Raw genomic sequence first — 54,008 nt, forward strand, 5'->3', positions numbered from 1 at the left:
CCCCCACCCACACACCCGCAGCGCAGCAGCGCACCCGCCCGGTTGCGCAACGACACACAAAGCCGAGACGGCAAACGGGCGGGCGGGAAAAACCCCACACCGCCACGCGAGCGCACCCGCACACCGCCAGCGCGAGCGCCACCGCACCCCACACCGTCACCGCCAGCGCACCGCACCCCACACCACCACCGCCAGCGCCAGCGCCACCGCACCCCACACCGTCACCGCCAGCGCACCGCACCCCACACCACCACCGCCAGCGCCAGCGCACCGCACCCCGCACCGCCAGCGCGAGCGCGACAGCCCCCCGAGCTGCACGGAATGTGACGTTCACCGCTTAGCGCGGGGGGACTGTCCACACTGGTTACCCGCAAGTAGCATGACGGTGTGAGCCGCCGCATGCCTGGCCGTGCGGCGCACTCTGCCGGGCTGCCCGCTACACCGCGCGCCGCGGAACGCCGCGCGCCCGGCGGCGAGCGAACACGAATGAGGGAGAGCCAACGTGCCTCGTACCGCTAGGGACGTCGTCTTCGTCGACGGCGTCCGCACCCCGTTCGGCAAGGCGGGCCCCAAGGGCATCTACCACGAGACCCGCGCCGACGACCTGGTGATCAAGTGCATCCGGGAGCTGCTGCGGCGCAACCCGGACCTGCCGGCGGAGCGGATCGACGAGGTCGCCGTCGCCGCCACCACCCAGATCGGCGACCAGGGCCTGACCATCGGCCGTACCGCGGCGATCCTGGCCGGTCTGCCGAAGACCGTCCCCGGCTACGCCATCGACCGCATGTGCGCGGGCGCGATGACCGCGGTCACCACGACCTCCGGCGGCATCGCGTTCGGCGCGTACGACGTGGTCGTCGCCGGTGGTGTCGAGCACATGGGCCGCCACCCGATGGGTGAGGGCGTCGACCCCAACCCGCGCTTCGTCTCCGAGAAGCTGGTCGACGAGTCCGCCATGTTCATGGGCATGACGGCGGAGAACCTGCACGACCGCTTCCCGCACCTGACCAAGCAGCGCGCGGACGAGTACGCGGTGCGCAGCCAGGAGAAGGCCGCCAAGGCGTACGCCAACGGCAAGATCCAGCAGGACCTGGTGCCGATCTCGGTGCGCCGCACCAACCCCGATGCGGGCGAGACCGGTTGGGGCCTGGCCACCGCCGACGAGCCGATGCGCCCGGGCACCACGCTGGAGAACCTGGCGGGCCTGAAGACCCCGTTCCGCGCCCACGGCCGGGTCACGGCCGGTAACGCGGCGGGCCTCAACGACGGTGCCACCGCCTCCCTGCTGGCCGCCGAGGACGTGGCGAACGAGCTGGGCCTGCCGGTCAAGATGCGGCTGGTGTCCTACGCGTTCGCCGGTGTCGAGCCCGAGGTGATGGGCATCGGTCCGGTTCCGGCGACCGAGAAGGCGCTGGCCAAGGCGGGCCTTTCGATCTCCGACATCGGCCTGTTCGAGGTCAACGAGGCGTTCGCGGTACAGGTGCTCGCGTTCCTCGACCACTACGGCATCGCCGACGACGACCCACGCGTCAACCAGTACGGCGGCGCGATCGCGTTCGGCCACCCGCTGGCCTCCTCCGGCGTCCGCCTGATGACGCAGCTGGCCCGCCAGTTCGAGGAGCAGCCGCAGGTCCGCTACGGCCTGACCACCATGTGCGTCGGCTTCGGCATGGGCGGCACCGTAATTTGGGAGAACCCCCACTGGGAGGGCAAGTGACCACGACCGCTGAGCTGTTGAAGGGTGCGGCCGAGCTGTTCCCGGACGAGGTCGTCACCCAGGCGCACGTACGCCACCTCGAACTCCCGCTGGGTGCCGGGAAGTTCGCCCTGATCACGCTGGACAACGGCCTGGACCACACCAAGCCGACCACCTTCGGCCCGCAGTCGCTCGCCAACCTCAACACGGCGATCGACCAGGTGGAGAAGGAGGCCGCCGACGGCGAGATCGTCGGTGTGGGCATCACCGGCAAGCCGTTCATCTTCGCGGTCGGCGCCGACCTCAAGGGCGTTGAGCTGCTGAAGCGGCACGAGGACGCGCTGGCCATCGGCAAGGGCGGCCACGATGTCTTCAAGCGGCTGTCCGCGCTCGCCGTTCCGACCTTCGCGTACTACAACGGCGCGGCGATGGGCGGCGGTGTCGAGGTCGGTCTGCACTGCTCGTACCGTACGGTCTCCAAGGCCGTGCCCGCGTTCTCGCTGCCCGAGGTGTTCCTCGGTCTGGTGCCGGGCTGGGGCGGCTGCACGCTGCTGCCGAACCTGATCGGCGCGGACCGCGCGGTGAGCGTGATCATCGAGAACTCGCTCAACCAGAACAAGCAGCTCAAGGGCAAGCAGGTCTTCGAACTCGGCATCGCCGACGCGATCTTCGAGGGTGCGGACTTCCTGGAGCAGTCGCTGGCCTGGACCGCGTCCGTCCTCAAGGGCGACACCGAGGTGGTACGGCCCGAGGTGGACCGCGGCGAGGCCTGGGACCAGGCCGTCGAGCGCGGCCGGTTCATCGCCGACGGCAAGGTGCACGGCGCCGCCCCGGCCGCGTACCGGGCGCTGGACATCATCGCCGGTGCCAGGAACGGTGACCTGCGGCAGGGCTTCGACGCCGAGGACCAGGCGCTCGCCGACCTGATCATGGGCGGTGAACTGCGCGCCGGTATCTACGCGTTCAACCTGGTGCAAAAGCGCGGCAAGCGCCCGGCCGGCGCGCCGGACAAGAACCTGGCCCGCCCGGTCAGCAAGGTCGGCGTGGTCGGCGCCGGTCTGATGGCCTCGCAGCTGGCGCTGCTGTTCGCCCGCCGCCTCGAGGTGCCGGTCGTGCTGACCGACATCGACCAGGAGCGCATCGACAAGGGCGTTGGCTACGTCCACGGCGAGATCGACAAGCTGCTCGCCAAGGGCCGGGTCAGCAACGACAAGGCCAACCGCCTCAAGGCGCTGGTGTCCGGCTCGCTCGACAAGGCGGCCGCCTTCGGTGACGCGGACTTCGTCATCGAGGCCGTCTTCGAGGAGATGGGCGTCAAGCAGCAGGTGTTCGCCGAGGTGGAGGCGGTCGTCGGACCGGACACCATCCTGGCCACCAACACCTCCTCGCTGTCGGTGAGCGAGATGGCGTCGAAGCTCCAGCACCCGGAGCGGGTCGTCGGCTTCCACTTCTTCAACCCGGTCGCCGTGTTGCCGCTGCTGGAGATCGTGCGCGGCGAGAAGACCGACGACGCCTCGCTGGCCACCGCCTTCGGCGTGGCCAAGAAGCTGAAGAAGACCGCTGTCCTGGTCAAGGACGCTCCGGCGTTCGTGGTCAACCGGATCCTGACCCGCTTCATGGGTGAGATCCAGAACGTCATCGACGAGGGCACCCCGGTCGAGGTCGCCGAGAAGGCCATCGAGCCGCTGGGACTGCCGATGTCCCCGCTGGTGCTGCTGGAGCTGGTCGGCCCGGCGATCGGTCTGCACGTCTCGGAGACGCTGCACGGCGCCTTCCCGGACCGCTTCAAGGTCTCGGAGAACCTGGCCGCGGTGGTCAAGGCGGGCAAGCGCGGCTTCTACGTCTACGACTCCGGCAAGCCGGAGCTGGACCCCGAGGTCGCGGCGCTGCTGAAGCAGGGCGACGTCGAGCTCACCGAGGAGCAGGTGCGCGAGCGGGTGCTGGACGCCGTCGCGCAGGAGATCGGCCTGATGCTGGACGAGGGCGTGGTGGCCGAGGCCCAGGACATCGACCTGTGCCTGATCACCGGCGCGGGCTGGCCGTTCCACCTGGGCGGCATCACCCCGTACCTGGACCGCGAGGGCGTCTCGGAGCGGGTGAACGGCAAGCGTTTCCTCGCCCCGGGCGTGGCCAGCGTCCCGGCGTAACCGGGTAACGCGCAAGGGCCGCCCGGGAGTTGTTCCCTCCCGGGCGGCCCTTGCGCTTCCCCGCTTCAACCCGGCGGTCTGCCCGGGCCGCACAGGGCGGCGGTCAGGTCCTTCACCAGTACGGTGCGGGCATGGTCGTCCAGGGTGATCCGGCCCCGGTCGGTGAGCCCGCTGACGGTTTCGGCGACCGTGGTGACCAGATCGCCGACCAGCGCCTGGCGGTGCCGGGCGTCCAGCGCCGCAAGCTGTCTGCGCCGCATGACCACGGCGACCTCGGGCGCGTAGTCGATGCGCATCGGCCGGGCGGAGACGATCTCGACGCCCACCGGGCGCATCTCCTCCATCAGCGCCAGGGTCAGCGCCTCACCGACGTGGTCGGTGTCGCGCAGGGTCCGGGAGCGGGTGCGGAAGTCGTCGGTGGGCAGCCGGGACAGCACCCGGGTCACCGCGCACTCCATCTGGTCGCGCAGGTAGACGACGTGGTTGTCGACCGCGAAGCAGGCCCGGGCGGTGTCGCGTACCCGCCACACCAGCAGCACCGTGGCGTGCAGCCGGGTGCCGTCGGCGTCGACCGCCTCGATGGGCCGACTGCGCCAGTGCCGCAGTGCCACGTCCACCCGGCGCCTGGTCAGCAGCGGATTGATCCACAGCAGTCCGGTGCGCCGTACGGTGCCGCGGTAGCCGCCGCACCAGGTGAGCACCCACACGCTGCCGGGCCTGCCCCGGTTGAGCCCGCCCACGGCGATCGCGGCCAGCGCGGCGAGCAGCATCACCGCGCCCCAGGTCGCGTAGTCGGCACCGTAGCCCGGGCTGCCGGGCAGCACGTGGTGCCCGGCGACCCGGTCCGGGAGCACTCCCCGCCACCACAGCAGCCACAGCGCGGCGCCCGCGGCGGCGGCGCCGGTGCTGACCGCCAACCAGCCCGGCAGGCAAGGGCCTTGGCGTTCCGTCGGCTCGGTGGCGGTGGGTGCCCGTTCCGTGGTGGCGGCGACGGATCCGGCGAACACCGGTAGCACCATGGCTCCGCCCTCCGTCATCCAGCCGCCCAGCACCTAGGGCTCCATCCTGCGAGACATCCGGTGCGAAACGCCGGAAGACAGGCTGGGTGAGTCGGATTATGTGTTTTTAATGGTCCGGTTGGCGGAACATGGGCGGCGTCAGCCCGCGGACGGCGCGCCCGACGCGGACGCGGAGGGGGACGGCTTGGCCGGGGCCGAAGCGGAAGGCGAAGCGGAGGGCGCCGCCTGGGCGTCGGCGAGCGCCGCCGCTTTCTGCACCAGCGAGACCAGCTTGGCCGGGGTCAGCCCGTCCTTGGCCGGGGACACCGTCTGGCCGTTGATCTGCAGCACCGGTACGTCGCCGAGACCGTCGCGCTGGTACTTCTTCTGCGAGGCGATGACCCAGCCGCCGTGGTCGTCGTCGTTGACGCAGGGCACGAACTCGGAGGCCTGCAGCTTCTCCGTCTTGGGCAGCCCGGGCAGCTTGTCCGCCAGCCTCTCCAGGTAGGCGGCGCTGGCGAACTTGTCGTGCGCCCGCTCGGGCTGGTGCTTCCACAGCTGCTTGACGTACGCCTCGAACTGGTCCTTGCCCTGGTCCTGGGCGCAGGCCACGGCGTTGGCGGCCATCGCGGAGCCCTTGCCGCCCAGCTTGGCGTCGGTCGGGGTGACCAGACGGTACTCGATCCTGGCCTGGCCGGAGTTGAGCAGGTAGTCGAAGGCGCTGGCGTAGCTCTCGGCGAACGTCTTGGACTGCGGGCTGCGCATGTCCATGTAGACGGTGACGGTCACCGGCACCGCGGGGTTGACCGGGATGCTCAGCGGAGCCGCGCTGGGGACGCCGTTCGGCGGCTTGACGGTGGTGTTCTTCCCGGCCCGTACGTGCGCGCCGATGACCGCGGAGACCACGAAGATCGCCGCGACCGCCACGATCGCCGCCGAGTACGGGCGCCAGCGCCGCCAGCCGCTGCGGGGGCCGCTCGTCGCACTCGAAGCCGTCGGCCCAGCCTGCCCGGTGGCCCCTTGCGACCCCTTGGACTCTGCCATCACGCGTCCCATCACTTCCTGCGTTGCCCTACCGCGCCTGTATACCACCGCCCCTGGGGGCGGGACCGTGTCAGGGTAGGCCCATGACCTTTGAACCGCTCGTTGTCGTGGACGCGGCGAACACGGTGGGGGCCGTGCCCGACGGCTGGTGGCGGGACCGGCACGGCGCCACCGAGCGGCTGCGCGACGCCCTGGCGCCGCTGGCCGTGCACGGTTTCCCGGACGGCGCGGACGTCCCGCAGTGGGCGCGCCGCCGTCCGCTGGAGGTGGTCCTGGTCGTCGAGGGCGCGGCGCGCGACGTGGCCTCGGTGCCCGGGATACGGGTGGAGGCCGCGCCCGGTAGCGGTGACGACCGGATGGTGGAGCTGCTGGAGCGGGCCGCACGGCAGGCGCCGGACCGCCCGCTGCTGCTGGTCAGCGCGGACCGGGCGCTGCGTGAGCGAGCCTGCGCCCACGGCGCGGTGTGCGCGGGGCCGCGGGCGGTGCGCACGGTGGGCGGCGAGGGCCGATAGCGCCCCGAAGGGGCGCGGGGAACCGCGCGCCAGCCACAACGGCGCTGAAGCCGATCGACGCGACCAGCCACAACGGCGCCGCAGATGATCGCCGCACAACACCGCACCCCCAGCGGAGCGCTCAGCCCCACCCCCAGCGAAGCGCCTAGCGGCGCTTCGCGTAGAGCACCGCGCCGTCCACCGTGCCGGTGCGCTGGTAGCCCGCCAGCAGTTGGCGCAAGCCCGGGATGTGCGCCGGGCCGTACGGCTGGCCGCGCGAGTCGTCCACGATCAGGGCGGGCGGGCGGCGCCGCATCTCCTGCCGCAGGGTGCGCCAGGCGCCCGGCACCGCGTACTGCTCGCCGACCCGCGCACCGCCGCGGCCACCGCTGAAGTTGGTGAGGAAGCCAGCGGTCAGATAGCGGCTGGCTGGGGCGCGGCCGGACAGCCAGTAGTCCTCGGGGTGCATACCCCACACCAGCACCGTCTCCCCCGGCGCGGTACGGTCCGCGATCGCGGCGGCGACCTCGCGGGCGTGGCCCAGATCGCCGCGCGGCGCCGCCAGCCCCCACGCCGCGAAGCCGCACGCCGCCAGCGCGCTCCATCCGGCGGCCGGGCGCCACCAGCGCGGCAGCCGCCGTAGCGCGGCCACCCCGAGCAGTACCAGCGGCGGCAGCAGTTGCAGGTAGTAGTGGCCGTAGAACTGGAAACCGGTGGCGACCGCGACCGCCGACGCGGCCAGCCATATCCACAGGTCCGACTCGGCGAACCGGCGCCGCCTGACCAGCAGGTGCACCACCGGCACCACGGCCCCGGCGCACGCGGCGGCCAGGATCCCGGTGTTGCCCAGTGCCCGTCCGGCCGCCACCAGCCAGGCACCGCTCACCGACAGATAGGACCCGGAGCCCGTCACCGTCCAGAACACGAACCGGTGCGCCCCCAGCCCCACCGCCGCCCCGAGCACCGGTACCAGGAAGCCCGCCGCCAGACCGCCCAGCGCCCGCGTGCGACGCGGCCCGGACCGCCACAGCGACCAGGCCACCGGCAGCAGTACCGCGCCCCCGGTCTGCTTGGTCAGCGCCGCGCCCGCCACCGCGAACCCCGCGAGCACACCCCAGCGGGTGGCCGACCGGCCACGGACCAGGTCCGCGCACAAGACGGCCGCCACCGTCCACGGGAGCATGAAGACCTCGAACGTCGCGGCCTGGCTGTCCTCCGGGGAGAGCCCGATGGAGACCAGCAGCAGGCCGACGCCCGCGGCGGCGCCCGCCCGGTTCCCCCAACGGCGCCGGGCGAGGGCGGCCAGCAGCGCCGCGGTGAGCAGTTGCGCGAGCACCGCGGCGATCCGCAGCGGCGTCAGCGAGCCGTCCCCGAACAGCCAGAAGGCGCCCTGGTACAGCCAGGGCAGCAGCGGGGGCTTGCGGTCCACCACCGTGTCGTAGAGCACGCCGCCGTGCGCCAGCATCCGGGCCTGGGTGGCGAGGAAGCCCTCGTCGGGGTTCCAGATCGGGCGCAGGAAGGACGGCAGGCGGGTCAGGGCGGCCAGTACGGCCAGTACCGGCAGCAGCCGGGTCCAGTAGCCGGTAACGGTGCGGGCCGCGGCGGCCCGGCCGCCCCGCTGCGACGGCAGCTCCGCCGAGGTGACACCGGCGGTCTCGGGGGCGGCAGGCATGCGGTCCAACGTACCCGGCCGTGGTCGGACGGGGAAACGCGCGGCGGCTGGCTCAGCCGCGCAGACCGAGGCGGCTGCGCCGCTGCCCGTAGAGGAAGTACAGGGCGAAGCCGATGACCATCCAGATGGCGAACCGCACCCAGGTCTCCGCGGGCAGATTGAGCATCAGCCACAGTGAGGCGCACACCGACAGCGCCGGGATGACCGGAACCCACGGGGTGCGGAAGGAGCGCGGCAGGTCGGGCCGTACCCGGCGCAGGATCACCACGCCGACCGCGACCACCACGAACGCGAACAGCGTGCCGATGTTCACCAGTTCCGACAGTTCGGCGATGCTGGTGAACCCGGCCACCACCGCGACCACCAGCCCCAGCAGAAAGGTGGCCCGGTAGGGGGTGCCGAACCGCGGGTGGACCTGGGAGAAGAACCTCGGCAGCAGCCCGTCGCGGCTCATCGCGAAGAACACCCGGCTCTGGCCGAGCAGCAGGATCATGCACACCGAGGTGAGCCCGACGGCCGCGCCGAAGCTGATCACCCCGGACCAGACCGGCGCGTGGTCCGCCTTGAAGGCGTCGGAGAGCGGGGCGTCCACCGACAACTGGCTGTACTTCTGCATACCGGTGACGACCACGGACACCGCGACGTACAGCCCCGTGCACACCGCCAGCGAGCCGAGGATGCCCAGGGGCACGTCCCGCGCGGGGTGCCTGGTCTCCTCGGCGGCGGTCGCCACGATGTCGAAGCCGATGAACGCGAAGAACACCACGGCCGCGGCGGTGAAGATGCCCCACACGCCGAAGGTCGTCGGCCGGAACCCGGACACCAGCTGGATCAGCGGCGCGCCGAACCCCGAGGAAGTGCCGCTGGCCGGTCGCGCGGTGGGCAGGAACGGCGTGTAGTTGTCACCGTTGATGTAGAAGGCCCCGGCGACGATCACGATCAGCACCACCGTCACCTTGATCGCCACGATCACGGAGGTGACCCGGGCGGACAGCTTCATTCCCGCGACCAGCACCCCGGTGAGCACCAGCACCAGCAGGAAGGCCAGAAGGTCGAAGGCGCCACCGGAGCTGATCCCGGTCAGCGGGCGCGGTAGCCGCCACCCGATGGTGTCCAGCAGCGACCTGACGTACCCGGACCAGCCGACCGCCACCACCGCGCAGCCCAGGGCGAGTTCGAGGATCAGGTCCCAGCCGATGATCCACGCGGGCAGTTCGCCGATCGAGGCGTAGGAGAAGGTGTAGGCGGATCCGGCGACCGGCACGGTGGAGGCGAACTCCGCGTAGCACAGCGCGGCCAGCGCGCACACCACGCCCGCGGTGACGAACGACAGCGCGACCGCGGGCCCCGCGTAGGACCTGGCCACCTGGCCGGTGAGCACGAAGATGCCGGTGCCGATGATGACGCCGACACCGAAGACCGTCAGGTCGAGCGCGGACAGCGACTTGCGCAGAGCGTGCTCGGGCTCCTCGGTGTCCTGGATGGACTGCTCGACGGACTTCGTACGGAACAGCGGGTTCCGTGGCCGGGTCGCGGGCTGTGGCGTTCTGGCATCCATCGACGCACCTCCACGGTTGTCCTGCCCACCGGGCTGGGACAGCGGCCAGGCCATCCCAGCACTGCCATCGGCAGCTCACCCGGACGCGCCGCCCGCGGCTAGGCCGATGGGCGGGACGGACCACCCGAAGGAGTGGCCCGCCCAGGCGCGGGCGCAGGCGCCGGAGGACGAAGCCGGACCCGTGCGGCGGGCACCGGGCGCTTCGCGGGCGAAGCCCGCCACCACCGGGCCGGAGCCACGTCAGCGCGGCGGCGCGGCCCGGTCAGCGATCCGCCGGAAGGGCGTCCTCGTCCTCGTAGCGGCCGTCCAACGTGGCCACGAGACCGGTGACCTGACGGGCGATGGCGGGAGCCGTGAGGCCGATCTCGGCCATGATCTCCTTGCGGGAGGCGTGGTCGATGAAGATCGGCGGGATGCCGAAGTCACGCAGCGGTACGTCCACCTCGGCGTCCCGCAGCGCCTGCGAGATGGCCGAACCGACGCCGCCGGTACGGCAGTTGTCCTCCACGGTGACCACCACGCGGTGCCGCGCGGCGAGCGCGGGCAGCGCCTCGTCCACCGGCTTGACCCAGCGCGGGTCGACGACGGTGCTGGAGATGCCCTGGGCGTCGAGGAGTTCGGCGACCTCCAGGCACATCGGGGCCAGCGCGCCGACGGAGACCAGGAGCACGTCCGGCCGGTCCTGCCCCTCGGCCGGGTCGCGCAGCACGTCCATACCGCCGATCCGGCCGACCGCCTGGACCGCGGGTCCCACGGCGCCCTTGGAGTAGCGCACCACGGTCGGCGCGTCCTTGACCTCGACGGCCTCGCGCAGTTGGGCGCGTACCTGGTCGGCGTCGCGCGGTGCGGCGAGCCGCAGGCCGGGGACCACCTGGAGGATCGACATGTCCCACATGCCGTGGTGGGAGGCGCCGTCCGGGCCGGTGACGCCGGAGCGGTCGAGGACGAAGGTCACCCCGCACTTGTGCAGCGCGACGTCCATCAGCACCTGGTCGAAGGCGCGGTTGAGGAAGGTCGCGTACAGCGCGAACACCGGGTGCAGCCCGCCGGTGGCCAGCCCCGCCGCCGAGGTCGCGCCGTGCTGCTCGGCGATGCCCACGTCGTAGACCCGGTCGGGGAACTCCTCGGCGAACCGGGCCAGGCCCACCGGCTGGAGCATCGCCGCGGTGATGGCGACGATGTCCTCGCGCTCCCGGCCGAGTTTGACCATCTCCTCACCGAAGACCGACGTCCAGTCAGTGCCCGCGGCGGACACCGGAAGACCGGTGTCCGGGTGGATGACGCCGATGCCGTGGAAGCGGTCCGCCTCGTCCTGCTCGGCGGGCTTGTAGCCGCGGCCCTTCTCGGTGAGGCAGTGCACGATCACCGGGCCGCCGAAGCGCTTGGCGCGCTGCAGCGCGGACTCCAGGGCCTCCACGTTGTGGCCGTCGATCGGGCCGACGTACTTCAGGCCCAGGTCCTCGAACATGCCCTGCGGGGCGATGAAGTCCTTCAGCCCCTTCTTGGCGCCGTGCAGCGTCTCGTACAGCGGCTGGCCGATCAGCGGGGTGCGCTCCAGCAGGTCCTTGCCGCGGGCGAGGAAGCGCTCGTAGCCGTCGGTGGTGCGCAGCGTGGCGAGGTGGTTGGCGAGGCCGCCGATGGTGGGCGCGTACGAGCGCTCGTTGTCGTTGACGACGATGACCAGCGGGCGGTCCTTGGCGGCGGCGATGTTGTTGAGCGCCTCCCAGGCCATACCGCCGGTGAGCGCACCGTCGCCGATCACCGCGACGACGTGGTCCCTGCGGCCCAGCACCTGGTTGGCCTTGGCCAGGCCGTCGGCCCAGCCGAGCACCGTGGAGGCGTGCGAGTTCTCGATGACGTCGTGCTCGGACTCGGCGCGCGACGGGTAGCCGGACAGCCCGCCCTTGTTGCGCAGCCTGGAGAAGTCCTGACGGCCGGTGAGCAGTTTGTGGACGTAGCTCTGGTGGCCGGTGTCGAACAGCACCTTGTCCTTGGGCGAGTCGAAGACCCGGTGCAGCGCGATGGTCAGCTCCACCACGCCGAGGTTCGGACCGAGGTGGCCGCCGGTCTTGGACACGGCCTCGACGAGGAAGGTCCGGATCTCGCCCGCCAGCTCCACCAGCTGCTCCTGGGTGAGCCGGTCGAGGTCGCGCGGTCCCTTGATACGGGATAGCAGGGCCACCCGTGCCTCCTTGTGCTGTCGAACCTGTCGAGCGTTGCCGGTCAGTCCGTCGAGTCTAATGTTCCGTCCTGGGCGAAGTCGGCCGGGCGATGCGATTCACGTCACCCGGGCGCACGCAAAGGTACCCGGCGCGTCATAGCACGCCGGGTACCGGGGAAGGCGGCCGAGATGGCCCGCGCGGTGGATCGCCGCCCACCGCGGGGGCGCTACGCCCGGCCGGAGGCCTTCTGTGTCCTGCGCGACAGCGAGTCGACCACCACGGCGGCCAGCAGCACCGCACCGGTGATCATGTACTGGATCGCGGTGTTCAGGTTGAGGATGTACATGCCCTGCTGGATCGAGACGATCACCAGCGCGCCCAGCAGCGCCGACCAGGTCTTGCCCCGGCCGCCGAACAGGCTGGTGCCGCCGATGACGGCCGCGGCGATGGCGTTCATCAGCGTGTTGCCGCCACCTTGGGTGGACTGGGCCGAGTTGACCTGACCGGCCAGGAACATGCCGCCGATCGCGGCCATCGTGCCAGCCAGCATGAACACCGATATCCGGATCCAGACGACGTTGATGCCCGCCCGGCGGGCGGCCTCGATGCCACCGCCGACCGCGAAGATCTGCCGCCCGTAGGTGGTGCGGCGCAGCACCAGGTCCAGGCCGATGACCACCACCAGGAACAGCAGCAGGCACAGCGGCAGACCGTCCGCCTGGTTGAGCACCGCCGCGGCGGCGAACGAGACGACCGCCAGCAGCACCGTCTTGACGATGATGTCGGTCAGCGGGCGGAACGGAACCCCGGCCTGGCGGCGGCGGTTGGCCTGCCACAGCGACGAGCCGAGGTAGAGCAGCACCCCGATCAGCGCCAGCCCGTAGGCGTAGGCGACATCGGTGAACGTGTAGTTGTAGAGGTTGTACAGCAGGCCGTTGGCCTTGAGGTTGACGGTGCCGTTCTTGCCCAGCACCCAGAGCATGGCGCCGTTCCAGGCCAGGAAGCCGGCCAGCGTCACCACGAACGCCGGTACGCCGACCTTGGCGAAGAAGAATCCCTGCAGCGCGCCGATGGCGGTACCGGTGAGGATGCCCAGCACCAGGGCCAGCGGCTCGGGGAACCCGTGGTAGACGCTGAGCACGGCGAAGACCGCGCCCGCCAGACCGCTGACGTAGGACACCGAAAGGTCGATCTCGCCCAGCAGCAGGACGAAGACGATGCCGACGGCGATCATACCGGTGCCCACCACGTTGAACGCGATGGTGGACAGGTTGTTGGCCGACAGGAACGTGCTGTTGAGCCCCTGGAAGATGCCCCAGATGAGGATCAGGGCGACGATCACCGGCATGGAGCCGAGGTCGCCGCTGTGCAGCCGGCGCTTGAACTCGGTGACGTAGCCGCCGAGTCCCTGCTCGCGTATGAGCAGTCGGGGGTCGACCGCCACGATGGCGTCGGCGGCGGGCGGCGGCGCGGCGACGGCCGGTTCCTGCTCGGCCTCGTCCTGTACCGGGGGCTTGTGCAGATCGGAGTTGCTCACTTGTCCGCCTCCGCGGTGCGCGCCTTCCGGCGGGTCACGGCGTTGTCCGTGGCGCCGGTGATGGCGGAGATGATCTCTTCCTGGTTGGTGTCCTTGGTGGCGAAGACGCCGTTGTTGCGGCCCAGCCGCAGTACCGCGACCTGGTCCGCGACGGCCATGACGTCCACCATGTTGTGGCTGATCAGGATGACGGCCAGGCCCCGTTCGCGGAGCCGCTCGACCAGGTCGAGGACCTGGGCGGTCTGCTCGACGCCGAGGGCGGCGGTGGGCTCGTCCAGGATGACGACCTTGGGGTCGCCGATCAGCGAACGGGCGATGGCCACCGTCTGGCGCTGACCGCCGGAGAGCGAGGCGATCGGGATGCGGACGCTGGGGATGCGGATCGACAGGGTGTTGAGGAGTTCGCGGGACCGCTTCTCCATCTCGACCTCGTCGAGCACGCCGACCTTGCGGATCTCCCGGCCGAGGAACAGGTTCTGAACGACATCGAGGTTGTCACACAGCGCCAGGTCCTGGTAGACGGTCGCGATGCCCAGGCCCTGGGCGTCGTGCGGCCGGTTGATCGTCACGGGCCGGCCCTCCCACTCGATGACGCCTTCGTCGATCGGGTGGACACCGGCGATCGTCTTCACCAGCGTTGACTTTCCGGCGCCGTTGTCGCCCACCAAGGCGACCACTTCACCGGAACGGATCTCCAATTCGACATCGGTGAGTGCCTGTACGGCACCGAACCGCTTGGAGATCCCGCGCAACGCCAGCACGGGCGTAGCGGACACGTGAACCATCTCCTTCGCCGCCTGGCCAGCGGGGGATGCCGCGCTGCGGTGGCAAACGCGGAATGCTGTGCAAGAAAGTATGGGAATGCCGCGGTGCGAAAAGCGAGAGCGCTTTTGCGGGGGCACCGCTCCCCTCAGGTGTGTCCGGTGCGCTGTTCCCGTTAGCGGGGTTTTTGCCGGGACAGCGCACCGGACCGTCATTGGCCGCGGTAATCGACGGCGTCGAACCGGCTTACTTCAGGCCCGCCTTGGCGCAGTCGGCCGCGTACTGCCCGGAGCACAACTGCTGCACCGTGTACAGTCCGCCCGCGATCACCGTCTGCTGAATGTTCTTGGCGGTCATGATGTCGGTGGCTATCAGCTTGGCCGGGATTCCCTTGCTGGTGCCGTTGTCCACCGTGGAGTTGGCCGCGGATACCGACTTGCCGGTCGCCACGTCGATCGCCATCTCGGCGGCGGTGTCCGCCTCGTCCTTGTAGGGCTTGTAGATGGTGTACGCCTGGGTACCGGCCAGCACCCGCTGGACGCCGTCGAGTTGGGCGTCCTGGCCGCCCACCGGGGGCAGCGGGCTGACGTGCGCGGACTGCAGGGCGGAGATGATACCGGCGGCCATGCCGTCGTTGGCCGAGTACACCGCGGCGATGTTGCTGGCGCCGATCCGGCTGATCGCGCCGGAGACCTCGTTGTTGGCGTTGTTGGCCAGCCAGCCGTTGGTGTCGAACTCGGAGGCGATCTTGACCTTGCCGTCCAGCACGCTGTGCGCACCGGCCTTGAACTGGGCGGCGTTGGGGTCGCCCTTGTCGCCGTTGACCATGACGATCTGGCTGCTCGGGCTGGCCTTGGAGCCCATGGCCTGGAGCAGCGCCTGGCCCTGCTGCTTGCCGACCTGGGTGTTGTCGAAGGACGTGTAGGCGTCGATCGGCCCCTGGGCGAGCCGGTCGTAGGCCACGATCTTCACGCCCTTGTCGTGTGCCTTCTGCACCGACGGCTGAATGGCCTTGTAGTCGACCGCGTCGAGAATGATGACCTTGTCGCCGTCATTGATGAGCGTGTCGACCTGCTGCTGCTGGGTATTGGCGTTCTGTGCGGCGTTTTCGTAGTCGACCTGGCACTTGGGGCACAGTTCGTGCAGCTTGGCCTCGATCTTCGGGCGGTCGACCGCCTCATACCGCGCGGTCTGGTTCTCCGGCAGTGCCAGACCGATACGGAATCCCTTGCTCACATCGGCGGCGCTGGTTTTGCCGCCGCCTGCCTTGCCACACGCCGACATCGACAACGCCATGGAAACGGCCGCCGTCGCGATGACTACACGACGCAGAGTGGTGTTCACGGGGTACCTCCCTGACGGGGCCGCGACGATGCGGCCGAGGTGGACGTGAGTCAACTCCGACCGCAGCTTGCCGTCAAGAAGTAAATAATTAACGAGATGACAACGACACGACTCGTTATCTAGCTGAACGCGAGCGCAGTTGGCGCGGAATCCGGCAAAAGCGTTGAATCGCCCATTTCGCTTAGCACCAGTGCCAATGCGCCCAGCACTTCCGCCCGGGCTCCCAACGCCCCCGGAACCACGGCGAGTTGGCGTGCCGCGCTGGGAATGGCGTACCGCGCCACGGACTCCCTGATGGGTCCGAGCACCACTTCCCCGGCCTCGGCCAGCTCCCCGCCGAGCACGACCCGGCTCGGATTGAGGACGTTGCACAGGTTGGCCACGCCCATGCCGACATGGCGCCCGACGTCGGCGACCACCCGGCGGCACCCGGGGTCGCCGTCCCGGGCCAGCCGCACCATCTTGGGTACGGTCAGATCCGGGCCGTGGCTGCCGCGCAGCAGGTCGAGCACGTACCGGGCGGCGGTGAAGGTCTCCAGGCAGCCGCGGTTGCCGCAGCGGCACACCGGCCCTGACTCGTCCAGCGTGATGTGCCCTATCTCACCCGCGGTACCGCCCGGCCCCCGGTAGATCTGCCCGTTGATCACCAGCCCGGCGCCGACACCGCTGGCCACCTTGATGTACGCCAGGTCCTTCACCCCGCGCCCGGCGCCCCAGACCAGTTCACCGAGGGCGCCGAGGTTGGCGTCGTTGTCCACGTGCACCGGCATGCCGAGGCGCGCGGAGAGCTCCTCGCGCGGGTTGATCCCGCCCCACCCCGGAAGGATCGCGGTGGACCCGAGGACCCCGGTGGCCACGTCGATGGGTCCGGGTACGCCGAGCCCCACGCCGATCACCTTGTCGGCGCCGATCCCGGTGGTCTCGATCAACTGGCCGACCAGCTGTTCCGCCCGGTCGAAGCCCTGCGCCGCGGAGGCGTCCACGTCGATCGGCTCGGTCTGCTCGGCCAGCACCTGGTGGGCCAGGTTGCCGACGGCGACCCGCAGGTGGGAGTGGCCGAAGTCGACGCCGACCACGATTCCGGCGTCCCCGGACAGGGAGACGCTGCGGGCCCGGCGGCCCCCCGAGGAGGTCGGGGTGACCTGCACCGTTCCGTTGTCGCGCAGCTCGCGGACGATATTGGAGACGGTGGCGGCGGACAGTCCCGTACCGCGGGCGATCTCCGCCTGGGTGAGCGAGCCCGCCAGTCGTACCGCGCGGACCACCCGCTCAAGATTCGCCCGGTGCAGCGAGGACTGCGATCCCGGAGTCTCCACGCCCATCCACTCCCTGCCGTTCCTCCAACATATGAACTCTAAGCAGAGCCTCAGGGGTTGTGCCCCGTCAAGGTATCGAACGGTAGGAACCCGGATGATCACAGATCACGGGTGGCCAGACCGCACCGCCGGCTCGACTCGATCACCGACGGTACCGCCCCCACCTCGCGCTACTTCAACGTGCCCGCGGTCAGTCCGGCCTGGACCTGCCGCTGGAAGGAGAGGTAGACCACCAGCACCGGCACCATGGCGATGGTCATCCCGGCGAACAGCGCGGGCATGTCACCGGCGTACCCCTGCTGGAGCATGAGGTTGACCAGGCCCTGGGTGAGCATCGAGTGGTCCCGGTCGGAGCCGCTCTGCTTCTGCATCAAGGTCAGCGGCAGGATGTACTGGTTCCACTGCCCCAGCACGTTGAAGATCCCGACGCTGAGCAGGCCCGGCTTGGCGATCGGCAGCATCACCTGGAAGAACGCCCGGGTGTGCGAGCAGCCGTCGATCATCGCCGCCTCGTGCACCGCCGTCGGCAGGGTGCGGAAGAACGAGTGCAGGAAGAAGACGGTGAACGGCAGCGAGTAGGCGACGTAGACCAGGATCAGGCCCTGGTAGGTGTTGAGCATGCCGAGGTTGCGCACCATGAAGAACAGCGGCACCAGGGCGAGGTAGACCGGGAACATCGCCCCGGCGACGAAGAAGTAGTACAGCACCCGGTTGCCCGGGAACTCGTAGCGGGCCAGCACGTACGCGGCCATGGAGCCGAACAGCATGGTGAGCGTCACCGAGAAGGCCAGCACGACCACCGTGTTGAGGAAGAACCCGCCGATGCCCTTGTTCCAGGCCCGTACGAACACCTCCAGCGACCAGTGCGTCGGCCAGGTCCAGGCGCTGCCGCCGATCTGCCCGTCGGTCTTGAACGAGCTCAGCACGATCCACGCCAGCGGCAGCACGATCATCACCGCCCACAGGGCCAGGAAGCCGTGCGAGAAGACGTTCAGCACCCCGCCGCCGTCCGCGAACCTCGTGCGCGGGTCCGTCCTGCGCGGCCGCGGCGCCGGGGCGAGTCGCTCCGGGGCCGGGGTGGGGTCCTTGATGGGTGTGCTCATGACGCGGTCCCCGCTTTAGAACTCGATGCGCTCGCGCCGGGTGACCCGCAGCGCGACGGCGGACAGGATCAGGGTCAGGAAGAGGATCACCACGCCCATGGCGCAGGCGTAGCCGCTCTTGCCGAAGTACAGGAAGTTGCGCATCAGGTAGGTGGCCATCACCTCGCCGTGGTAGTCCGGGCCGCCGCCGTAGGCCACGCCGGGCGTCAGCGTGGAGACCAGGGCGAAGGCGTCCATCGCGGCGATCGCCAGATACACCCAGGCCGTCTGCACGCTGTCCCACAGCAGCGGAAGGGTGACCCGGAAGAACGTCTGCACCCGCCCGGCGCCGTCCAGCAGCGCGGCCTCGTAGACCTCCTTGGGGATGGACTGCATGGCGGCCGAGAACAGCACCAGGTAGAAGCCGACCCCGGACCACACCAGGATGGCCAGGATGCACCACAGCACCAGGTTGGGGTCGTTGAGCCACTCGATCGGACGCTGCGGGTCCTCCAGGCCCAGTTTTTGCAGGATGCCGTTGAGCAGCCCGCCGCCGTCACTGCGGTAGACCGCCTCGAACAGCACCGCGAGGATCGCGATGGACAGCACCTGCGGGAAGAAGAAGACCACCTTGTAGACCGCGGCGCCGCGCACTCCCTGCACTCCACCGGTGCCGCCGCGACCGCCGACGTTGAGCATGAAGGCGAAGAACAGCGCCAGCAGGATGGTGACCACCGGCAGGAACACCAGCAGCAGCGCGTTGTGCAGCAGGGCCTGCCGGAAGACGGTGTCGGAGAACAGCGTGGTGTAGTTGCGCAGGCCCACGAAGTGCATCACGGTCGACTCGCCGGACCAGTCGGTGAGCGAGTAGCCGAAGGTCTGCAGGTACGGCCAGATCACCAGCAGCGCGTACAACGCGACCGGCACGATGAGGAATCCCACGATGAACGGGTACTTGCGGTGTCGCATATCTCCTGCCCGACGTATCAGATGCCCGCCACGGTGGCGGTACGGACTGCCCGTACCGCCACCTTGCGCTGTCAGGAACCGTTCTTCTTGGCCTTCACCGTCGCCGCCTTGACCCGCTTCAGCCATTCGGCGGGTTGGATACGACCGGCCATCAGCTCGCTGCTGGCGTTGCCCATGTCGACGTCGAGCGAGCTGGCGGTGTACAGGTACGTGGGGTTGAAGACGTTGGACCCGGCCGCCTTCAGCGCGGTGACCGTGGACTTGGTGCCCGGGCGCAGCTGGACGTCCGGGCCGAGCGCGTCCTTGACCACGGTCAGCGAGTTGGCGGTCTGCGCGAAGGCGATCGCACCGGCCTTGCTCAGCATGACCCGCATGAACTCCATGCCGCCCGCCGCGTTCTTCGCCTTGGCGGGCACGATGTACGGCTCGTTGGCACCGCCACGGATCGCCTCGAACGGCATCTTGTCGCCGGGCAGCGAGGGCATCGGCATGAACGTCATCTCGAAGTCCGACGGGGTGGCCTTCAACTGCTCGTTCTCCAGCCAGGCGCCGCACGGGACGAACGCGGCCTTGTACTGGTTCCACGCGGTCTGCGCCTCGATGTGGGTCATGCCGTTGGTGCCGGGCAGCAGGTAGTTGTTGCTGACGATCTGGTGGATCGCCTCGATGGCGTTCTTCGCCGGGGCCTCGTCCCAGACCGTCTCGTCGAGCTTGTCGACCCGGTTCATGAAGTCCGGGCCGCCGTTCTTGATGGCCAGGTCCATGATGGCGACGTTGATGTAGTACGGGTACTTGCCCTGGTGGGCGAACGGCGCGATACCGGCCTTCTTGATCTCCCCGGAAAGCGACATGAAGTCGGCCCAGGTCTTCGGCTCGCTCCAACCGTGCTGCCGGAACAGCTTTCCTGAGTACCACAGGCCGAAGACGGTGTAGACGTACTGCAGGGTGCAGAAGGTGCCGCCGATGGTGCCGAGCTCCACGGTGCCCGGCTGGAGGGTCTCCCGCACCTTCTTGCTGGGATCGTCTATTGACGGCGCGTCAAGCAGTGGCGTCAGGTCGGTGAGCTGGCCTGCCTTCTGCAGGACGTCCAGTTTGATCTGCGCGTTGCCCGAGTCGTCCACCACGTCCGGGGGATTGCCGCCGTTGAGCCTGGGCTGCAGGAGGCCGGTGATGTTCTGGGTGGGGGTATGGGTGACCTTGGAGCCCGGGAATTCCTTCGAATAGAGCTTCTCGAACCGCTTGGCGTAGTCGTCGCCGAATCCGCCTTTGAAGATGATGACTTCCAGGCCCGCGTCGCCCACCACGCCGAACGGGTTGGTCGCGGTTTTCTTTCCGGTCTCCTGCTTGCCGCCACCGCCGCTGGCGGCGCACGCGCTGAGCAGCCCACTGGCCGGGACGGCGGCGATACCCAGCGCCGTGGCCCGTTTGATGAGGTCGCGGCGGTTGAGCCGGTTCGGCTCGATGGTGGATCCCATGCTCAAGTCCTCGCCTTCTTCAGGACTCAGGCGGTGCACCGGAACCCGCCGGCTACCGCTGTCGGTCGAAGCTGGGTCGTACGGTGAAGCTGGGCCGAAATCGAAAGGCCGTTGGACGCCGACAGGTATAGTCCACTTCCTGTGAGGCGGCAAGATCGAGCACAGTCCCGGTCGGGAAGTTTCCCGAGTTGAGACCTCTCGGCTCCCGCGTCTCACAGGGTTGAAACATAAAACAGGGCCGCACTCCTGAAGTGGAGTGCGGCCCTGTCGGCCGTGTCGGGCACGTCGCGCCCGCCAGGATTACTTCCGGATCAGCGAGCGCAGCACGTACTGCATGATGCCGCCGTTGCGGTAGTAGTCCGCCTCACCGGGGGTGTCGATGCGCACGGTGGCGTCGAACTCGACACCGGTGTCCGTGCTGACCTTCACGGTGCTGGGGGTACGGCCCTCGTTGAGCTCGGTGACGCCGGTGATGGAGAAGGTCTCCTCACCGGTCAGGCCCAGCGACTCGGCCGAGGCGCCCGCCGGGAACTGCAGCGGGAGCACGCCCATGCCGATGAGGTTGGAGCGGTGGATGCGCTCGTACGACTCGGCGATGACGGCCTTGACGCCCAGCAGCGCGGTGCCCTTGGCGGCCCAGTCACGGGACGAGCCGGAGCCGTACTCCTTGCCCGCCAGCACCACCAGCGGCACGCCCGCCGCCTGGTAGTTCTGCGAGGCGTCGTAGATGAAGCTGACCGGCGCGCCCTCCTGGGTGAAGTCGCGGGTGTAGCCGCCCTCGGTGCCCGGCGCGATCTGGTTGCGCAGCCGGATGTTGGCGAACGTGCCCCGGATCATCACCTCGTGGTTGCCGCGGCGTGAGCCGTACGAGTTGAAGTCCCGCTTGTCCACACCGTGCTCGGTGAGGTACTTGCCCGCCGGGGTGTCGGCCTTGATGGCACCGGCCGGGGAGATGTGGTCGGTGGTCACCGAGTCACCCAGCTTGGCCAGCACCCGGGCACCGGCGATGTCCTCGACCGGGGCCGGGTCCATCGTCATGCCGTCGAAGTACGGGGGCTTGCGCACGTAGGTGGACTCTGCGTCCCACTCGAAGGTGTTGCCGGTCGGGATGGGCAGCGCCTGCCACTGCGCGTCACCCGCGAAGACGTCCGCGTAGTCCTGGGTGAACATCTCCTGGCCGATGGCGGAGGCGACGACCTGCTCGACCTCCTGCTCGGAGGGCCAGATGTCCTTCAGGAACACCGGGTTGCCCTCGGTGTCGGTGCCCAGGGCGTCCTTGGTGATGTCCACCTTCATGGAGCCCGCGATGGCGTACGCGACGACCAGCGGCGGGGACGCCAGGTAGTTCATCTTGACGTCCGGGTTGATCCGGCCCTCGAAGTTGCGGTTGCCGGAGAGCACCGAGACCACGGCCAGGTCGTTGTCGTTGACCGCCTGGGAGACCTCCTCCGGCAGCGGGCCGGAGTTGCCGATGCAGGTGGTGCAGCCGTAGCCGACCAGGTTGAAGCCCAGCTTGTCCAGGTACGGGGTGAGCCCGGCGCGGTCGTAGTAGTCCATGACGACCTTGGAGCCCGGGGCCAGCGTGGTCTTCACCCACGGCTTGCGGGTCAGGCCCTTCTCCACCGCCTTCTTGGCCAGCAGCGCGGCGCCGACCATGACGTACGGGTTGGACGTGTTGGTGCAGGAGGTGATCGCGGCGACCGCGACCGCGCCGTGGTCGATGGTGTAGGTCGAGCCGTCGGGGGCGGTGACCGTGACCGGCTTGCTGGGCGCGCCGTTGGAGACGGCCGGGGCGTCGGAGGCCGGGAAGGACTCCTTGACGGCCTCGTCCGGGTCCGTGCAGTCAGTGACGTAGTTGCGCACGTCCTGCGCGAACTGGGCGGCGGCGTCGGCCAGCACGATGCGGTCCTGCGGGCGCTTGGGACCGGCGATCGACGGAACGACCGTCGACAGGTCAAGCTCGAGCTTCTCGGAGAAGTCCGGCTCGGCGGCCGGGTCGAGCCACAGGCCCTGCTCCTTGGCGTACGCCTCGACCAGGGCGATCTGCTGCTCGGAACGGCCGGTCAGCTTCAGGTAGTTGATGGTCTCGGAGTCGATCGGGAAGATCGCGGCGGTGGAGCCGAACTCCGGCGACATGTTGCCGATGGTGGCGCGGTTGGCCAACGGGATCGAGGCGACGCCCTGGCCGTAGAACTCCACGAACTTGCCGACCACGCCGTGCTTGCGCAGCATCTCGGTGATGGTCAGCACCAGGTCGGTGGCGGTGGTGCCGGTGGGCAGCTGGCCGGTGAGCTTGAAGCCGACGACCCGCGGGATGAGCATCGAGACCGGCTGGCCGAGCATCGCGGCCTCGGCCTCGATGCCGCCGACGCCCCAGCCCAGCACGCCGAGGCCGTTGACCATGGTGGTGTGCGAGTCGGTGCCGACGAGGGTGTCGGGGTACGCCTGGCCGCCTCGCACCATGACGGTGCGGGCCAGGTGCTCGATGTTGACCTGGTGGACGATGCCGGTGCCCGGCGGGACGACCTTGAACTCGTCGAACGCGGTCTGGCCCCAGCGCAGGAACTGGTAGCGCTCCTTGTTGCGGCCGTACTCCAACTCCACGTTCTGCGCGAAGGAGTCGGGGGTGCCGAAGCGGTCGGCGATCACCGAGTGGTCGATGACCAGCTCGGCCGGGGCGAGCGGGTTGATGCGCGACGGGTCGCCGCCCAGTTCCTTGACGGCCTCGCGCATGGTGGCCAGGTCCACGACGCACGGCACGCCGGTGAAGTCCTGCATGATCACGCGGGCCGGCGTGAACTGGATCTCCTGGCTGGGCTGGGCGCTCGCGTCCCAGTTGCCCAGCGCACGGATGTGATCGGCGGTGATGTTCGCGCCGTCCTCGGTACGGAGCAGGTTTTCCAGCAGCACCTTCAGGCTGTACGGCAGACGGGCGGAGCCCTCGACCTTGTCCAGCCGGAAGATCTCGTACGACTCGTCGCCCACGCGCAGCGTGCTGCGGGCGTCGAAGCTGTTCGCCGACACGACAGTCTCCTTATGCATGTTTCGCGCGTACCACCGCATCCTGTCGCCGCGGTTCCGGGCCGATGCACTAAGGTGGGCCTAAGTTAGGTAAGCCTTACTAGCGCGCCAGCGGTACGCCCCCGACAGATATCTCGATGTCGAGATAACACTAGTACATCGCCGCCGCGCGGTCATGCCTTGGCCCCGGCCCGGTATCCGGCCGCCCTGTTCGGCCATTCGCCGCACGTCAGCACGCCACATCACCCCCCTACCGAACCACATCTCATATCTGAGATAGCCTGGCGTTCATGACCGACGACTACCTCGTACGTATCGGCAGGCTGATCCGTGATGCGCGCCAGCACCGCGGCTGGACCCAGTCGCAGCTCGCGGAGGCCCTTGGCACAAGCCAGAGCGCGGTCAACCGCATCGAGCGCGGGAACCAGAACATCAGCCTTGAGATGATCGCCCGAATCGGGGAGGCGCTGGACAGCGAGATCGTCTCCCTCGGATACGCGGGCCCCATGCATCTGCGGGTGGTGGGCGGACGGCGGCTGTCCGGTTCGATCGACGTCAAGACCAGCAAGAACGCCTGTGTCGCGCTGCTGTGCGCCTCGCTGTTGAACACCGGGCGCACCACGCTGCGCCGGGTGGCCCGGATCGAGGAGGTCTACCGGATCCTCGAGGTGCTGGGCAGCATCGGCGTGCGCACCCGCTGGATCAACGGCGGCAGCGACCTGGAGATCGTGCCGCCCGCCGAGCTCGACCTGGACTCGATGGACACGGAGGCGGCGCGCCGCACCCGCAGCGTGATCATGTTCCTCGGCCCGCTGATGCACCGCACCGACCAGTTCAAGATCCCCTACGCGGGCGGCTGCGACCTGGGCACCCGCACCGTGCATCCGCACATGGCGGCGCTACGGCACTTCGGCCTGGACGTCACCGCCACTTCCGGCTCGTACCACGCCCAGGTCGATCCCTCACGCTCCCTCAGCCGCCCCATCGTGCTGACCGAGCGCGGCGACACGGTGACCGAGAACGCGCTGCTGGCCGCCGCCCGGCACGACGGGGTCACGGTGATCCGCAACGCCAGCTCCAACTACATGGTCCAGGACCTGTGCTTCTTCCTGGAGCAGTTGGGCGTGAAGGTCGAGGGCATCGGCACCACCACGCTCACCGTGCACGGCGTTCCGCACATCGACCGCGACGTGGACTACGCGCCGTCGGAGGACCCGGTCGAGGCGATGAGCCTGATCGCCGCCGCCGTGGTCACCTCCTCCGAACTGACCATCCGCCGGGTGCCGATCGAGTTCCTGGAGATCGAGCTGGCGGTGCTCGAGGAGATGGGCCTGGACCACGAGCGCAGCGCGGAGTACGCGGCGGACAACGGCCGCACCCGGCTGATCGACCTCACCGTGCGGCCGTCGAAGCTGCGGGCACCGCTGGACAAGATCCACCCGATGCCGTTCCCCGGCCTGAACATCGACAACGTGCCGTTCTTCGCGGCGATCGCCGCCACCGCCCAGGGCTCCACGCTGATCCACGACTGGGTGTACGACAACCGCGCCATCTACCTGACCGAGCTGACCCGGCTTGGCGCCAGCGTCAAACTGCTCGACCCGCACCGGGTGCTGGTCGAGGGCCCGACCCGCTGGCGCTCGGCGGAGATGATGTGCCCGCCCGCCCTGCGCCCCGCCGTGGTGGTGCTGCTGGCCATGCTGGCGGCGGAGGGCACCTCGGTACTGCGCAACGTCTATGTCATCAACCGGGGTTACGAGGAACTGGCGGAGCGCCTGAACTCGATCGGCGCCCAGATCGAAACGTTCCGGGACATCTGAAAACGGGACACCTGAAAAAGGCGGGTGGGTGGGGAGAACCACCCAAGCCCCCACCCACCCGCACCTCACCCACTACCGATACAACTCCCGCGCGATGATGGACCGCTGCACCTCCGTGGCCCCCTCATAGATCCGAGTCGCCCGCACCTCCCGGTACAGATGCTCCAGCAGATGCCCGGCGCGCAGCGCACTGGCGCCATGCAGCTGGACGGCGGCGTCCACGACGAACTGCGCGGTCTCGGTGGCGAACAGCTTCGCCATGGCGGAACGCTTCGCGATGTCCGGCGCACCGCAGTCGTACGCCCGCGCCGCCGCCAGTACCATCAGCCGCGCCGCCTCGGTGCGGGTGGCCATCTCGGCCAGGGTGTGGCCCACGGCCTGCAGGTCCTTCAACGGCCCGCCGAACGCGCTGCGTTGACCGGCGTGCTGGACGGCGGCATCGAGCGCCGCTCCCGCCATGCCGACCGCGAACGCCCCGACACTCGGCCGGAACAGGTTCAACGTCTCCATGGCCACCCGGAACCCGCGCTCCGGCTCCCCCAGCAGATCGTCCCGCCCGACCGGCACCCCGTCGAACGTCAGGCTCCCGATGGGGTGCGGCGAGAGCATCTCGATCGGCTCACCGCTCAGCCCCGGCCGGTCGGCCGGCACCAGGAACGCGGTGACGCCGCGCGACCCGGCGTCCGGCGTGGTGCGCGCGAAGACGGTGTAGAAGTCGGCTTCCGGTGCGTTGGAGATCCACCGCTTGGTGCCGGTCAGCCGCCATCCGCCACCGTCCGGCTCGGCCCGCAGCCGCAGCGCCGCCGCGTCGGACCCGGCTTCCGGCTCGGTCAGCGCGAAGGCGGCGACCGCGCGGCCCGAGACCACCTCCGGGATCCAGCGCCGCGCCAACCGCGGTGCGCGCAGCACCGGTTGGGCGCCAAGGCCCTGGAGCGCCAGCGCGGTCTCCGCCTCGGTGCACTCGCGGGCCAGTGACTCACGCAGCAGACACAGGTCGAGGGCGCGCGGCCTGCCGTCCGACGGGAACAGCCGCTCCAGCAGCCCCAACCGGGCGAGTTCGGCGAGCAGCGGCCGGTTGACCCGGCCGGGCTCACCCGCCTCGGCGAGCGGGCGCAACCGGGTGGCCGCCTGCTCGCGGAGCCACTCACACCACTTGTGCTGTTCGGGATCGAGTGCGAACACCGGCATCGGCTGCCTCCTCGGTTTCGCGTCCGGTGGACCCAACTCGTTGCATATCGCGAAGTGTTGACTGCCGTCACCATCACGTTACGCTGATTCGGCAGTCGCACGGCCGGATTCCACCCCTGCCCGGACCGTCGCAAAGGGGCGACCCACGATGGATCTGCTGCCCTCCGCACATCTGGACACCTTCGCGCGCGACCATCTGCCCCCGCCGGAGCAGTGGCCCGACCTGCTGCTCGGCGCACCGCTGCCGCGCTACCCGCACCGGCTCAACTGCGGTACGGAACTGCTGGACGCCAGCGCCGAGCGGTTCGGCCCCGACCGCCCGTGCCTGCGCATGCCGGGCGGCGAGGTGTGGAGCTACGAGGAACTGCGGGCGGCCTCCGACCGGGTGGCACGGGTGCTGGTGGAGGACCTGGGGGTGGTGCCGGGCAACCGGGTGCTGCTACGCGGCCCCAACTCACCGTGGCTGGTGGCGAGTTGGTTCGCGGTGATGAAGGCGGGCGCGGTGGCGGTCACGGTGCTGGCCGCGCACCGCCCCCGGGAGCTGGCGGTGATCTGCCGGATCGCCAGGGTGCGGCACGCGCTGTGTGACACCGGGTCGTTGGACGACCTGGAGAAGGCCGAGGTGCCGGGGCTGCGCACGGCGGTCTTCGGCGGGGAGGGGCCGCGGGACCTGACGCGTCTCGCGCAGCGCAAGCCGGATCGTTTCCCCGCGGTCGCCACCTCGGCGGACGACGTGGCGCTGATCGCCTTCACCTCGGGGACCACCGGCGTGCCGAAGGGGTGCATGCACTTCCACCGGGACGTGCTGGCCATCGCCGACACCTTCTCCGCGCGGGTACTGCGCCCGCTGCCGTCCGATGTCTTCGCGGGCAGCCCGCCGTTGGGGTTCACCTTCGGTCTCGGCGGTCTGGTGGTCTTCCCGCTGCGTGCCGGGGCGTCCACGCTGCTGCTCGAACGGGCCGGTGCCGAGCGGCTGTTGGAGGCGGTGACCCGGCACCGGGTGAGCGTGCTGTTCACCGCGCCGACAGCGTACCGCGCCATGCTGGGGTCGCTGGAGGGCGGCGGGTACGACATCTCCTCGCTGCGGCGCTGCGTTTCGGCCGGGGAGAACCTGTCGGCGGCCACCTGGCACGCGTGGCGCAAGCGCACCGGCATCGAGCTCATCAACGGCATCGGCGCCACCGAGATGCTGCACATCTTCATCTCCGCGGCCGACGCCGCGATCCGCCCCGGAGCCACCGGGGTCCCGGTCCCCGGCTACCAGGCGCGCATAGTCGACGCCTCGGGCGAGGAACTGCCGGACGGCCAGCCCGGGTTGCTCGCGGTACGCGGCCCGACCGGCTGCCGCTACCTGGCCGACGACCGGCAGCGCGACTACGTGCGCGACGGCTGGAACCTCACCGGTGACACCTACATCCGGGACGCCGACGGCTACTTCACCTTCGTCGCACGCGCCGACGACATGATCATCTCGGCCGGGCACAACATCGCCGCACCGGAGGTCGAGGAGGCGCTCTGCCGCCATCCCGACGTGCGCGAGGTGGCGGTGGTCGGCGTCCCCGACCCGGACCGCGGCCGGATCGCCAAGGCGTACGTGGTGCTGCGCGACGGGGTGCCGCACGACGGGGAGACGGCGCGCAGGCTACGGGAGTTCGCCAAGGGCGAGATGGTGCCGTACAAGTGCCCGCGCGAGATCGAGTTCCTGGACGCGCTGCCGCGCACCCCCACGGGCAAGCTGCAGCGCTTCCTGTTGCGCGACCTACAGTGATCGCGTGGCAGGGCAACGCACCGAGGGACATACGCCGAGTTCGCTGATCCTGACGTTCTTCGGGGCGTACGGCCGGGCGGAGTGCGCCGGACGGGTGGCGGTCGCCGCGCTGATCCGGTTGCTGGGGGCCGCGGACGTCGACCCGCAGTCGGTGCGCTCGGCGGTATCCCGGCTCAAGCGGCGCGGGCTGCTGGTCGCTGACCAGACCGCCGTCTACCGGCTCTCGGCGGACGCCACCGAAATGCTGGCGGACGGCGACCGCCGGATCTACCGCGACGCTTCCGCCCCGGCCGAGGGCGGCTGGGTGCTGGTCGTCTTCTCCGTCCCGGAGACCGAACGCCACAAGCGCCACCTGCTGCGTTCCCGGCTGTCCCGGCTGGGCTTCGGCACGGCGGCGCCCGGTGTGTGGATCGCTCCCGCACACCTGCACCAGGAGGCGCGGCACACCCTGGAGCGGCTGGGTCTGGGCAGCTATGTCGATTTGTTCCACGGCTCGCATACGGGCTTCACGCCGACGCGGGAGGCGGTACGCCGCTGGTGGGACCTGGACGCGCTCGCCGCCCTGCACCGGGCGTTCCTGGCCGAGCAGGAGCCGGTACTCACCGCCTGGGCGCGGCGCTCGTCCGTACGGAGGCCTAAGGACGCCTTCCGGGACTACCTGCGGGCGCTGGACTCATGGCGTCGGCTGCCGTACGCGGATCCTGGGCTGCCCGCGGAACTTCTCCCCGGCGACTGGCCGGGCGGCCGGGCGGCTCAGGTGTTCGGCGAGCTGCACGAACGGCTGCGGGAGCCGGGTGCGGAGTTCGTGCGGGCGGTTCATCGGATGACGTGACCGTTGACTCGCCTGGTCGTTACCCACGATGTAAGCCCGCCGGAATACGGCTGGACACTATCCTGACCACATTGGAGTGGTTTCATGACGATCGAAGAGGTACGGATGGTGACCATGCCTGCGATCGAGCGCCGTGGCCCCAGCGAGGAAGAATTGCTGGCTGTCTTCCTCGATCTTGATCTGCCCGAGGGCTACCGCGCCGAGCTGATCGAGGGGAAAATTGTCGTGAGTCCACCACCCGACGGCGACCACGAAGACGTTCTGAGCCGCTTGGTTGGTGAGATCCACCGGCAGTCCGCAGTGAACCTGCACGTCTCCGGGCACAAGGGCTTGATCACGCCACTCGGCCGATTCATTCCAGACGCAACGATCGGCCCCAAGGGGCTGTTCCGCGGCATGGACTCGTGGGCCGATCCAAAAGGCGTCATCATGACCGTCGAGGTCACCTCGACCCGCCCTGACAACGATCGTGGTCCGAAACGCCGCGGGTACGCCGCCGCCGAAATCCCGTTCTACTTGTTGGTGGACCGTGCTGAGGGCGTGGCCACTCTCTATAGCGCACCGAGTGCCGGGGACTACCGGCAGTATCTGCACATTCCGTTCGGCAACAAGCTCCATCTCCCGGAGCCGTTCGGCTTCACTTTTGACACTTCTGAGTTCACCTGACGTCCAACGTCAACCGAGGCTTGGGCCCATCCGTACGCCCCGTAGGCGGACGCCGGGAGCCTGCCTGATAGGGCAGCGGCCACACCGCCCCCGGCCCTGAGTACCCCTGTTCCGCCGCCGCGTGCAGCGTCCAGTTGGGGTCGTACAGATGCGGTCGCGCCAACGCGCACAGGTCCGTCCGACCGGCCAGGATCAGCGAGTTGACGTCGTCCCAGGAAGAGATCGCGCCCACCGCGATGACCGGGACGCCCACCCGGTTGCGGATGCGGTCGGCGTACGGCGTCTGGTACGAGCGGCCGAACGCCGGGCGTTCGTCGGGGACGACCTGGCCGGTGGACACGTCGATGGCGTCCGCACCGTGTTCCGCGAAGGCGCGGGCGATCTCGACCGCGTCGTCGGCCGTGGTACCGCCGTCCGCCCAGTCGGTGGCCGAGATCCGTACCGTCATGGGGCGTTCCGCGGGCCACACCTCACGTACCGCGTCGAAGACCTCCAGCGGATAGCGCAGCCGCCCGGCCAGGTCGCCGCCGTAGCGGTCGGTGCGCTGGTTGGTGAGCGGCGAGAGGAAGCCGGAGAGCAAGTAACCGTGGGCGCAGTGCAGTTCGAGCAAGTCGAAGCCCACCCGGGCGCCGCGTATGGCGGCGGACCTGAACTGCTCGCGGACCTTGGCGAGTCCGGCGGCATCCAGCGCGTACGGCACCTGGTTCACCCCCGGCCGGTACGGCAGTGCGGAGGCGGCGGCCAGCGGCCAGTTGCCCTCCGGCAGCGGCTGGTCGATGCCCTCCCACATCAGCCGGGTGGAGCCCTTGCGTCCGCTGTGGCCGAGTTGCAGGCCGATCGCCGCCGAGGACCGGTGGTGCGCGAAGTCCACGATGCGCCGCCAGGCGTCCTCGTGCCGGTCGGTGTAGAGCCCCGCGCAGCCCGGTGTGATCCGCCCGCACGGGTTGACGCACACCATCTCCGTCATCACCAGTCCCGCGCCGCCCAGCGCCCGCGCGCCCAGGTGGACCAGGTGGAAGTCGCCCGGTGTGCCGTCGACCGAGGAGTACATGTCCATGGGCGAGACGACCACACGGTTGCGCAGGGTGAGTCCGCGCAGCCGGAACGGGGTGAACATCGGCGGGGTGCCCGGATCGGTGCCGAACTCGGTCTCGACGGTGGCGGTGAAGTACGGGTCGCGCAGCCGGAGGTTGTCATGGGTGACCCGGCGGCTACGGGTGAGCAGGTTGAAGGCGAACTGGCGCTCGGGCTGGTCGACGTACTGGGCCAACTCCTCGAACCACTCCAGGCTGGCCAGCGCGGCGCGCTGGGTGCTCTCCACCACGGCCCGGCGCTCGGTCTCGTAGGCCGCCAACGCCGTTTCCAGGTCGGGGCTTTCGTGCAGGTTGGCGGCGAGGGCGAGGGCGTCCTCCATGGCGAGCTTGGTGCCGGAGCCGATGGAGAAGTGCGCGGTGTGCGCGGCGTCGCCGAGCAGCACCACCCGACCGGCCCGCCAACTGCCGTTGGTCACGGTGGTGAACGCCGACCAGTGGGAGCGGTTGGAGCGCAGTCGGTGGCCGCCGAGCAGGTCCGCGAAGACCTTCTCGCACCACGCGATCGATCCGTCCTCGTCCAACCGGTCGAGGCCCGCACGCCGCCAGACCTCCTCACGCATCTCGACGATGAAGGTGCTCGCACCGGAATCCGAGGAGTGGCGCGAAGCGCCCGCGTTGAACGGGCGGGAGAAGGGATAGCCGTGCGCCTGCACCAAGCCGTGCGGGGTCTCGGCGATCTCGAAGCGGAACGCGTCCAGCACGAGGTCGGTGGCCAGCCAGACGTAGCGGCAGCGGTGCGTGGTGAGGCTCGGCCGGAAGACGTCCCGGTAGGCCTCCCGGGTCGCGCTGTGCAGCCCGTCCGCGGCGATCACCAGGTCGTGCCCGCGAGCCAACTCGGCGGCGGGCGGGGCCGGTTCGGTGAACCGCAGCCGCACGCCGAGGCCCCGGCAGCGGTCGTGCAGCAGGGCCAGCAGCCGTCGTCGGCCGAGCGCCGCGAAGCCATGGCCGCCGGAGCGGACGACCGTACCGCGATGGGACACCTCGATCGCGTCCCAGCGTACGAACTCCTCGCTCAGCGCCCGGTACACGACCGGGTCGGCGTGCTCGATACCGCCGAGCGTCTCGTCGGAGAGGACGACGCCGAAGCCGAAGGTGTCGTCGGGGGCGTTGCGTTCCCAGACGGTGATCTGCGCCGCCTGGTCCAGCCGTTTGAGCAGCGCGGCGGCGTACAGGCCACCGGGTCCCGCGCCGATCACCGCGATCCGCCGCGGGCGGACCACGGTTACCGACCTTCCCACTTCGGTGGGCGCTTGCCGGTGAACGCGGCGTGGAACTCGGCGTAGTCCGCGCTGGTCATCAGCAACGCCTGTGCGGCCGCGTCCATTTCGACGGCGGCGCCCAGCGGCATGTCCAGTTCGGCGGTGAGCAGGGCCTTGGTCTGCCGGTAGGCGAGCGCCGGGCCGTCGGCGAGCCGACGGGCGAGGGCCGCCGAGGCCGCCTGGGCCTGCCCGTCCTGCGTCAACTCGCTGACCAGGCCGATGCGTTCGGCCTCCTCGGCGTGCACTGGCTCGCCCAGCATCAGCAGCCGGGTGGCGTGGCCGAGGCCGACCACCCGGGGCAGCAGGTAGGCGGCGCCCATGTCGGCCCCGGCCAGGCCGACCCTGGTGAACAGGAAGGCGAACCGCGCCGAGCGCTCCACGATCCGGAAGTCGGCCGCGAGGGCCAGTACCGCGCCCGCCCCCGCGGCCACGCCGTGCACGGCCGCGATCACCGGGAACGGGCACTCGCGCAGCGCCCGTACCACCTGGCCGGTCATCCGGTTGAACTCCAGCAGCTCACCGGCGCCCATCGACAAGGTGACGCCGATGATCTCGTCCACGTCCCCGCCGGAGCAGAACCCGCGTCCCTCGCCGCCGAGCACCAGCACCCGGGTGCGGCCGTCCTGGGCGAGTTCGGGGAGTAGGTCGCGCAGGTCGGCGTAGGCGCCGAAGGTGAGGGCGTTGAGCCGGTCGGGGCGGTCGAGGGTGGCGGTGGTGACGCCGTCGGCTCGCTCCACCCTGATGTGGCGCCATTCCTCGGTGATCGTCGCGGAGCCTCGTATCGGGCTCATCACACGGCCTCCTTCGCGAGGGGAGGGCGGACGGACGCTCGTGTTCCGAAGCTATCACCGTTGTGTGACCACCGTCACGAGTGCGGTATAGGGGGTCGGCGGCTATCCGGCCAACCGGGAGCCACGACGGCCATGCCCGCGTACGGGCGGCGCCGCAGGGCCAAGTGCCCGGGCGGGCCGCCCAGTTGGCGCCGCCGAACCCGTAGGCTTCTGGCGAATTGACGCGGCGTCAGCCGAGCGTGGCCACCAGGACCGCCTTGATGGTGTGCATGCGGTTCTCCGCCTGGTCGAAGACGACCGAGTGCTCCGACTCGAAGACCTCGTCGGTGACCTCCAGCGAGTCAAGACCGTACTGCTCGTGGATCTCCCGGCCGACCGCGGTGCCCAGGTCATGGAAGGCGGGCAGGCAGTGCATGAACTTCACGTGCGGGTTCCCGGTGGCGCGCAGTACGTCCATGGTCACCGCGTAGCGGCCGAGCAGCGCTATCCGCTCGTCCCACATCTCCTTGGGCTCGCCCATCGACACCCACACGTCGGTGTGCACGTAGTCCACCCCGCGCACGCCGTCCGCCACGTCCTCGGTGAGGGTGACCCGGCCGCCGGTGCGGTCGGCCAGGCGGCGGGCCGCGGCGATCACCGACTCGGCGGGCCACAGGATGCTCGGGCCGACGATGCGCACGTCCATGCCGAGCAGCGCGCCGGTGGTCAGCAGCGAGTTGCCCATGTTGTAGCGGGCGTCGCCGAGGTAGGCGTAGGCGATCTCGTTCAGCGGTTTGGCGCTGTGCTCGGTCATGGTGAGCACATCGGCGAGCATCTGCGTCGGGTGCCACTCGTCGGTGAGGCCGTTCCACACCGGCACGCCCGCGTGGGCGGCGAGCTCCTCGACGATCTCCTGGGCGTGGCCGCGGTACTCGATGCCGTCGAACATCCGGCCGAGCACCCGGGCGGTGTCCTTGACCGACTCCTTGTGGCCGATCTGCGAGCTGGCCGGGTCGAGATAGGTGGTGCGCGCGCCCTGGTCGGCGGCGGCGATCTCGAAGGAGCAGCGGGTGCGGGTCGAGGTCTTCTCGAAGATCAGCGCGATGTTCTTGCCGCGCAGCCGCTGCTCCTCGGTGCCTGCCCGCTTGGCGGCCTTCAGCTGGGCGGCCAGCTCCACCAGATGACAGAACTCCTCGGCCGAGAAGTCCAGCTCCTTCAGGAAGTGGCGGCCGGTGAGGTCGATGGCCATGGCGGCTGCTCCTAGGTGGGCGACAAAGACGCCGGAAGTCTATACGATGAATCGCATTCTTATGCGGGAGCCTGCTCGCGTCGGTTACCGGAATCATCGCCCGGGGCCGATCGCGAACGCTAGACCGGCTCCCGCTCGATCGGGCAGCTCATGCAGCGCGGGCCGCCCCTGCCCCGGCCCAGTTCGCTGCCCGGGATGGTGATCACCTCGACGCCGTGCTTGCGCAGGAAGGTGTTGGTGGTGGAGTTGCGCTCGTAGGCGATGACCACGCCCGGTTCGATGGCCAGGACGTTGCAGCCGTCGTCCCACTGTTCGCGCTGCGCCGAGTGCACGTCCTGGGTGGGGGTCAGCACCCGCACGTCGTCCAGGCCGAGCGCGGCGGCGATCGCCCGGTGCATGTGCTCCGGGGGATGGTCGGTGACCTTCAGCTCGCCCTCGGCCGCGCCGGGCTCGATGGTGTACGAACGCAGCATCCCCAGTCCGGCGTACTCGCAGAAGGTGTCGCCGTCGACCATCGTCATCACCGTGTCGAGGTGCATGAACGCCCGCCCCCTGGGCATGTCCAGGGCGACGATGGTCCGGGCGGAACCCGCCGTGAACAGTCCGCGCGCCAGCATCTCCACCGCCTGCGGTGTGGTGCGCTCGCTCATCCCGATCAGCACCGCGCCCCCGCCGATCACCAGCACGTCGCCGCCCTCGATGGTGGACGGATAGGCCGACTGCCCCGCCGACCAGACGTGGAACAGACCGCCCGCGAACATCGGGTGGTACCGGTAGATCGCCTCGAAGTGCACCGTCTCCCGCCAACGGGCGGGCCAGCGCATGGCGTTGATGCTCACCCCGTCGTACACCCATGCCGAGGTGTCCCGGGTGAAGATGTGGTTGGGCAGCGGTGCCAGCAGGAAGTCGTCCGGCTCCAGCACATGGAAGCGCACCGAGATGGGCTCGGCGTGCCGCTCCAGGAACTCGCGCTTGGTCACTCCCCCCACCAGCGCCTCCACCAGGTCCGCCACCGGCAGTTCGGCGAAGGCCGCCCGCAGGTGCTCGGTGGCCAGCGGTCCGAACTCCTTCTCGTCGAAGACCCGGTCGAGGACGAGTCGGCGGGCCTCCGGCTCCAGCAGCGTCTCCCGCAGCAGGTCGCCGAAGAAGTGGACCTCCACGCCGCGGTCGCGCAGTATGTCGGCGAAACCGTCGTGCTCGGCGCGCGCCCTGCGCACCCAGAGCACGTCGTCGAAGAGCAGCGCGTCCTTGTTGGACGGGGTGAGCCGCTTCAGCTCCAGGTCCGGGCGGTGCAGGATGACGCGGCGCAGCCGCCCGGCCTCGGAATCCACATGGAAGCCCATGGCAGAACACCTTCCCACGCGGGGCGCGGCCACCCCACCCCGCACGCGCCGCCCACCGGTGAGGCGCAGCCGCTACAGCCGAGGATCGACCGGTTCCGACTCCAGCGCCAGCACCGCGAAGACCGCCTCGTGCACCCGCCACAGCGGTTCGCCCGCCGCCAGCCGGTCCAGCGCCTCCAGGCCCAGCGCGTACTCGCGCAGCGCGAGCGAGCGCTTGTGCCCCAGGGAGCGCGAGCGCAGCCGTTGGAGGTTGTCGGGCCGGGTGTACTCCGGGCCGTAGATGATCCGCAGGTACTCCCGGCCACGGCACTTCACGCCCGGCTGCACCAGGCCCCGCGGGCCGCGCACGCACGCCTGGAGCGGCTTGACGACCATGCCCTCACCGCCCTCGGCGGTCAGGTCCAGCCACCACTGGACGCCCTCGGCGACCGACGCCTCGTCCTCGGTGTCGACGATCAGTCGACGGGTGGGAGCCAGCAGCCCGCCGGGGTCATGGGCGACCAGCCGGTCGATCAGGGCGAGCTGCGCGTCGTGCGGCAGCGTGGCGAGGCTGCGGCCCTCGACCGCCAGCAGCTGGAAGGGGGCGAGCCGCACCCCGTCCAGGCCCTCGGTCGGCCCGCAGTAACGGCGGTAGGCGTCGGTGAACGCGGCGGCGTCCGCGGCCCGCTCGCGCTGCCGGGCCAGTAGGTCCGCGACGTCCAAGCCGCGCTCCGCCGCCTGCCGCAGGGCGGTCAGGGCGCCGGGGAAGACCGCCCGGGAGGCGGCGCCCACCGCAGCGTACTGCTGGCGCAGCAGCCCGGAGGCCTTCAGCGACCACGGCAGCAGTTCGGCGTCCAACAGCAGCCAGTCGGTGCCCAGTTCGTCCCACAGCCCCGCGCCGCCGATGCTGTCGCGCACCCGGGCCAGGACCTGTTCGGTCATCGCCGGGTCGGCGAAGAACGGGCGGCCGGTACGGGTGTAGAGCGCACCGGTCTCCTCACCGCCGGTGCCGAAGCGCTTCCGCGCCGCCTCCGCGTCCCGGCAGACCAGGGCCACCGCGCGCGAGCCCATGTGCTTCTCCTCGCACACCACCTGGCCGACGCCGTCCGCGCGGTAGGCGGCGAAGGCGTCCTGCGGATGCTCCAGGTAGCCGTCCCGCCGCGAGGTCGCGCACGGCGCCATGGTCGGCGGCAGGTAGGGCAGCAGTCGTGGGTCGACGGCGAAGCGGCTCATCACCTCCAGCGCCGCCGCCGCGTTCTCCTCGCGCACCGCCACCCGGCCGTGCCACGCGGTCTCGATCGCCCGTCGGCCCCGCACGTCCGCCAGGTCCAGCGGGCGGCCGTCCTGACCGCCCGGGGCCTGGCCGGCCAGCGGCCTGACCGGCTCGTACCAGACCCGCTGCGCGGGCACCTCGACCAGTTCGCGCTCCGGCCAGCGCAGTGCCGTCAACTTGCCGCCGAAGACGCACGCGGTGTCCAGGCAGATGGTGTTGTTCAGCCAGGTGGCCCGCGGCACGGGGGTGTGACCGTAGACGACCGCGGCGCGGCCCCGGTACTCCTCGGCCCAGGGGTAGCGGACCGGCAGGCCGTACTCGTCGGTCTCGCCGGTGGTGTCGCCGTACATGGCGAACGAGCGGACCCGGCCGGAGGTGCGGCCGTGGTACCTCTCGGGCAGCCCCGCGTGGCAGACCACCAGGGCGCCGCCGTCCAGCACGTAGTGGCTGACCAGCGAGCCGATGAACTCGCCTGCCCGGTCGGTGAAGCCGGGCTCCGCCTCGGCCAGTTGCGCCACGGTCTCGGCGAGGCCGTGGGTGAGCCTGACCTGGCGCCCCTTGAGGTGGCGGGCGAGCTTGTTCTCATGGTTGCCGCTGACGCACAGCGCGTCGCCGTCGGCGACCATGCCCATCACCAGGCGCAGCACCCCGGGGCTGTCCGGGCCGCGGTCGACCAGGTCGCCGACGAACACCGCGGTACGGCCCAACGGATGCGCCGCGCCGACCGGGCGGCCCACCGCGTCGTACCGCAGCTCGTAGCCGAGTTCGCCCAGCAGCTCGGTCAACTCCGCACGGCAGCCGTGGACATCGCCAACGATGTCGAACGGGCCCGTCAGATGCCGCAGGTCGTTGAACCGCCGCTGCAGCGCGACCTCGGCGCCGTCCGCCTCCTCGACACCGCGCAGCACGTGCACCTTGCGGAAGCCCTCGCGCTCCAACGACCGCAGTGAGCGGCGCAGTTCACGCTGGTGGCGGGCGATGACCTGACGGGGCATGTCCGCGCGGTCCCGGCGGGCGGCGTTGCGCTCGGCGCACACCTGCTCGGGGACGTCGAGCACGATCGCGATGGGCAGCACATCGTGCTCGCGGGCCAGCCGGACGAGCCGCGCACGGCTGTCGGACTGCACGTTGGTGGCGTCGACCACGGTCAGCCGTCCGGCGGCGAGCCGCTTGCCGACGATGTAGTGGAGCACGTCGAACGCGTCGGCGCTGGCGCTCTGGTCGTTCTCGTCGTCGCTGACCAGACCGCGGCAGAAGTCGGAGGAGACCACCTCGGTGGGCTTGAAGTGGCGCCGGGCGAAGGTCGACTTGCCGGAGCCGGTGGCGCCGACCAGCACCACCAGGGACAGGTCGGTGACGGGCAGTACCCTGCGGTCGCTCATGCGGCCGCTCCCTTCGCGGTGGTCTCGCTCCGGTGGAAGACGGCGAGTTGGGTCGGCGGGCCGACCTCGGGGTCGTCGTCGCCCACCGCGGTGAACTCCACGCGGTAGCCGTACCGTTCGGCCGTCCGCCCCGCCCAGCCGCGGAACTCCTCGCGCGTCCACTCGAAACGGTGGTCCGGGTGGCGCACCTGCCCGGCGGGCAGGCTCTGCCACCGCACGTTGTACTCGGCGTTCGGTGTGGTGACGATGACGGTGCCGGGGCGGGCGGCGCCGAACACCGCGTGCTCCAGGGCGGGCAGCCGTGGTGGGTCCAGGTGCTCGACGACCTCGCTGAGGACGGCCGCGTCGTACCCCTTCAGCCGGGAGTCGGTGTACGTCAGCGCGCCCTGCAGCAGCCGTACCCGGCTGGACTGCCGCTCGGGCAGCCGGTCCAGGCGCAGCCGCCGCGCGGCGACCGTGAGCGCGCGTGTCGACACATCGACACCGACGATCTCGGTGTACGCCGGGTCCCCCAGCAGTTCGCCCACCAACTGGCCCTGGCCGCAACCGAGGTCGAGCACCCGGCTGGCCCCGGCGGCACGCAGTGCGGCGGTGATCGCCTCGCGGCGGCGCACCGCGAGCGGTACCGGGCGCTCCTCGGTGTCCGCGTTCTCGTCCACCGCGTTGTCGATCTCCTCGGCCGCGCTGTCGTCCGCGGCGGCGAGCCGGGCCAGTTCCAGCCGCTCCATGGCCTGCCGGGTCAGCGACCAACGGCGGGCCAGATAGCGGGAGGTGATCAGCTTGTGCTCGGGGTGGCCGGCCAGCCAGCCGTCACCGGCGCGCAGCAGTTTGTCGACCTCGTCGGACGAGATCCAGTAGTGCTTGGCGTCGTCCAGCACCGGCAGGAGCACGTACAGATGGCGCAGCGCGTCCGCCAGCCGCTGCCGCCCTTCGAGGGTCAGCGCCACATACCGCGAGTCGCCCCACTCGGGGAACCGCTCGTCCAGTGCGACGGGTTCGGCGGTCACGCTCCAGCCGAGCGGCTCGAACAGCGCGTGCACCACGGCGGTTCCGCCCTTGGCGGGCAGCGCGGGTATCCCGACGCGCAGCGGCAGCGGCTCGGCCGCACGCTGCGGCCTGGTGTGGCACACGCCCTTGAGCGCGGTGGAGAAGACGCTGCCCAGCGCGACGGCGAGCAGCGAACTCGCCGCGTAGGGGCGGTCGTTGACATAGCTGGCCAACGCCACGTCGGGGCTGCCGCCTCGCCCCTTTCCCCTGGCTTTGCGGGCCAGGGCCACCGGGTCGACCTCCAGCAGCAGGGCGGCCGTGCAGCGCTGCTCGGTCGCCTCGGGGTAGAAGACGTGCGCGGTGCCCTGCGCGGTGGAGAACGACTGGGCCCTGTCGGGGTGCTTGTGCAGCAGGAACCCCAGATCGGTGGCCGGGGACTGGGCACTGCCGGTGGTCGATATCGTCAGGAACACCCGCCCGAGTATGACCCGCCGCGCCCTGGCCGACCAGCGGATTTCACGGGCGCTACAGGTGGCCGAGCGCGGCGGCGATACGGGCGATGTCCGGTGGCCCCACCCGGCAGCAGCCGCCGATCAGCCGGGCACCGGCTGACCGCCAGTCACGCACCATGGCCGCCACGTCAAAGGGGGTGTCGCGCCAGCCGCCGGTCGCGGCGTCCCACTCCCCGCCGTTCGGGTAGGCCACGACCGGCTTGCCGGTGGCGGCGTGCGCGACCGCCACCGCCGGGCCGATGTCCCGGGCGGCCGAGCAGTTGACGCCGACCGCGATCACCTCGGGCACGTCCGCCGCCAGTGCGAACGCCTCCGCCAGCGGCTGCCCGGCGCGGGTGCGCTCGCCGCTGATGGTGTAGGACAGCCAGACCGGCAGCCCGATGCCGTCGACCGCCCGCAGCAGCGCCTGAGCCTCGTCGGTGTCCGGGACGGTCTCCAGGGCCAGCACATCGGGACCGGCCTCGGCGAGGGCTGCGATGCGGGGGCGGTGGAAGCGCTCCAACTCCCCCACCGTGAGGCCGTATCGGCCCCGGTACTCGCTGCCGTCCGCGAGCATCGCGCCGTACGGGCCGACGGAGGCGGCCACCCATACGCCGGGCACGCCGCGTGCCGCCCGCCGGGCGAGTTCCACGCTGCGGCGCAGCAGCCGGGTGGTCTCCCGCTCGGACCGGCCGCGGTGCGCGAAGCCCTGGTAGGTGGCCTGGTAGCTGGCGGTGGTGAGGACCCGCGCGCCCGCGCGAAGATACGCCGTGTGCGCCGCCTCGATCTGGTCGGGGGCGTCGGCGAGCAGCCGGGCGGTCCACAGCTCGTCGGACAGGTCGCAGCCCTGGTCCTGGAGCTGGTTGGACAGCCCGCCGTCGAGCACCACCGGCCCCTCGGCGAGGGCGGCGGCCAGCGGGATGGTCGCGGCGGGCAACGCGGGTACTCCTAACGGTGTTGGCGCTCGTGGTCAGCCGAGTTGTGACTGTACGCGGGAGGCGATCAGCTCCAGGTGGTCCAGGTCGTGCAGGTCGTGCAGGTCGAGGATCTGCAGGTAGATGCGGGACGAGCCCACCTCGCGGTAGCGGCCGATCTTGTCGACCACCTCATCGGGCGAACCCGCCAGGCCGTTGGCCTTCAGCTCGTCGACCTCCCGGCCGATGACCGCGGCGCGCCGGGCCACCTCCGCGTCGTCCTTGCCGACGCAGGCGACCAGCGCGTTGGAGTACACGATCTCGTCCGGCTTGCGGCCGTGCGCCTCGGCGGCCTCGCGGACCCGGCCGAACTGCCGCTCGGTGTCGTCGACCGAGGCGAACGGGATGTTGAACTCATCGGCGAACCGGGCCGCCAGCCGGGGGGTGCGCTGGGTGCCGTGGCCGCCGATGAGCACCGGGATCCTGCGCTGCGCGGGCTTGGGCAGCGCGGGCGAGTCCTTGAGCTGGTAGTGAACACCGTCGAAGTCGAAGGTACGGCCGACCGGGGTGGACCACAGGCCGGTGACGATGGCCAGTTGCTCCTCAAGGCGGGAGAACTTCTCCTTGGGGAACGGGATCCCGTACGCGGTGTGCTCCTCCTCGTACCAGCCCGCGCCGAGGCCCAGTTCCACCCGGCCGCCGGACATCTGGTCGACCTGCGCCACCTGGATGGCCAGCACGCCCGGCAGCCGGAAGGTGCCCGCGGTCATCAGCGTGCCGAGCCGGATGCGCTTGGTCTCCCGGGCGAGTCCGGCGAGGGTGATCCAGGCGTCGGTGGGCCCGGGAAGGCCGTCGACCGCCCCCATCCGCAGATAGTGGTCGGAACGGAAGAAGGCGTCGTACCCCAGCTCCTCGGTGGCCTTAGCCACCGAGAGAAGGGTGTCGTAGGAGGCGCCCTGCTGGGGCTCGGTGAAAATGCGTAGATCCATGACCTCCATCCTGCACCGGGCAGGTCCGTGGCGCCGTGCTCTACCGGGCGGGGCGGGCCAGGGAGAGCGCGAACCGGCCCTGTGGATCGGTCCACCATTCGGCCAACTCCATTCCGGCGGCGGCGAGTTCGCGCCGCACTCCGGCCTGGCGGAACTTCGCCGACACCTCGGTGCGTATCTCCTCACCGCGCGCGAAGTCGACCTTGAGGTCGAGTGCCGGGACCTTGACGCCGAGCGGGCGGCGGGCGCGCAGCCGCATCTCCATCCACTCCTCATCGCGGTCCCACAACGCCACATGGTCGAAGTCATCCGGGTCGAAGTCGGCGCCCAGTTCCCGGTTGAGCACACTGAGCACGTTCTTGTTGAACTCGGCGGTGACTCCGGCGGCGTCGTCATAGGCGGCGACCAACACCCGTTCGTCCTTGACCAGATCGGTGCCGAGCAGCAGCGCGTCGTGCGGGCCGAGCGCGGTGCGCACCGTCTTGAGGAACGCGGCGCGCTCGGCGGGCCGCAGATTGCCGATGGTGCCGCCGAGGAAAGCCAGCAGCCGCGGGGCCGCACTGTCCGGAAGGCTGAGTTCGGCCTGGAAGTCGGCCACCAGGCCGTGCACGTTCAGCCCCGGGTAGTCGGCGAGCAGCGCCCGGCCCGCCTGCTCCAGCGCCGACTCGCTGACGTCGATGGGCAGATACGTCTGAAGCGTGCCGTGCTCGCGCAGCGCCTCGATCAGTAGCCGGGTCTTCTCCGAGGAGCCGGAGCCAAGTTCGGCCAGCGTCCTGGCACCGGTGGCGGCGGCGATGTCGGGGGCGACGCGCTCGAGGATGGCCCGCTCCGCGCGGGTCGGGTAGTACTCGGGGAGCCGGGTGATCTCCTCGAACAGTTCGCTGCCGCGGGCGTCGTAGAACCACTTGGGCGGCAGCCACTTGGGGTTGGCGGTCAGCCCAACGGTGGCGTCGGCGCGCAGCGCGGCGATGGTGGCGTCCACCGGAAGCTGCCTGGTCAGGGTGAAGGCGCTCATACGGTCGGCTCCTTGAGGGGGGTGGTCTCGATCCCGTTGCGGGTGGCCAGCAGCAGCGTGCGGTCGGGGACCTCGGTCCAGCCGGGTTCGTCGTCGTAGGGTTCGGAGGCGACGGTGACACCGTGGCCGGGTTCCAGCCGGTGCCACAGGGTGTCGCCCCACGCGGTGGCGGCGATGGAGCTGCCGTCGGTGAGCAGCAGGTTCAACCGCGCCTCGGTGCGGGCCGCGACATCGGTGACCGTCTCCGCCAGGGCGTCACCGAGCGCGCCGCCCGCCCGTAGCCGGTGCAGCACCAGCGCCCACAGCAGGGCCGAGTCGCAGCGCGCCTCGACGCCGAGCAGCTCCTCGGCGGGCAGTTCCTCGGCCAGCACCGCGACGGAGCGCGGCCAGCCGGGCACGGCACCGTTGTGGCTGAACAGCCAACCCCCCGCGCCGTAGGGGGCGGTGGCGGACTCGTCGGGTGTCGAGCCGTCGGTGGTGTCCCGTACGGCGGCCAGCAGCGCACCGGTGCGGACCACCCGGGCCAGGTCGGTGAACGACGGGTCGGCCCAGATCGGCCGGGCCCTGCGGTAGCGGGCCGGTACCGGGTCGCCGGGGGCGTACCAGCCGACGCCGAAGCCGTCGGCGTTGACCGTGCCGTTGCGCTGGCGGCGTGGCGCCCAGGACTGCCGGTACAGCGAGTGCGGCGGATCGATGAGGATCCGGCGCACGGGGACGTCGGGGCCGAGGTAGGCGAGGTGGCGGCACATCACAGCACCTCGGCGGGGTCGGCGTCGCGGGCGGTGCGGAACCCGGCGAAGATCTGCCGCCGGATGGGGTAGTCCCAGTTGCGGAAGGTGCCACGGCAGGCGACCGGGTCCACGGCGAAGGACCCACCGCGCAGCACCTTGTACTCCGGCCCGAAGAAGACTTCCGAGTACTCCCGGTACGGGAAGGCGCGGAACCCCGGGTACGGCAGGAAGTCGCTCGCCGTCCACTCCCACACGTCGCCGATCAACTGCCGTATGCCGTGCGGTGAGGCGCCTTCCGGGTAGCTGCCCGCGGGGGCCGGGCGCAGATGGCGCTGGCCGAGGTTGGCGTGCGCCGGGGTGGGGTCGGTGTCGCCCCATGGATAGCGGCGGGAGCGGTCGGTGTCCGGGTCGTGCCGGGCGGCCTTCTCCCACTCGGCCTCGGTGGGCAGTCGGCGGCCCGCCCAGCGGGCGTAGGCGTCCGCCTCGTACCAACTCACGTGCAGCACCGGCTCGTCAGGGCGGACGGGCTCGACCACGCCGAAGCAGCGGCGCAGCCACTGGCCGCCTTCATTCGTCCAGAACAGCGGTGCGGCCAGGGTGAGTTCGCGCACCATGGCCCAGCCCCGCGGATCCCACCAGCGTGGTTCGCGGTAGCCGCCGTCCTCGATGAAGCGCAGATAGTCGCCGCAGGTGACGGGGGTGGTGTCCAGGTAGAACGGTGCGAGGTCCACCTGGTGCGCGGGCCGTTCGTTGTCCAGCGCCCATGGTTCGGTGCCGGTGCCCATGGTGAACGGGCCACCGGGGACCAGGACTTCGGCCGGTAGCCGTAGTGCGTCGGCGGGGGCCGGGCCGGGTGGTGGTGCGGTGAGCGCGGCGGGTCCCCGGCGCAACTGGTGGGTGATGAGCATCGTCTCGTCGTGCTGCTGCTCATGCTGGGCGATCATCCCGAACGCGAAGCCCGCGGTGAGCAGTTCGGTGCCGTGCAGTGCCGTGCCCTCCAGCAGGTCGAGGACGCGTCCGCGCACCTCGTCGGCGTAGCCGCGGGCCTCGGCGGGTGGCAGCAGCGGCAGGGTGGGGCGGGCGGCCCTGGGGTGTTCGAAGGCGTCGTAGATGGGGTCGATCTCCGGGCGCATCGCCTCGCGCCCGCCGACGGCCCGCAGCAACCACAGCTCCTCCTGGTTGGCGATGTGCGCCAGGTCCCATACCAGCGGCGACATCAGGGGAGAGTGCTGGGTGATCAGGTCGTGGTCGTCGACGCAGGTGGTGAGGGTGCTGGTGCGGGTACGCGCGGTGTCCAGCACCCGCGCGACCCGCTCCTTGAGGAGGCCGGGGTCGGCGCCCTCGGCGGTTTCGGACTGCTGGGCCGTCACGATCGGCCGTCCTTTCCGATCAGCGGGGCGGTGCGGGCCGACGGCCGCTGCCCCTGCGTCACTTGGTCGAGCAGGTCGTCGGCGGGACATCGGCCACGCGCGACATAGCGTTCGGTGAAGGCGTCCACCGCGGTACGGATCGCCGTCGAGGCGCCCAGCCTGGGCAGCGCCTCGCGAGCCGCGGCGAAGCATGCCTCAGCGGCGCCGCGTAGGGCCGGGTCGGCCAGGCCGTGGCGGGCGGCTCGCTGCCACAGCGGGTTGCCGGGGGCGCGGTCGTACGGCCGCAGGTCCAGCGCGCCCACCGCGCGGTGCGCCGCCAGCGCCGCCAGCGGGTCGTCCAGCAGCGCCGCGGTGACCGCGAGCGGGACGATCCAGCCGTCGTCGCCGGGCTGCGCGTCGATCATGCGCAGCTCCAGATGGCCGTGCGGGCGCACCGGGGGGAAGAGGGTGGTCAGGTGGTAGGTGAGGTCGTCGTCGGTGGGCGGACGCGGCGTTCTGTGGCGGCCGCCGTCGCGGATCCAGTCGCGGAACGACAGCTTCTCGGGCACCGCCCACGCTTGGCCGTCCTGCCGTATGCACAGCACGGGGGCGTCCAGCGCGTATCCGGCCCAGGCGTCGCGGGGGTCGGCGGCCTCCGGCGGGGCCATGGTGCGGGGCGGGTCGAGCGCCGCCCACACCGCCTGCCTGGTACATCGGATCCCGGTCGGACGACCGCCGCTGAACGGCGAGTTGGCGAACGACGCGACCAGCACCGGCCCGATCAGATGCGCCAGCCGCCAGCGGGCCGCATAGCCGTCCGGGCCCCGCCCCTCGGTTCCGGCGTCCAGACAGACTTGCACCGAGGCGGTACCGCACATCATCGCGCGGCCGACCGGACTGACCCGGTCGAAGTACTCCTCCATGGCGGTGTAGCGCGGCAGCCTCAGCAGCCGCCGGGGTCTTCGCCAGGGCTCGTGCCCGAATCCGGCGAGACGCAGCCGGTGGCCGCACAGCGCTTGTCGTACCGCTGCCAGATCCTCCGCCATCGAGGTCACGCACTCGGTGAGCGAGTCCGCGGGCGGGGAGCTGAGTTCGAGTTGGCCACCCGGTTCCTGGGTGAGCGTGGAGCGCAGCGGGAGTCTTCTCAGATCAGCCAGGGCGGCGGTCAGGCGCGCCCGGCCGACGGTGCGCAAGGGGTCGAGGTCGTCGTGGACCAGCCATTCCAGTTCGACACCGATGCGCCGGGGTGGGCCGTTCTTGAAGCAGATGCCATGTGCCCGGGCCGCTGCTTCGGTCTCGCTGATGGGACGGTCACTCGTCATCGCCGGACCCCTTGTCGACGGTCGTTGCCTGACAACCACTCCACTGCATCACGTCCACGCGTGATCCGCATGTGCTTTACGAACATGTGTTCACACGTCGACCACTCCTTTCGCCTGTTTGCCCACCGGGGGGCCGGTCAATCCCCCTGTCTCGAACATCGCCTTCCGCCTGCCACCGGAGGGTGAAGATCTCCAACTCGCCGCTGGGCGTGGCCTGTTGGCAGTGACCACCGGCGTTCCGCGGTCGTTGGCTCGGGCGGAACCCGGACGCCGGGCCCGCGCGGGCCCGCGCGGGCCCGGCGTCCGCCACGACCGGTTACACCGCCCGCCCCGACCGGGAGGGCCAGGGCCCGAGGAGGCCACGTTGTCCCAGGAGACCGCTCCCGACCAGGGCCTCTCAGCCGCGGGGAGCACGGGCACGGCACCGCCCAAGGGGCTGCTGCAGCAGATGGAGGAACTGCTCGCCGCGGTCACGGCGGACCTCGCCGGTCTCAACGAGGACCTGCGGGCCGCGGAGCGCGCCCCGCAGGAACCGTGGAGCAACGACGACGCCTCCGTCTGAGGCGCCCCTGACGGTCCGTCGGGCTGCGCGTGCGCGGCGCTGCGCGGCGGGCGGCGCGCTCCGCAACGCAGCCCCTCACGGCGGTGCCGGTGGCGCCTCGCCCGGGGACTCGGGGCGTGCCGCCCCACACTGGCGGAGTAGCGCGCGCACCCGGTCCCTGGTCTCATCCGTCGCGTCAAGCGCGTCGACGCACTGCCAGTACTCCCGCTCGTCCTCCGTCGTGCAGGCGAGCGTGGCGAGGGCGGCGCCGGTCTCCGCCAGGAGCGCCAGCAGTTGCCGTAGGGCGGCCGTTGGATCCCGTACCCCGGTCAGCCGGGCCGCGCGTATCACGGGCGACCGGGCCCCCGGCGGTTGTGCCGCGTCCCGGGTGCGGCCGCCCGCCAGGAACAGCGCGCGGGCCGTGTCCCGTAACCCGGCGTCACCGCGCGCCGCGAGGCACCCGCCGATGGCCTGGGCCAGTGCCTGTGCCTGCCAGGCCTCGGCGATCGCCGTCGCCACATCCGCCGCCTGCGCGAGCGCCTGCCGCGTCGCCGTGATCAGTCGTGTCGCGTCCATCGTCATCTTCCCCTTCTCGATCCGGTTCGTGGACCGGCTGACACTCAGCGTGACGGCTGGTGCTCAACTCGAAAAGGGCAGCGCTGAATTCAGTGGACAACCAACCCGATGTGGATAACTCGCCCACCGGAACGAGTGAGTTACGGCTTGGGGAAACGTTCCTCGTTCCGGTCGATCTTCGCCGACAACGCCGCCAGCGGATCGATCCCCAACGACTCGCAGAACTGCAGCAGATACGCCAGCACGTCGGCGACCTCGTCCTCGACCCGGTGCGCGGTCTGCGCGTCGGCCATCACGCGCGCCGACTCCTCCGGCGTCAGCCACTGGAAGATCTCCAGCAGCTCCGCCGCCTCGACGCTGAGCGCCGCTGCCAGGTTCTTGGGCGTGTGGTAGGGCTCCCAGCGGCGCGCCGCCGCGAACTCGACCAACCGGCGCCGCAGTCCATGCAGTTCTTCACTCACCCCGCCAGGTCTACCGCATGTCCGCCGCGCACCCCCACCCCATCCGCACCGCGGCCCTACTCCCCGTCCCGGCGGGCCGCCACCGCGGACGCGCCGCGCCGCGTCTCGCCGCGCTGCTGCGGCACCCGCGCCCCGCCCTCGTCGGCGCGCCGCAGCCGGATCACGGACACCAGCTCGGCGCCCTCGAACGGGTCCGCGTCGTAGACCGTCCCCAGCAGCCGTACGTGCCCCCGGCGAGCGGCGCGCGCCGCCAAGGAGAGCAGTTCCGCCGTCTGGCGGCGGTCCAGACCGCTGTCCAGACCGTCGGCCAGCACCGTCATGGCGCGCAACGCGGGCGGCACCTCCGCGCTTTGGTCCATCTCCAGCACGCCGGGACCGGTCAGCAGCACCAAACCCAGTGCCAGGAAGCGCAGTTCGCTGTCGCCCAGCCGGTCAAGCGGTGTGGAGCCGAGCGGTCCGCGGTCCACGGCGGCCAGTACGCTGTCGCGGCCGTCCTGGCGGGCGGCGACCAGGCCGTCCACCTGCCCAGCGCAGGCCACCCGGGCGGCGCCGACCAGGGCGGCGTGCCGGGTGCGGCACTCGTCCTGGGTGCGGAACAGCACGGCGGAAAGGTTGTCGCACCCGCCGCGCAACAGCCCGTCGCCGAGGCGGGCGGGCTCCCGCATCCGCCACGGCTGCGGGTCGACCGCAAAGACCGCGCGCAGCGCGATCACCACCTGCTCGGCGGCGGCCAGCACCAGCCGCTGCCCGTCCGTCGTACCCGCGACGCGTAGCGGCAGCAGGGCCGTGGCCAGCCGGTCGTCGGGCAGCGGCGCACGGGTGACCTGGACCGCGCCCCCGGTGTGCCAGGCGGCCTGGACGGCGCGCCGGGCCGGATCCCTGAGCGCCGTCGCCAGCAGGGTCCGCCCCGCGCCGGTCAGCCGCTCACCGACCACACGGGGTTCCGGCTCGGTCTGCACCGCCACATCAAGTCGTACCTCCCCCGCCGGACCGTCCACCGTGCAGCCGATGCGGAAGCCGCGGCGGCGCTGGGTGTCCGGCCGGGTGCCCAGTGGCGCGCAGGCGGGCGCGCCACCGCGTACCACCCCGTCGAACGCGCCGCCCAGTTCCTCGCCCCCGGCCAGCCTGGCCAGCACGGCCAGCGCCTCCAGCGCGCTGGACTTCCCGCTGCCGCCGCCTCCCGCGAGCAACGTGAGTGGGCCGAGCGCGAAGCGCGCGCCGCGATGCGACTTGAAGGCGGCCAACCGCAGTTCGGTGATGGTGGGGCGAGGACTGCTCGGGTTCATGATCGGGAACGTAGACATTCCCCCGGCCGCCGAACCGTTCCACCCGGGGCGGGGTCCTCCGAACGGGTTACGGTGAGGCCGTGACGAGATATGTGGCCCTGCTGCGCGGCGTCAACCTCGGTTCGCGGAACCGGCTGGCGATGGGCACCCTGCGCGAAATGATCGGTGCCATGGGCGGGGGGAATGTCAGGACGCTGCTGCAGAGCGGCAACGCGGTTTTCGATCATGTTGAGGAAGATCCCACCCGGCTCGCCGCGGAGCTGGAATCGCGCATCGCCGCGGAGACCGGACTGACAGCGCCGTGTGTGATCCGTACCGGCGCGGATATCCAGCGGGTCGTCGAGCGCAATCCGTTCGCACAGGAGCTGGCGGGTGAGGTCGCCGGGGTGCGGATCGATCCCGCCCGGCTCGTGGTGACATTTCTTTCCGGCCCGCTCGACGCGTCAAAGCTCCCCGAACTGGACCCGGAACGGTACGCTCCGGACCAATTCCGGCATGGGGAGAGTGAGTTGTATGTGCATTGCCCGAACGGCATCAGTGACAGCCGTCTCGTCCGCGATCTCGCAACGGCCCGCCTCGGGGTGACCGGCACCTCCCGAAACTGGAACACGGTCACCAAAATCGCGGCGCTGACCAGCGGTTAGCTCCAGCACCACTTTTCCTCTCGGGAAGCCGAGTCCGGTTTCCCTTGGCCGCGCGTCAGTTATGGATCACACCCTCGCCACACGGATCCAAGATCCTCGCGTCACTCGGGTGCAACATCCGTGTCACACACGGGTACAACGTTGTTGTGGGCGCAACGTCCCACCTCTTCCGCCCTCTTCCCCCCACTCCTGAGGAGGCGCCCCGCCATGTTGCAGGGCATCGATGTCAGTTCCTACCAACCCAGCGATTACTCCACCACCGGGCTTTCCTTCGTCTTCATCAAGATCACCGAAGGTCTGGGCTATGTGAATCCCAAGTGGGTGGCCCAACGCACCACCGCGCGCCATGCCGGACTGGTCACCGGCTTCTACCACTATCCGCACATCGCCAACTCCCCGACGGCGGAAGCCGATCACTTCCTCGCCCAGATCAACCTGGTGGCGGGCGACATCCTCTGCCTCGACTGGGAGTGGTACGGGCAGAACGTCTCGGACCAGCAGGCTCGCGCGTACAAGGACGCCTGGGTCGCCCACGTCCGCGCCAAGGCGAAGGGCCACCGCGTCGTCGTCTACGCGAGCCGGACCAACTGGCTTACCGTGGACGCCGATTCCAACTGCGGCGACGGCCTGTGGATCGCCGACTACACCAACGCCGGGCACCCGCGCATCAAGCACCCCTGGACCTTCCACCAGTACACCAGCACCCCGCTGGACAAGGACGTGGCCAACTTCTCCAGCGTCGCCGCGCTACGTTCCTGGGCGGGTGCGCCTCACCACATGACGACGCAGGCCGAGACCGAGGCCCCGGCGTCCGAGGCGTCTTCAGGCTGAGGTCCCGCGGCGCGACCGAGGCGCTGCGGCGCCCTGGTCGTCTCCCAGGTCTTCGGGAGACCGCTCGGCGAGAAGCGTGACGAAGGCCGAGGCGACCCGGGCGACGGCGGGGTCGTCGTCGCGAGCCAGTTGGCGCAGGACGTCCTGCACGGAGGTCCCCGGCAGCTCGATCAGCGCCTGGGTCAGACGTATCCGCGTCGCGGAGTCCGCGGTGGGCGCGGCGAGTTCGTCGACCAGTGCGGTCATGATCCGGTCCGCGCACCCGGGGTCCTGGGACAGCGTTCCCAGGACCTCAGCCGCTTCGACGTCGTTGCGACCCTCGACCACCATGCCGACGAGCGTCGGAACGGTCCCGGTCACGCCACGCCTGCCCAACGCCAGAGCGGCGTACCTGCGCACCGTCGGGTCCGAGTCCCCGAGCGCGTCCGCAAGCACCGCGGACACACCGGGGGCCTCGGCCATCTCGGCGATCGCCAGCACCGCGCGTCGCCGAATGCCGACGTCCTCCGAGTGCGCGCCGGCAGCCAGCGCCGCCACGCCGTCGCCGCCCGATCGGGCGAGCGCCCAGCGCAGGGCACCAGCGACGTTGGGGTCGGATTCGGCCAGGACCGCCCCGGCCAGCAACTCGGCGGGAACCGACACGCCCTTCGGCTGGGCCAGGACGGCCTGCTGCCTGCGCGCGGCACTGGTCGAGTTGAGCCCCTGCATGAGCTCGACGATGCGCAGGACGTCCTGCCAGCCGGTTGGCGCCGACGCGTCGACCGCGCGGAGCCGCTCCAGTAGCTCCTGTTCCCGCTCCAAGCGGTCTTCCGTCCACCGGATGAGGTCGCTGACCAGGGCGGACGGCGTGAAGGCAGGGTCCTGCAGCGCGCGCCCGATCTGCTTGAGCGAGAGCCCGAGGGACCGCAGGCTCTCCACATGGAAGATCTTGCGGACGTCCTCGATGGAGTACTCGCGGTAGCCGCCGACGGTGCGCCCCGTCGGCCGCACCAGCCCGAGGGCGTCGTAGTGCCGGAGCATCCGGGTGCTCACCCCCGAGTGGCGAGCCACATCGCCGATCAGCATTCCGCGCTCTGCGTAGCGGCCTTGACAGCCTTCGCGGCCTTGGCAGCCTCCGTCGACCCGGGCGTCTCCGCAGGCTCGGCGGTCTCCATGGCGTCGGCGGTCTCCATGGTCTCAACGGCGCCCGGCGCAGCCGCAGCGGCGGCAGCGGCCCGTTCCGGGCCAAGTGCGAGGACTCGCTTCGCCTCCTCGACAGCCGCGTCGAAGCCGGTCTGCGGGTTCTGCCGGAGCAGTTCGGTGGCACTGGCGTGCGTGGCCACCGCCGGGTCGGGGTGCGCCGCGGCCTTCTCCAGGACGGGCTTGGTCACGTCTCCGAGGTCGACGAGGGCCCGGCTCAGGCTCAGCTGTACATCGCGGTCGCCGCGGCCAAGCTGCGTGACCAGTTCGTCGACCAGGTCCTCCTTCTCGTCCTCGGGCACGAGGACGACCGCGACGCGCCACGCGGCCCGCGCGACCTCGTCGTCAGCGTCGCGCAGCATGGAGGGGGTGATCCAGGCCCACGCGCTCCTGTCGCCGATCTTGGAGAGCGTGTGCAACGCCTGGCTGCGGGCCTGAGTGCGCTCAGAGGCGAGTTCCCGGCGAATCCGGGGCAGGGTGATCTCCGGCGAGAGGCGGGTCAGCGCCCAGGACAGCATGTCCCGCACGAAGAAGTCCGGCTCGACCGCGCACCGCTCGACGAGCGTCTCCAGGAAGCCGGGGTCGGGGGTCGAGCCGACCGCCAGGGCCGCCTGGAGACGGACCGACGAGTCCTCGGCGCTCAGGGCGTCGGCTACGCGGGCGTTCTGCGGGGTTCCGTTTGTCGGGTTGATCGAAACCACCTCCTGCACCCAGGGGACACCTTGTCACGATGTCAAGGTCAACCCGCGACCGGGGTCGCACTGCTGCGGGAACGCCGACCTCCGGGCGCGGTGCGGGCGACCTGGCACCGCGAGACACCCGGCGGCGAAGTGCGGGGCACTTCCAACTCGGCGGCGCCTGGCTCCTACCGCCCTGCACATCGGCCGGTGCGGCGCGGTGCGTCACATGCGGTTGGCGGGTCGTCGGATGCCGGATGGGGCTCGGCTGACGCCACGTCAGGCCGAACTCTACGGGCGGAGGCTGCGACCACACCCCGGCCACCGTGCCGCTGCGGCGACAGCCGCACCCGGCTGCCCGGCTGGATCACCCACCAGTCCATTCATCCTCACCGCACCCCACCACGGCACGAGTTCGAGCGAACACGCCCAGCCCGCAACCGGCTGACCGCAGCCCGCCCAGTGCCGAACGCACACTTCGGCGGCGGCCTGGGGATGGACCGCGCCCCGCAACAAGGTGCGCGCCGACTGACGCGGTGCACGCTGGCCGCATGAGCACGTACGGAGTGCCCCGACCGTGTCTGGTCGTTGCCGTGGGCGACGATGCGGGGCGCTGGCAAACCGGTACGGGGCAGAGCCCGTCTCAGACTCAGAGACTCGGGCGCCGCCGGGCGACGAGGACGGCGATGTCGTCGTCGAGCTGACCACCGCTGTAGGCGATCAGGTCGCGATGGAGATGGTCGAGGAGCTGGTGGGGCGCCTCGCCGCTCCATGAGCGGACGCGTTCGGCGAGGGGATAGAAGGCGCCGGAGCGGTCGCGGGTCTCCGTGACCCCGTCGGTGTACAGCAGGAGCTGGTCTCCGGGATGGAAGGGAGCGAGGTCGACGTGGTACCCGTCGCTCACCAGCATGCCCAGGTTGAGCGGCGGCGAGGGAGCGGCGGGCTGAAGCTCCCGGACCGTGCCGCGGTGCAGCAGCATCGGGGGCGGGTGGCCGCAGGTGACGGTCCGCACGACCGGCTCATCGTCCGGGATCTCGGCAAGGAGAGCGGTGATGAATCGTTCAGCGGTCTCCGAGCCCGGGACCTCCGGGTACTGGGAGGAGTGGCGGCGCATGCTCGTGTCCAGGCGGCGCGCGAGGTGGGGCAGGTCGGGCGCGTCGTGGGCGGCCTCGCGGAAGGCGCTGAGCAGCGTCGCCGCCGCCTGGATCGCGAGCAGGCCCTTGCCGCGTACGTCGCCGATGAGCAGCCGTACGCCGTGCGGGGTGCGTATCGCCTCGTACAGGTCGCCGCCGATCCGGGCTTCCGCCGCGGCGGCCAGGTACAGGCTTTCGAGCGTGACGTGCCCGAGGTGTCGCGGTATCGGATGCAGCACCGCCAGCTGGGCGGTCTCGGCCACTGAGCGGACCTGAACCAGCTGACGGGCGCGTCGGCCGAGCAGACAGTTGAAGAAGACGGCGAATGCCGCGATCGCCACGAGGCTGGCCAGCTCGGAGTAGGCGGTCGCATCCCCCAGCGCATCGAAGTCCACCATCAGGCCGACATAGATGGCGCACGCACCCACTCCGATGAGCGCGGTCCCCCACAGGGGCAGCAGCGCGGCCGCAGAAATCATGGCCGTGGCGAGGAAGGCGTCCGGCCTGACATTGCGGGGTGTGAGGAGGCCGATGATCAGGCCGATGAACAACAGCAGAGCAGGCAGCGCGGGCAGCAACCTGCCCCGCGCACCGGGCCTGTGCGTGACTGCGCCTTCCTCACGAGACCTCGTCACCGTGCCGCTCCCCAAGGTCGCAAAGGTCGCACAGGGCGAACGGCGGCCCAGGCCGGGAAACCAGGCCGTCGGCCGGTTTGGGTAATTTTATCGCCATTCGCCTGTTACCAACGAACAACCCGGTGAGCAGGGGTGACGCGCAGATGCCACCAGGTCACCACGCCGCTTGGTGACGAATTCGATGGAGTGGGTACGCAGAGCGTCACCGGGGGACGCGGGTCGGGGCGTCAGTTGACGCAGGGGATGCCGCCCTCCTTCACCGAGTCGCCCGCGAAGGCGCTGTCCGGCGGCGCCGACGCGGCGCTCGCCGGGGACGCGGACTGAGCCGTGCTGGAGGAACCGCCCGAGGC

At 70.7% G+C, this 54,008-nt stretch carries 43 protein-coding genes; 10 read left to right on the forward strand and 33 right to left on the reverse strand.

The annotated features are described in order from the left end of the window. Nucleotides 1-156: 156 nt before the first annotated feature. Nucleotides 157-318 (reverse strand): hypothetical protein, encoded by a 162-nt coding sequence (locus NON19_RS28440; RefSeq protein WP_255931992.1) that lies wholly within the window; start codon nucleotides 316-318, stop codon nucleotides 157-159. Nucleotides 319-502: 184 nt separating this feature from the next. Between NON19_RS28440 and NON19_RS28445 the strand changes: the two genes are divergently transcribed. Together NON19_RS28445 and NON19_RS28450 are read left to right on the forward strand one after the other, a co-directional pair. Next, nucleotides 503-1,717: a thiolase family protein gene (locus tag NON19_RS28445; RefSeq protein WP_255931993.1), complete on the forward strand. Its 1,215-nt coding sequence runs from the start codon at nucleotides 503-505 to the stop codon at nucleotides 1,715-1,717. After that, a complete protein-coding gene (locus tag NON19_RS28450; RefSeq protein ID WP_255931994.1) occupies nucleotides 1,714-3,843 on the forward strand; it encodes a 3-hydroxyacyl-CoA dehydrogenase NAD-binding domain-containing protein in 2,130 nt (709 codons plus the stop codon). The genes NON19_RS28445 and NON19_RS28450 overlap by 4 nt, the downstream gene beginning before the upstream one ends. A 65-nt stretch (nucleotides 3,844-3,908) precedes the next feature. Here NON19_RS28450 and NON19_RS28455 read toward each other — a convergent pair whose 3' ends face one another. Further along, nucleotides 3,909-4,880, reverse strand: a complete 972-nt coding sequence (locus tag NON19_RS28455) for an SPFH domain-containing protein (RefSeq protein ID WP_255931995.1) — start codon at nucleotides 4,878-4,880, stop codon at nucleotides 3,909-3,911. Between the two features lie 120 nt (nucleotides 4,881-5,000). Beyond that, nucleotides 5,001-5,885: a DsbA family protein gene (locus tag NON19_RS28460; RefSeq protein ID WP_255931996.1), complete on the reverse strand. Its 885-nt coding sequence runs from the start codon at nucleotides 5,883-5,885 to the stop codon at nucleotides 5,001-5,003. A gap of 83 nt (nucleotides 5,886-5,968) precedes the next feature. On the opposite strand from NON19_RS28460, the gene NON19_RS28465 reads away from it, so the two are divergent. Further along, a complete protein-coding gene (locus tag NON19_RS28465; RefSeq protein ID WP_255931998.1) occupies nucleotides 5,969-6,397 on the forward strand; it encodes an NTP pyrophosphohydrolase in 429 nt (142 codons plus the stop codon). A gap of 145 nt (nucleotides 6,398-6,542) precedes the next feature. Here the strand turns inward: NON19_RS28465 and NON19_RS28470 are convergent, their stop codons facing one another. The 11 genes from NON19_RS28470 to acnA all read right to left on the reverse strand — a co-directional run bounded on the left by NON19_RS28470 (nucleotide 6,543) and on the right by acnA (nucleotide 23,295). Then, nucleotides 6,543-8,048, reverse strand: a complete 1,506-nt coding sequence (locus NON19_RS28470) for a glycosyltransferase family 39 protein (RefSeq protein ID WP_255931999.1) — start codon at nucleotides 8,046-8,048, stop codon at nucleotides 6,543-6,545. 52 nt (nucleotides 8,049-8,100) lie between these two features. Beyond that, on the reverse strand, nucleotides 8,101-9,606 hold the full coding sequence (locus NON19_RS28475) for an amino acid permease (protein WP_255932000.1): 1,506 nt from the start codon (nucleotides 9,604-9,606) through the stop codon (nucleotides 8,101-8,103). 262 nt (nucleotides 9,607-9,868) lie between these two features. Continuing rightward, on the reverse strand, nucleotides 9,869-11,788 hold the full coding sequence (dxs, locus tag NON19_RS28480) for a 1-deoxy-D-xylulose-5-phosphate synthase (protein WP_255932001.1): 1,920 nt from the start codon (nucleotides 11,786-11,788) through the stop codon (nucleotides 9,869-9,871). A 206-nt stretch (nucleotides 11,789-11,994) separates the two neighbouring features. Beyond that, entirely contained in the window at nucleotides 11,995-13,305 is a 1,311-nt protein-coding gene (locus tag NON19_RS28485) for a sugar ABC transporter permease (protein ID WP_372514318.1), read from the reverse strand. Then, nucleotides 13,302-14,090 carry an ATP-binding cassette domain-containing protein gene (locus NON19_RS28490; protein ID WP_255932002.1) on the reverse strand — a complete coding sequence of 263 codons (789 nt, stop codon included), beginning with the start codon at nucleotides 14,088-14,090 and terminating at the stop codon, nucleotides 13,302-13,304. Before NON19_RS28490 ends, NON19_RS28485 begins: the two co-directional genes overlap by 4 nt. A 223-nt stretch (nucleotides 14,091-14,313) precedes the next feature. Beyond that, nucleotides 14,314-15,411, reverse strand: a complete 1,098-nt coding sequence (locus NON19_RS28495) for a sugar ABC transporter substrate-binding protein (protein ID WP_255932003.1) — start codon at nucleotides 15,409-15,411, stop codon at nucleotides 14,314-14,316. Nucleotides 15,412-15,530: 119 nt separating this feature from the next. Then, nucleotides 15,531-16,727, reverse strand: coding sequence for an ROK family transcriptional regulator (locus tag NON19_RS28500; protein WP_255932004.1), 1,197 nt, complete (start codon nucleotides 16,725-16,727; stop codon nucleotides 15,531-15,533). Nucleotides 16,728-16,897: 170 nt separating this feature from the next. After that, the gene (locus tag NON19_RS28505; protein WP_255932005.1) at nucleotides 16,898-17,830 is read right to left on the reverse strand and encodes a carbohydrate ABC transporter permease; all 933 of its coding nucleotides are present in this window, start codon (nucleotides 17,828-17,830) and stop codon (nucleotides 16,898-16,900) included. A 15-nt stretch (nucleotides 17,831-17,845) separates the two neighbouring features. Further along, the gene (locus NON19_RS28510; RefSeq protein WP_255932006.1) at nucleotides 17,846-18,778 is read right to left on the reverse strand and encodes a carbohydrate ABC transporter permease; all 933 of its coding nucleotides are present in this window, start codon (nucleotides 18,776-18,778) and stop codon (nucleotides 17,846-17,848) included. Between the two features lie 71 nt (nucleotides 18,779-18,849). After that, nucleotides 18,850-20,253 carry an N-acetylglucosamine/diacetylchitobiose ABC transporter substrate-binding protein gene (gene ngcE, locus NON19_RS28515; RefSeq protein WP_255932007.1) on the reverse strand — a complete coding sequence of 468 codons (1,404 nt, stop codon included), beginning with the start codon at nucleotides 20,251-20,253 and terminating at the stop codon, nucleotides 18,850-18,852. 300 nt (nucleotides 20,254-20,553) lie between these two features. After that, nucleotides 20,554-23,295 (reverse strand): aconitate hydratase AcnA, encoded by a 2,742-nt coding sequence (gene acnA, locus NON19_RS28520; protein WP_255932008.1) that lies wholly within the window; start codon nucleotides 23,293-23,295, stop codon nucleotides 20,554-20,556. Between the two features lie 269 nt (nucleotides 23,296-23,564). Here acnA and NON19_RS28525 point away from each other — a divergent pair, with 269 nt between their 5' ends. Further along, nucleotides 23,565-25,094, forward strand: coding sequence for a helix-turn-helix domain-containing protein (locus tag NON19_RS28525; RefSeq protein WP_255932009.1), 1,530 nt, complete (start codon nucleotides 23,565-23,567; stop codon nucleotides 25,092-25,094). Nucleotides 25,095-25,166: 72 nt separating this feature from the next. On the opposite strand, the gene NON19_RS28530 is transcribed toward NON19_RS28525, so the two are convergent. Continuing rightward, nucleotides 25,167-26,282, reverse strand: a complete 1,116-nt coding sequence (locus NON19_RS28530; protein ID WP_255932010.1) for an acyl-CoA dehydrogenase family protein — start codon at nucleotides 26,280-26,282, stop codon at nucleotides 25,167-25,169. Between the two features lie 148 nt (nucleotides 26,283-26,430). Here NON19_RS28530 and NON19_RS28535 point away from each other — a divergent pair, with 148 nt between their 5' ends. The 3 genes from NON19_RS28535 to NON19_RS28545 all read left to right on the forward strand — a co-directional run bounded on the left by NON19_RS28535 (nucleotide 26,431) and on the right by NON19_RS28545 (nucleotide 29,548). Beyond that, nucleotides 26,431-28,050 (forward strand): AMP-binding protein, encoded by a 1,620-nt coding sequence (locus NON19_RS28535; RefSeq protein ID WP_255932011.1) that lies wholly within the window; start codon nucleotides 26,431-26,433, stop codon nucleotides 28,048-28,050. A 4-nt stretch (nucleotides 28,051-28,054) separates the two neighbouring features. Then, nucleotides 28,055-28,882: a PaaX family transcriptional regulator gene (locus NON19_RS28540; RefSeq protein ID WP_255932012.1), complete on the forward strand. Its 828-nt coding sequence runs from the start codon at nucleotides 28,055-28,057 to the stop codon at nucleotides 28,880-28,882. 84 nt (nucleotides 28,883-28,966) lie between these two features. Continuing rightward, nucleotides 28,967-29,548 carry a Uma2 family endonuclease gene (locus NON19_RS28545; RefSeq protein ID WP_255932013.1) on the forward strand — a complete coding sequence of 194 codons (582 nt, stop codon included), beginning with the start codon at nucleotides 28,967-28,969 and terminating at the stop codon, nucleotides 29,546-29,548. Here the strand turns inward: NON19_RS28545 and NON19_RS28550 are convergent. The 12 genes from NON19_RS28550 to egtA form a co-directional block, all read right to left on the reverse strand. Beyond that, on the reverse strand, nucleotides 29,541-31,880 hold the full coding sequence (locus tag NON19_RS28550) for a bifunctional salicylyl-CoA 5-hydroxylase/oxidoreductase (protein WP_372514320.1): 2,340 nt from the start codon (nucleotides 31,878-31,880) through the stop codon (nucleotides 29,541-29,543). The two genes, NON19_RS28545 and NON19_RS28550, sit on opposite strands and share 8 nt — an antisense overlap. Beyond that, nucleotides 31,865-32,692 (reverse strand): enoyl-CoA hydratase family protein, encoded by an 828-nt coding sequence (locus tag NON19_RS28555; RefSeq protein ID WP_255932015.1) that lies wholly within the window; start codon nucleotides 32,690-32,692, stop codon nucleotides 31,865-31,867. Before NON19_RS28555 ends, NON19_RS28550 begins: the two co-directional genes overlap by 16 nt. Nucleotides 32,693-32,921: 229 nt before the next feature. After that, nucleotides 32,922-33,920 (reverse strand): ornithine carbamoyltransferase, encoded by a 999-nt coding sequence (gene argF, locus NON19_RS28560; RefSeq protein WP_255932016.1) that lies wholly within the window; start codon nucleotides 33,918-33,920, stop codon nucleotides 32,922-32,924. Nucleotides 33,921-34,039: 119 nt separating this feature from the next. Further along, nucleotides 34,040-35,263, reverse strand: coding sequence for an arginine deiminase (locus NON19_RS28565; protein ID WP_255932017.1), 1,224 nt, complete (start codon nucleotides 35,261-35,263; stop codon nucleotides 34,040-34,042). 72 nt (nucleotides 35,264-35,335) lie between these two features. Further along, a complete protein-coding gene (locus tag NON19_RS28570; protein WP_255932018.1) occupies nucleotides 35,336-37,897 on the reverse strand; it encodes a polynucleotide kinase-phosphatase in 2,562 nt (853 codons plus the stop codon). Beyond that, complete coding sequence (locus NON19_RS28575; RefSeq protein WP_255932019.1) at nucleotides 37,894-39,357, reverse strand: 3' terminal RNA ribose 2'-O-methyltransferase Hen1; 1,464 nt, start codon at nucleotides 39,355-39,357, stop codon at nucleotides 37,894-37,896. The genes NON19_RS28570 and NON19_RS28575 overlap by 4 nt, the downstream gene beginning before the upstream one ends. 52 nt (nucleotides 39,358-39,409) lie before the next feature. Further along, nucleotides 39,410-40,312 carry a homocysteine S-methyltransferase gene (gene mmuM / locus NON19_RS28580; RefSeq protein ID WP_255932020.1) on the reverse strand — a complete coding sequence of 301 codons (903 nt, stop codon included), beginning with the start codon at nucleotides 40,310-40,312 and terminating at the stop codon, nucleotides 39,410-39,412. Between the two features lie 33 nt (nucleotides 40,313-40,345). Next, on the reverse strand, nucleotides 40,346-41,278 hold the full coding sequence (locus tag NON19_RS28585; protein ID WP_255932021.1) for an LLM class F420-dependent oxidoreductase: 933 nt from the start codon (nucleotides 41,276-41,278) through the stop codon (nucleotides 40,346-40,348). A 40-nt stretch (nucleotides 41,279-41,318) separates the two neighbouring features. Then, nucleotides 41,319-42,293, reverse strand: coding sequence for an L-histidine N(alpha)-methyltransferase (gene egtD / locus NON19_RS28590; RefSeq protein WP_255932022.1), 975 nt, complete (start codon nucleotides 42,291-42,293; stop codon nucleotides 41,319-41,321). After that, nucleotides 42,290-43,042 (reverse strand): ergothioneine biosynthesis protein EgtC, encoded by a 753-nt coding sequence (gene egtC / locus NON19_RS28595; RefSeq protein ID WP_255932023.1) that lies wholly within the window; start codon nucleotides 43,040-43,042, stop codon nucleotides 42,290-42,292. The genes egtD and egtC overlap by 4 nt, the downstream gene beginning before the upstream one ends. Further along, the gene (egtB, locus tag NON19_RS28600) at nucleotides 43,042-44,394 is read right to left on the reverse strand and encodes an ergothioneine biosynthesis protein EgtB (protein ID WP_372514321.1); all 1,353 of its coding nucleotides are present in this window, start codon (nucleotides 44,392-44,394) and stop codon (nucleotides 43,042-43,044) included. Before egtB ends, egtC begins: the two co-directional genes overlap by 1 nt. Then, on the reverse strand, nucleotides 44,391-45,695 hold the full coding sequence (gene egtA / locus NON19_RS28605; protein ID WP_255932024.1) for an ergothioneine biosynthesis glutamate--cysteine ligase EgtA: 1,305 nt from the start codon (nucleotides 45,693-45,695) through the stop codon (nucleotides 44,391-44,393). The genes egtB and egtA overlap by 4 nt, the downstream gene beginning before the upstream one ends. Nucleotides 45,696-46,059: 364 nt before the next feature. On the opposite strand from egtA, the gene NON19_RS28610 reads away from it, so the two are divergent. Further along, nucleotides 46,060-46,257, forward strand: coding sequence for a hypothetical protein (locus NON19_RS28610; protein ID WP_255932025.1), 198 nt, complete (start codon nucleotides 46,060-46,062; stop codon nucleotides 46,255-46,257). 75 nt (nucleotides 46,258-46,332) lie between these two features. Here NON19_RS28610 and NON19_RS28615 read toward each other — a convergent pair whose 3' ends face one another. The 3 genes from NON19_RS28615 to NON19_RS28625 form a co-directional block, all read right to left on the reverse strand. Next, on the reverse strand, nucleotides 46,333-46,812 hold the full coding sequence (locus NON19_RS28615; RefSeq protein WP_255932026.1) for a DUF6099 family protein: 480 nt from the start codon (nucleotides 46,810-46,812) through the stop codon (nucleotides 46,333-46,335). A gap of 140 nt (nucleotides 46,813-46,952) precedes the next feature. Next, complete coding sequence (locus NON19_RS28620; RefSeq protein WP_255932027.1) at nucleotides 46,953-47,273, reverse strand: nucleotide pyrophosphohydrolase; 321 nt, start codon at nucleotides 47,271-47,273, stop codon at nucleotides 46,953-46,955. A 56-nt stretch (nucleotides 47,274-47,329) separates the two neighbouring features. Then, complete coding sequence (locus NON19_RS28625) at nucleotides 47,330-48,559, reverse strand: AAA family ATPase (RefSeq protein WP_255932028.1); 1,230 nt, start codon at nucleotides 48,557-48,559, stop codon at nucleotides 47,330-47,332. 80 nt (nucleotides 48,560-48,639) lie between these two features. On the opposite strand from NON19_RS28625, the gene NON19_RS28630 reads away from it, so the two are divergent. Both NON19_RS28630 and NON19_RS28635 read left to right on the forward strand, forming a co-directional pair. Further along, nucleotides 48,640-49,203, forward strand: coding sequence for a DUF1697 domain-containing protein (locus NON19_RS28630; protein ID WP_255932029.1), 564 nt, complete (start codon nucleotides 48,640-48,642; stop codon nucleotides 49,201-49,203). Between the two features lie 207 nt (nucleotides 49,204-49,410). Beyond that, nucleotides 49,411-50,034, forward strand: a complete 624-nt coding sequence (locus NON19_RS28635; protein ID WP_255932030.1) for a glycoside hydrolase family 25 protein — start codon at nucleotides 49,411-49,413, stop codon at nucleotides 50,032-50,034. Here NON19_RS28635 and NON19_RS28640 read toward each other — a convergent pair. The 3 genes from NON19_RS28640 to NON19_RS28650 all read right to left on the reverse strand — a co-directional run bounded on the left by NON19_RS28640 (nucleotide 50,026) and on the right by NON19_RS28650 (nucleotide 53,658). Further along, nucleotides 50,026-51,099, reverse strand: a complete 1,074-nt coding sequence (locus NON19_RS28640; protein ID WP_255932031.1) for a MerR family transcriptional regulator — start codon at nucleotides 51,097-51,099, stop codon at nucleotides 50,026-50,028. The two genes, NON19_RS28635 and NON19_RS28640, sit on opposite strands and share 9 nt — an antisense overlap. Continuing rightward, nucleotides 51,093-51,923, reverse strand: coding sequence for a HEAT repeat domain-containing protein (locus NON19_RS28645; RefSeq protein ID WP_255932032.1), 831 nt, complete (start codon nucleotides 51,921-51,923; stop codon nucleotides 51,093-51,095). Before NON19_RS28645 ends, NON19_RS28640 begins: the two co-directional genes overlap by 7 nt. A 616-nt stretch (nucleotides 51,924-52,539) precedes the next feature. Further along, on the reverse strand, nucleotides 52,540-53,658 hold the full coding sequence (locus NON19_RS28650; protein ID WP_255932033.1) for a PP2C family protein-serine/threonine phosphatase: 1,119 nt from the start codon (nucleotides 53,656-53,658) through the stop codon (nucleotides 52,540-52,542). Nucleotides 53,659-54,008 lie beyond the last annotated feature (350 nt).

The sequence above is a fragment of the Streptantibioticus rubrisoli genome, from assembly GCF_024436055.1.
Taxonomy (GTDB): Bacteria; Actinomycetota; Actinomycetes; order Streptomycetales; family Streptomycetaceae; genus Streptantibioticus_A; species Streptantibioticus_A rubrisoli.

Coding starts and splice junctions, on each gene's coding strand:
- NON19_RS28465 (WP_255931998.1), top strand. CDS start 5,969: ATGACCTTTGAACCGCTCGTTGTCGTGGACGCGGCGAACACGGTGGGG.
- NON19_RS28525 (WP_255932009.1), top strand. CDS start 23,565: ATGACCGACGACTACCTCGTACGTATCGGCAGGCTGATCCGTGATGCG.
- NON19_RS28530 (WP_255932010.1), bottom strand. CDS start 26,282: ATGCCGGTGTTCGCACTCGATCCCGAACAGCACAAGTGGTGTGAGTGG.
- egtC (WP_255932023.1), bottom strand. CDS start 43,042: ATGTGCCGCCACCTCGCCTACCTCGGCCCCGACGTCCCCGTGCGCCGG.
- NON19_RS28545 (WP_255932013.1), top strand. CDS start 28,967: ATGACGATCGAAGAGGTACGGATGGTGACCATGCCTGCGATCGAGCGC.
- NON19_RS28505 (WP_255932005.1), bottom strand. CDS start 17,830: ATGAGCACACCCATCAAGGACCCCACCCCGGCCCCGGAGCGACTCGCC.
- ngcE (WP_255932007.1), bottom strand. CDS start 20,253: ATGGGATCCACCATCGAGCCGAACCGGCTCAACCGCCGCGACCTCATC.
- NON19_RS28640 (WP_255932031.1), bottom strand. CDS start 51,099: ATGCTGATCGGCGATGTGGCTCGCCACTCGGGGGTGAGCACCCGGATG.
- NON19_RS28570 (WP_255932018.1), bottom strand. CDS start 37,897: ATGAGCGACCGCAGGGTACTGCCCGTCACCGACCTGTCCCTGGTGGTG.
- egtD (WP_255932022.1), bottom strand. CDS start 42,293: ATGAGCGCCTTCACCCTGACCAGGCAGCTTCCGGTGGACGCCACCATC.
- egtA (WP_255932024.1), bottom strand. CDS start 45,695: ATGACGAGTGACCGTCCCATCAGCGAGACCGAAGCAGCGGCCCGGGCA.
- argF (WP_255932016.1), bottom strand. CDS start 33,920: ATGGCCATCGACCTCACCGGCCGCCACTTCCTGAAGGAGCTGGACTTC.
- NON19_RS28510 (WP_255932006.1), bottom strand. CDS start 18,778: ATGCGACACCGCAAGTACCCGTTCATCGTGGGATTCCTCATCGTGCCG.
- acnA (WP_255932008.1), bottom strand. CDS start 23,295: ATGCATAAGGAGACTGTCGTGTCGGCGAACAGCTTCGACGCCCGCAGC.
- NON19_RS28615 (WP_255932026.1), bottom strand. CDS start 46,812: ATGGACGCGACACGACTGATCACGGCGACGCGGCAGGCGCTCGCGCAG.
- NON19_RS28490 (WP_255932002.1), bottom strand. CDS start 14,090: ATGGTTCACGTGTCCGCTACGCCCGTGCTGGCGTTGCGCGGGATCTCC.
- NON19_RS28475 (WP_255932000.1), bottom strand. CDS start 9,606: ATGGATGCCAGAACGCCACAGCCCGCGACCCGGCCACGGAACCCGCTG.
- NON19_RS28585 (WP_255932021.1), bottom strand. CDS start 41,278: ATGGATCTACGCATTTTCACCGAGCCCCAGCAGGGCGCCTCCTACGAC.
- NON19_RS28565 (WP_255932017.1), bottom strand. CDS start 35,263: ATGGGCTTCCATGTGGATTCCGAGGCCGGGCGGCTGCGCCGCGTCATC.
- NON19_RS28455 (WP_255931995.1), bottom strand. CDS start 4,880: ATGACGGAGGGCGGAGCCATGGTGCTACCGGTGTTCGCCGGATCCGTC.
- NON19_RS28625 (WP_255932028.1), bottom strand. CDS start 48,559: ATGAACCCGAGCAGTCCTCGCCCCACCATCACCGAACTGCGGTTGGCC.
- NON19_RS28535 (WP_255932011.1), top strand. CDS start 26,431: ATGGATCTGCTGCCCTCCGCACATCTGGACACCTTCGCGCGCGACCAT.
- NON19_RS28470 (WP_255931999.1), bottom strand. CDS start 8,048: ATGCCTGCCGCCCCCGAGACCGCCGGTGTCACCTCGGCGGAGCTGCCG.
- NON19_RS28635 (WP_255932030.1), top strand. CDS start 49,411: ATGTTGCAGGGCATCGATGTCAGTTCCTACCAACCCAGCGATTACTCC.
- NON19_RS28555 (WP_255932015.1), bottom strand. CDS start 32,692: ATGAGCCCGATACGAGGCTCCGCGACGATCACCGAGGAATGGCGCCAC.
- NON19_RS28460 (WP_255931996.1), bottom strand. CDS start 5,885: ATGGCAGAGTCCAAGGGGTCGCAAGGGGCCACCGGGCAGGCTGGGCCG.